This is a genomic window from Streptococcus sp. 2018WUSS126 (assembly GCF_044427425.1).
Taxonomy (GTDB): domain Bacteria; phylum Bacillota; class Bacilli; order Lactobacillales; family Streptococcaceae; genus Streptococcus; species Streptococcus hashimotonensis.
Genome location: NZ_JAOTGB010000018.1, coordinates 1 through 56,650 on the forward strand (window position 1 = coordinate 1; position 56,650 = coordinate 56,650).

The 56,650-nt window shown below is 40.8% G+C and carries 63 protein-coding genes (1 of these 63 cut by a window edge); 16 read left to right on the top strand and 47 right to left on the bottom strand.

The features are described 5' to 3' along the window. Positions 1 to 276: 276 nt before the first annotated feature. The 11 genes from ODU34_RS07575 (at position 277) to ODU34_RS07625 (ending at position 8,450) form a co-directional block, all read left to right on the top strand. Positions 277 to 414, top strand: a complete 138-nt coding sequence (locus ODU34_RS07575) for a hypothetical protein (RefSeq protein WP_162841163.1) — start codon at positions 277 to 279, stop codon at positions 412 to 414. A gap of 12 nt (positions 415 to 426) precedes the next feature. Further along, entirely contained in the window at positions 427 to 1,161 is a 735-nt protein-coding gene (locus ODU34_RS07580; RefSeq protein WP_105178807.1) for a TraX family protein, read from the top strand. Between the two features lie 98 nt (positions 1,162 to 1,259). Continuing rightward, positions 1,260 to 1,400 carry a hypothetical protein gene (locus tag ODU34_RS07585; RefSeq protein ID WP_105178808.1) on the top strand — a complete coding sequence of 47 codons (141 nt, stop codon included), beginning with the start codon at positions 1,260 to 1,262 and terminating at the stop codon, positions 1,398 to 1,400. A 12-nt stretch (positions 1,401 to 1,412) separates the two neighbouring features. Next, complete coding sequence (locus ODU34_RS07590) at positions 1,413 to 1,802, top strand: NisI/SpaI family lantibiotic immunity lipoprotein (protein ID WP_105178809.1); 390 nt, start codon at positions 1,413 to 1,415, stop codon at positions 1,800 to 1,802. An 8-nt stretch (positions 1,803 to 1,810) separates the two neighbouring features. Next, positions 1,811 to 2,563 (top strand): ABC transporter ATP-binding protein, encoded by a 753-nt coding sequence (locus ODU34_RS07595; protein ID WP_024407069.1) that lies wholly within the window; start codon positions 1,811 to 1,813, stop codon positions 2,561 to 2,563. Then, positions 2,564 to 4,534 carry an FtsX-like permease family protein gene (locus tag ODU34_RS07600; RefSeq protein ID WP_105178810.1) on the top strand — a complete coding sequence of 657 codons (1,971 nt, stop codon included), beginning with the start codon at positions 2,564 to 2,566 and terminating at the stop codon, positions 4,532 to 4,534. 90 nt (positions 4,535 to 4,624) lie between these two features. Next, the gene (gene relB / locus ODU34_RS07605) at positions 4,625 to 4,864 is read left to right on the top strand and encodes a type II toxin-antitoxin system RelB family antitoxin (protein WP_015646833.1); all 240 of its coding nucleotides are present in this window, start codon (positions 4,625 to 4,627) and stop codon (positions 4,862 to 4,864) included. Continuing rightward, on the top strand, positions 4,854 to 5,120 hold the full coding sequence (locus ODU34_RS07610; protein ID WP_024401228.1) for a type II toxin-antitoxin system RelE/ParE family toxin: 267 nt from the start codon (positions 4,854 to 4,856) through the stop codon (positions 5,118 to 5,120). Before relB ends, ODU34_RS07610 begins: the two co-directional genes overlap by 11 nt. A gap of 38 nt (positions 5,121 to 5,158) precedes the next feature. Further along, on the top strand, positions 5,159 to 5,827 hold the full coding sequence (locus tag ODU34_RS07615) for a response regulator transcription factor (protein WP_161945422.1): 669 nt from the start codon (positions 5,159 to 5,161) through the stop codon (positions 5,825 to 5,827). Next, a complete protein-coding gene (locus ODU34_RS07620) occupies positions 5,824 to 6,765 on the top strand; it encodes a sensor histidine kinase (protein ID WP_105141178.1) in 942 nt (313 codons plus the stop codon). Before ODU34_RS07615 ends, ODU34_RS07620 begins: the two co-directional genes overlap by 4 nt. Before the next feature lie 176 nt (positions 6,766 to 6,941). Then, positions 6,942 to 8,450, top strand: a complete 1,509-nt coding sequence (locus ODU34_RS07625; RefSeq protein WP_105178811.1) for a phosphomannomutase/phosphoglucomutase — start codon at positions 6,942 to 6,944, stop codon at positions 8,448 to 8,450. A gap of 69 nt (positions 8,451 to 8,519) precedes the next feature. Here ODU34_RS07625 and xerS read toward each other — a convergent pair whose 3' ends face one another. From xerS to ODU34_RS07660, 7 genes are all read right to left on the bottom strand, one after another. Then, positions 8,520 to 9,590: a tyrosine recombinase XerS gene (gene xerS, locus ODU34_RS07630; protein ID WP_105178812.1), complete on the bottom strand. Its 1,071-nt coding sequence runs from the start codon at positions 9,588 to 9,590 to the stop codon at positions 8,520 to 8,522. Between the two features lie 183 nt (positions 9,591 to 9,773). Continuing rightward, complete coding sequence (locus ODU34_RS07635; RefSeq protein WP_238145913.1) at positions 9,774 to 10,268, bottom strand: AAA family ATPase; 495 nt, start codon at positions 10,266 to 10,268, stop codon at positions 9,774 to 9,776. A gap of 66 nt (positions 10,269 to 10,334) precedes the next feature. Continuing rightward, positions 10,335 to 11,075, bottom strand: coding sequence for a DUF3307 domain-containing protein (locus ODU34_RS07640; RefSeq protein ID WP_105178813.1), 741 nt, complete (start codon positions 11,073 to 11,075; stop codon positions 10,335 to 10,337). A 3-nt stretch (positions 11,076 to 11,078) separates the two neighbouring features. Further along, positions 11,079 to 11,747 carry a SatD family protein gene (locus tag ODU34_RS07645; RefSeq protein WP_024407060.1) on the bottom strand — a complete coding sequence of 223 codons (669 nt, stop codon included), beginning with the start codon at positions 11,745 to 11,747 and terminating at the stop codon, positions 11,079 to 11,081. Positions 11,748 to 11,941: 194 nt separating this feature from the next. Then, complete coding sequence (ffh, locus tag ODU34_RS07650) at positions 11,942 to 13,516, bottom strand: signal recognition particle protein (protein ID WP_105178814.1); 1,575 nt, start codon at positions 13,514 to 13,516, stop codon at positions 11,942 to 11,944. A 12-nt stretch (positions 13,517 to 13,528) separates the two neighbouring features. Next, positions 13,529 to 13,861: a putative DNA-binding protein gene (locus ODU34_RS07655; protein WP_172013495.1), complete on the bottom strand. Its 333-nt coding sequence runs from the start codon at positions 13,859 to 13,861 to the stop codon at positions 13,529 to 13,531. A gap of 99 nt (positions 13,862 to 13,960) precedes the next feature. Beyond that, positions 13,961 to 14,659: a GntR family transcriptional regulator gene (locus ODU34_RS07660; protein ID WP_024410069.1), complete on the bottom strand. Its 699-nt coding sequence runs from the start codon at positions 14,657 to 14,659 to the stop codon at positions 13,961 to 13,963. Positions 14,660 to 14,934: 275 nt separating this feature from the next. Here ODU34_RS07660 and guaA point away from each other — a divergent pair, with 275 nt between their 5' ends. Then, entirely contained in the window at positions 14,935 to 16,485 is a 1,551-nt protein-coding gene (gene guaA / locus ODU34_RS07665) for a glutamine-hydrolyzing GMP synthase (RefSeq protein WP_205015035.1), read from the top strand. 254 nt (positions 16,486 to 16,739) lie between these two features. Here guaA and ODU34_RS07670 read toward each other — a convergent pair whose 3' ends face one another. Both ODU34_RS07670 and ODU34_RS07675 read right to left on the bottom strand, forming a co-directional pair. Next, positions 16,740 to 17,429: a hypothetical protein gene (locus ODU34_RS07670; protein WP_029187251.1), complete on the bottom strand. Its 690-nt coding sequence runs from the start codon at positions 17,427 to 17,429 to the stop codon at positions 16,740 to 16,742. Positions 17,430 to 17,473: 44 nt separating this feature from the next. Then, the gene (locus tag ODU34_RS07675) at positions 17,474 to 19,888 is read right to left on the bottom strand and encodes an LPXTG cell wall anchor domain-containing protein (RefSeq protein WP_205015034.1); all 2,415 of its coding nucleotides are present in this window, start codon (positions 19,886 to 19,888) and stop codon (positions 17,474 to 17,476) included. A gap of 166 nt (positions 19,889 to 20,054) precedes the next feature. Between ODU34_RS07675 and ODU34_RS07680 the strand changes: the two genes are divergently transcribed. Further along, positions 20,055 to 20,369: a helix-turn-helix domain-containing protein gene (locus ODU34_RS07680; RefSeq protein WP_044776260.1), complete on the top strand. Its 315-nt coding sequence runs from the start codon at positions 20,055 to 20,057 to the stop codon at positions 20,367 to 20,369. A gap of 78 nt (positions 20,370 to 20,447) precedes the next feature. Here the strand turns inward: ODU34_RS07680 and mcrC are convergent, their stop codons facing one another. Then, positions 20,448 to 21,497, bottom strand: coding sequence for a 5-methylcytosine-specific restriction endonuclease system specificity protein McrC (gene mcrC / locus ODU34_RS07685; protein WP_398578436.1), 1,050 nt, complete (start codon positions 21,495 to 21,497; stop codon positions 20,448 to 20,450). After that, positions 21,494 to 23,191 (bottom strand): AAA family ATPase, encoded by a 1,698-nt coding sequence (locus ODU34_RS07690; protein WP_205015030.1) that lies wholly within the window; start codon positions 23,189 to 23,191, stop codon positions 21,494 to 21,496. The genes mcrC and ODU34_RS07690 overlap by 4 nt, the downstream gene beginning before the upstream one ends. 195 nt (positions 23,192 to 23,386) lie before the next feature. On the opposite strand from ODU34_RS07690, the gene ODU34_RS07695 reads away from it, so the two are divergent. Then, positions 23,387 to 24,175, top strand: a complete 789-nt coding sequence (locus ODU34_RS07695) for a hypothetical protein (protein WP_205015028.1) — start codon at positions 23,387 to 23,389, stop codon at positions 24,173 to 24,175. Positions 24,176 to 24,293: 118 nt separating this feature from the next. Further along, a complete protein-coding gene (locus ODU34_RS07700; RefSeq protein ID WP_205015026.1) occupies positions 24,294 to 25,151 on the top strand; it encodes a hypothetical protein in 858 nt (285 codons plus the stop codon). 20 nt (positions 25,152 to 25,171) lie between these two features. Here ODU34_RS07700 and ODU34_RS07705 read toward each other — a convergent pair whose 3' ends face one another. From ODU34_RS07705 to ODU34_RS07765, 13 genes are all read right to left on the bottom strand, one after another. Continuing rightward, the gene (locus ODU34_RS07705; RefSeq protein WP_024408909.1) at positions 25,172 to 25,525 is read right to left on the bottom strand and encodes an HIRAN domain-containing protein; all 354 of its coding nucleotides are present in this window, start codon (positions 25,523 to 25,525) and stop codon (positions 25,172 to 25,174) included. 21 nt (positions 25,526 to 25,546) lie between these two features. After that, positions 25,547 to 26,296, bottom strand: a complete 750-nt coding sequence (locus tag ODU34_RS07710) for a DUF6287 domain-containing protein (protein WP_205015023.1) — start codon at positions 26,294 to 26,296, stop codon at positions 25,547 to 25,549. 16 nt (positions 26,297 to 26,312) lie between these two features. After that, on the bottom strand, positions 26,313 to 27,071 hold the full coding sequence (locus tag ODU34_RS07715; RefSeq protein ID WP_205015022.1) for an SDR family NAD(P)-dependent oxidoreductase: 759 nt from the start codon (positions 27,069 to 27,071) through the stop codon (positions 26,313 to 26,315). A 101-nt stretch (positions 27,072 to 27,172) separates the two neighbouring features. Next, positions 27,173 to 27,772, bottom strand: coding sequence for a lysozyme family protein (locus tag ODU34_RS07720; RefSeq protein WP_002934990.1), 600 nt, complete (start codon positions 27,770 to 27,772; stop codon positions 27,173 to 27,175). Continuing rightward, positions 27,773 to 28,747 carry a nucleoid-associated protein gene (locus tag ODU34_RS07725; RefSeq protein ID WP_105178824.1) on the bottom strand — a complete coding sequence of 325 codons (975 nt, stop codon included), beginning with the start codon at positions 28,745 to 28,747 and terminating at the stop codon, positions 27,773 to 27,775. After that, positions 28,747 to 30,006 (bottom strand): serine hydroxymethyltransferase, encoded by a 1,260-nt coding sequence (gene glyA, locus ODU34_RS07730; RefSeq protein ID WP_105178825.1) that lies wholly within the window; start codon positions 30,004 to 30,006, stop codon positions 28,747 to 28,749. Before glyA ends, ODU34_RS07725 begins: the two co-directional genes overlap by 1 nt. Positions 30,007 to 30,029: 23 nt before the next feature. Next, complete coding sequence (locus ODU34_RS07735; RefSeq protein WP_105178826.1) at positions 30,030 to 30,410, bottom strand: GNAT family N-acetyltransferase; 381 nt, start codon at positions 30,408 to 30,410, stop codon at positions 30,030 to 30,032. After that, the gene (locus tag ODU34_RS07740) at positions 30,407 to 31,015 is read right to left on the bottom strand and encodes an L-threonylcarbamoyladenylate synthase (protein ID WP_192874220.1); all 609 of its coding nucleotides are present in this window, start codon (positions 31,013 to 31,015) and stop codon (positions 30,407 to 30,409) included. The genes ODU34_RS07735 and ODU34_RS07740 overlap by 4 nt, the downstream gene beginning before the upstream one ends. Continuing rightward, on the bottom strand, positions 31,002 to 31,835 hold the full coding sequence (gene prmC, locus ODU34_RS07745; RefSeq protein WP_105178827.1) for a peptide chain release factor N(5)-glutamine methyltransferase: 834 nt from the start codon (positions 31,833 to 31,835) through the stop codon (positions 31,002 to 31,004). Before prmC ends, ODU34_RS07740 begins: the two co-directional genes overlap by 14 nt. Next, on the bottom strand, positions 31,835 to 32,914 hold the full coding sequence (prfA, locus tag ODU34_RS07750; RefSeq protein ID WP_015646857.1) for a peptide chain release factor 1: 1,080 nt from the start codon (positions 32,912 to 32,914) through the stop codon (positions 31,835 to 31,837). The genes prmC and prfA overlap by 1 nt, the downstream gene beginning before the upstream one ends. Positions 32,915 to 33,135: 221 nt before the next feature. After that, positions 33,136 to 33,717 (bottom strand): thymidine kinase, encoded by a 582-nt coding sequence (locus ODU34_RS07755; protein ID WP_012028098.1) that lies wholly within the window; start codon positions 33,715 to 33,717, stop codon positions 33,136 to 33,138. Between the two features lie 382 nt (positions 33,718 to 34,099). Beyond that, positions 34,100 to 34,633, bottom strand: a complete 534-nt coding sequence (locus tag ODU34_RS07760) for an excalibur calcium-binding domain-containing protein (RefSeq protein WP_238145915.1) — start codon at positions 34,631 to 34,633, stop codon at positions 34,100 to 34,102. Positions 34,634 to 35,079: 446 nt separating this feature from the next. Next, a complete protein-coding gene (locus ODU34_RS07765) occupies positions 35,080 to 35,409 on the bottom strand; it encodes a hypothetical protein (protein WP_238145917.1) in 330 nt (109 codons plus the stop codon). Positions 35,410 to 35,543: 134 nt separating this feature from the next. Between ODU34_RS07765 and ODU34_RS07770 the strand changes: the two genes are divergently transcribed. Then, positions 35,544 to 35,726: a 4-oxalocrotonate tautomerase gene (locus ODU34_RS07770; RefSeq protein ID WP_002934978.1), complete on the top strand. Its 183-nt coding sequence runs from the start codon at positions 35,544 to 35,546 to the stop codon at positions 35,724 to 35,726. 49 nt (positions 35,727 to 35,775) lie between these two features. On the opposite strand, the gene lepA is transcribed toward ODU34_RS07770, so the two are convergent. From lepA to ODU34_RS07885, 23 genes are all read right to left on the bottom strand, one after another. Beyond that, a complete protein-coding gene (gene lepA, locus ODU34_RS07775; protein ID WP_105178828.1) occupies positions 35,776 to 37,608 on the bottom strand; it encodes a translation elongation factor 4 in 1,833 nt (610 codons plus the stop codon). A 237-nt stretch (positions 37,609 to 37,845) separates the two neighbouring features. Further along, complete coding sequence (gene ndk / locus ODU34_RS07780; protein ID WP_105136110.1) at positions 37,846 to 38,259, bottom strand: nucleoside-diphosphate kinase; 414 nt, start codon at positions 38,257 to 38,259, stop codon at positions 37,846 to 37,848. Between the two features lie 22 nt (positions 38,260 to 38,281). Further along, the gene (gene yihA, locus ODU34_RS07785; RefSeq protein WP_014638915.1) at positions 38,282 to 38,869 is read right to left on the bottom strand and encodes a ribosome biogenesis GTP-binding protein YihA/YsxC; all 588 of its coding nucleotides are present in this window, start codon (positions 38,867 to 38,869) and stop codon (positions 38,282 to 38,284) included. A gap of 55 nt (positions 38,870 to 38,924) precedes the next feature. Then, positions 38,925 to 40,151 (bottom strand): ATP-dependent Clp protease ATP-binding subunit ClpX, encoded by a 1,227-nt coding sequence (clpX, locus tag ODU34_RS07790; RefSeq protein WP_002934974.1) that lies wholly within the window; start codon positions 40,149 to 40,151, stop codon positions 38,925 to 38,927. 21 nt (positions 40,152 to 40,172) lie between these two features. Then, on the bottom strand, positions 40,173 to 40,346 hold the full coding sequence (locus tag ODU34_RS07795) for a hypothetical protein (RefSeq protein ID WP_002934972.1): 174 nt from the start codon (positions 40,344 to 40,346) through the stop codon (positions 40,173 to 40,175). Positions 40,347 to 40,348: 2 nt separating this feature from the next. Next, positions 40,349 to 40,861 (bottom strand): dihydrofolate reductase, encoded by a 513-nt coding sequence (locus ODU34_RS07800; protein WP_398578437.1) that lies wholly within the window; start codon positions 40,859 to 40,861, stop codon positions 40,349 to 40,351. A 337-nt stretch (positions 40,862 to 41,198) separates the two neighbouring features. After that, positions 41,199 to 42,038 carry a thymidylate synthase gene (locus tag ODU34_RS07805; protein ID WP_105136111.1) on the bottom strand — a complete coding sequence of 280 codons (840 nt, stop codon included), beginning with the start codon at positions 42,036 to 42,038 and terminating at the stop codon, positions 41,199 to 41,201. 51 nt (positions 42,039 to 42,089) lie between these two features. Continuing rightward, a complete protein-coding gene (locus ODU34_RS07810; RefSeq protein ID WP_024417934.1) occupies positions 42,090 to 42,392 on the bottom strand; it encodes a hypothetical protein in 303 nt (100 codons plus the stop codon). 11 nt (positions 42,393 to 42,403) lie between these two features. Continuing rightward, on the bottom strand, positions 42,404 to 42,682 hold the full coding sequence (locus ODU34_RS07815; RefSeq protein ID WP_105136112.1) for a hypothetical protein: 279 nt from the start codon (positions 42,680 to 42,682) through the stop codon (positions 42,404 to 42,406). Between the two features lie 125 nt (positions 42,683 to 42,807). Beyond that, complete coding sequence (locus ODU34_RS07820; protein ID WP_029179049.1) at positions 42,808 to 43,767, bottom strand: ROK family glucokinase; 960 nt, start codon at positions 43,765 to 43,767, stop codon at positions 42,808 to 42,810. A gap of 95 nt (positions 43,768 to 43,862) precedes the next feature. Beyond that, positions 43,863 to 44,198, bottom strand: a complete 336-nt coding sequence (locus ODU34_RS07825; protein WP_275601667.1) for a hypothetical protein — start codon at positions 44,196 to 44,198, stop codon at positions 43,863 to 43,865. Continuing rightward, positions 44,199 to 46,067, bottom strand: coding sequence for an ABC-F family ATP-binding cassette domain-containing protein (locus ODU34_RS07830; RefSeq protein ID WP_398578438.1), 1,869 nt, complete (start codon positions 46,065 to 46,067; stop codon positions 44,199 to 44,201). Beyond that, positions 46,060 to 47,271 (bottom strand): CCA tRNA nucleotidyltransferase, encoded by a 1,212-nt coding sequence (locus ODU34_RS07835; protein ID WP_398578439.1) that lies wholly within the window; start codon positions 47,269 to 47,271, stop codon positions 46,060 to 46,062. The genes ODU34_RS07830 and ODU34_RS07835 overlap by 8 nt, the downstream gene beginning before the upstream one ends. After that, entirely contained in the window at positions 47,268 to 48,035 is a 768-nt protein-coding gene (gene dapB / locus ODU34_RS07840) for a 4-hydroxy-tetrahydrodipicolinate reductase (protein ID WP_014637960.1), read from the bottom strand. Before dapB ends, ODU34_RS07835 begins: the two co-directional genes overlap by 4 nt. An 8-nt stretch (positions 48,036 to 48,043) precedes the next feature. Beyond that, positions 48,044 to 48,895: a DegV family protein gene (locus ODU34_RS07845; protein ID WP_253211506.1), complete on the bottom strand. Its 852-nt coding sequence runs from the start codon at positions 48,893 to 48,895 to the stop codon at positions 48,044 to 48,046. A gap of 1 nt (position 48,896) precedes the next feature. Next, the gene (locus tag ODU34_RS07850; protein WP_398578440.1) at positions 48,897 to 49,271 is read right to left on the bottom strand and encodes a DUF1149 family protein; all 375 of its coding nucleotides are present in this window, start codon (positions 49,269 to 49,271) and stop codon (positions 48,897 to 48,899) included. Positions 49,272 to 49,366: 95 nt separating this feature from the next. Next, complete coding sequence (locus ODU34_RS07855; protein WP_398578441.1) at positions 49,367 to 51,322, bottom strand: fructose-specific PTS transporter subunit EIIC; 1,956 nt, start codon at positions 51,320 to 51,322, stop codon at positions 49,367 to 49,369. Continuing rightward, positions 51,319 to 52,230, bottom strand: coding sequence for a 1-phosphofructokinase (gene pfkB / locus ODU34_RS07860; protein WP_024406316.1), 912 nt, complete (start codon positions 52,228 to 52,230; stop codon positions 51,319 to 51,321). The genes ODU34_RS07855 and pfkB overlap by 4 nt, the downstream gene beginning before the upstream one ends. Then, entirely contained in the window at positions 52,227 to 52,976 is a 750-nt protein-coding gene (locus tag ODU34_RS07865; RefSeq protein WP_105178838.1) for a DeoR/GlpR family DNA-binding transcription regulator, read from the bottom strand. The genes pfkB and ODU34_RS07865 overlap by 4 nt, the downstream gene beginning before the upstream one ends. A 93-nt stretch (positions 52,977 to 53,069) precedes the next feature. Further along, positions 53,070 to 54,125 carry a histidinol-phosphate transaminase gene (locus ODU34_RS07870; RefSeq protein WP_192874221.1) on the bottom strand — a complete coding sequence of 352 codons (1,056 nt, stop codon included), beginning with the start codon at positions 54,123 to 54,125 and terminating at the stop codon, positions 53,070 to 53,072. A gap of 30 nt (positions 54,126 to 54,155) precedes the next feature. Then, positions 54,156 to 54,881 carry a tRNA (guanosine(37)-N1)-methyltransferase TrmD gene (gene trmD, locus ODU34_RS07875; protein ID WP_024406314.1) on the bottom strand — a complete coding sequence of 242 codons (726 nt, stop codon included), beginning with the start codon at positions 54,879 to 54,881 and terminating at the stop codon, positions 54,156 to 54,158. After that, a complete protein-coding gene (gene rimM, locus ODU34_RS07880) occupies positions 54,871 to 55,389 on the bottom strand; it encodes a ribosome maturation factor RimM (protein WP_105178840.1) in 519 nt (172 codons plus the stop codon). The genes trmD and rimM overlap by 11 nt, the downstream gene beginning before the upstream one ends. A 97-nt stretch (positions 55,390 to 55,486) precedes the next feature. Beyond that, positions 55,487 to 56,650 carry the 3' portion of an MATE family efflux transporter gene (locus ODU34_RS07885; RefSeq protein ID WP_136647268.1) on the bottom strand. The gene runs 186 nt beyond the window's last position, so 1,164 of the gene's 1,350 nt are visible here — the last part of the coding sequence; its start codon lies off the right edge, out of view — the gene reads right to left on this strand; it ends in the stop codon at positions 55,487 to 55,489.

Below are 56,650 nucleotides of genomic sequence, written 5' to 3' on the forward strand. Positions count from 1 at the left end.
AAGATCCATTTTCAGATGGCAGTTTTAGAACGAGATAAAAGCCCGTTGTTACGGGCATTAGTCAAGTAATTATAGCACTAACCTGAACGAAGTTCAGCGAACGTCTTTAGACGTCGCTGGAGAGAAACGGCTTATAGCCGGTGTACAAGCCACCCGTTTTCACGGGTGGTTATGACTTCCTTACAAAGCTGTAAGTTTTTTAATCAGAACTGTAAGAGAGTGCAGGAGAAATATTTTCTATAATAGACTCATAAGAAATAGAAAGAAGGAAAACACATGTCATTCAAATTTTTACAAGCCAAGCAAATGTTTGATAAATCACAAGAAAGCAACCATTTAGAAGAGCAAGAAAAACAAGCTGAATTTTTATTTGAACTGGAACATGAATTGTTGCACCGCAACTGGATGTATTAGGAGGAGATTATTTTGAAAACTTACAATGCTTATCAACTGAAACTGGCTATGGCTGGCTTGATGGTTCTGGATCATCTGGATATCATTCCAGGTTTTATCCCAAATCAACTTGGCTTGGTCTTTCACATGATGACTCGCTGTGTCGCAGTTTTCTTTGCCTACATGTTGGTTGAAGGCTATCTTCATACGAGTAATGTCAAAGCCTATTTGTTACGGCTGTATGGGGCAGCAGGAATCATGGCTCTTGGCAATACTCTGCTAAACAATTTTTACCAGTCAAAAGAGATTTACATGAGCAACAATATCTTTATGACCCTAGCAGTCGGATTAACTTTACTGGTTTGTCTTAGAAATTTTGCTGAACATAGTAGAAAGCAACAAATCGTTCAGGTCGTGCTGGCAGGTTTATTGACAATCTTAGGAGCTTTGTTCACAGAAGGGGGTTCGGTGGTCTTGCCCTTCATCCTCATTACATATATGGGTCGCAAATCATTAGTTAAACGCAACATCGCTTATGGAATATTGGCCCTATTGTTACTATTTTTGTCCTATCAACCTTATGAAACTATTGAGGTGACCGTTCAGATGATGCTCTACAATGCTGACTGGTTATTTATCTTGGTCTTGCCAATTCTTAGTTTTTATAATGGACAAGCAGGGCTCCGCACAGCATTTTCACGCTATTTCTTTTACATTTTCTATCCGCTACACTTGTGGCTACTGGCAACCATTGCCTTCTTTATCTAACCTTACAATCTTGTAAGTTTTTAGGTCAGAATTGTAAGAGAAGGCAGATAGAATATTTTCTATAATAGACTTATAAGAAACAGAAGGAAGGAAAATACATGTCATTCAAATTTTTACAAGCCAAGAAAATGGAAGAAAAGGTATTCTCCGAAAAAGAAAAAGCTGAACTCTTGGAACAGGCAGAATTTTTAGAGGAGCTAGCACTTGATTTGCAAAGTACAAGATTTATGGCATACTAGAGGGAGGAAACTATGAAAAAGAAAGTATTTGGCTTGCTGGCTTTGGGCAGTATAATGCTAACCGCTTGTTCTTCCTCTTCAGCAAGCCTTAGCTTTGATGTGGGCTATCAAACTTTCCATTACAAGGGAAAAGACTATGCCGTTAGCAAACAGGAAGTTGCCGAAGATAGTATTCAAGGAACAGAAGTTCAGTTTATGGAATGGCCTGTTGTCAAAGAAGAGGGTTCAGTGAAAAAAACAGTATCCTTGAATAATCTCTATGTAACATCCAGCAATGACTGGGCCATCGGTGTCCAGGATGGTTATTATAAGGTAGATTTAGAAAATAATATTGCTGAATCAGACCGAATCGACTATCAAGCATTACTTGATACAGTTGATTTATCCAAAGAAAACAATTAGGAGTTTATATGTTATTAGAAATCAATCATTTAGAAAAAGTTTACCGCACGCGCTTTTCAAAAGAGGAAACTCGTGCCTTGCAAGATGTGGATTTTAAGGTAGAAGAGGGCGAGTTTATCGCTATCATGGGTGAAAGTGGTTCTGGTAAGACGACTTTGCTCAACATTCTAGCAACCCTAGACAAGCCGACGAGGGGCTCTGTTATCTTAAACAATCAGGATATTACGAAAATCAAGGAAAGCAAGCTGGCGGATTTCCGTTTGCGTAACCTAGGCTTTGTCTTCCAAGATTTTAATCTCTTGGACACCCTGTCCATCCAAGACAATATCTTTTTACCTCTGGTATTGGCACGTACCAGTCATGAGGAAATGGAAAAACGGTTGAAAGTTTTGGCACCAAAACTGCGGATTCAAGATTTGCTGAAAAAACGTCCTTTTGAACTATCTGGTGGACAAAAGCAGCGCGTGGCCATTGCCCGTAGTTTGATTACCCAGCCACAGATTGTCCTAGCGGATGAGCCGACGGCTGCCCTAGATTACCGCAATTCGGAAGACTTGCTCAATTTGTTTGAAGACATCAACCTAGATGGACAAACCATTCTCATGGTGACCCACTCAGCCAACGCAGCCAGCCATGCCAAACGCGTTCTCTTTATCAAAGATGGTCGGATTTTCCATCAGTTATACAAGGCAGGTAAGAGCAATCAGGACTTTGCCAAGGAAATTTCGCTCAATATGTCTGCACTTTTAGGGGGTGAGTAGATGTTTTACCTCAAACTTGCTGGACAAAATATCCGAAAATCCATGGGTGTCTTTGCCCCCTTTGTTTTAGCTAGTCTAGTCCTCTTTACCTTGATTTGTTCTATGTTCTTGCTCATGCTCAGTCCAGTCATGAAAACCATGGGAACAGGTGCCGTGTCTATCGGGCTGGGTGTCGTTGTATTGACCATTTTCTCGCTGATTATGGAAATATATAGCTTTAATTTCCTCATGCAACAACGGACTAGAGAGTTCGGTCTCTACAATATGCTGGGGATGAACAAGAAGAAGGTGGCCTTGGTTGCCAGCATTGAGTTGTTTTTCATCTTCCTTTTGGTCATTTTGCTGGGATCTGCATTAGCAGGTGTATTTGCCAATGTTCTCTACTTGATTTTTGTGAATCTGACCAATTATAGTGACTTACACTTTAGTATTTTACCTCTGGCATTTGCCATGACTGCCTTTCTCTTTGCAGGCATCTTCTTCATCTTGGAATTACTGGCCATTCGGACTATTGGCAAGACCAGTCCGCTGATTTTGTTCCGAGCTAGTGAAAAGGGTGAGAAGGAGCCACGTGGGAATCTCCTCTTGGCTGCTCTCGGTGTCCTTAGCCTAGGTGTTGGATACTACCTGTCACTTTCGTCTCAATCGGCAGGTCTGGCTGTTATCTATCGTTTCTTTATCGCTGTGCTCTTTGTCATTGCGGGGACCTACTTGTTCTATATCAGTTTTATGACTTGGTATTTGAAGGCTCGGCGGAAAAACAAACGCTATTTTTACACGCCAGAGCATTTCATTACTACATCGCAGATGATTTTTCGGATGAAACAGCACGCAACAGGCTTGGCCAATATCACGCTACTTGCGGTCATGGCCTTTGTCACCATTGCGACAACGACTTCCCTCTATACAGGCATGGCAAATATGACCAGTGGACTTTATCCAAAGGAAACATCTATTACCTATCACGTTGCGGATAGAAGTCAAGGGGAAAGTGCCTATCAGCAATCGGTGCTCAGCCATTTTCCAGAAAAAGCGGAAGATAGCCTGACCTATATGACCTACCAAGCTGGTCTGGTCTATGATGGTGGCAAGGAGATTGTCATCAGTCCAGAAACCATTGCCAATCCAGACTTTAGTAAGATGGCCTTTACCTACTTCATCACCCAAGAAGATTTCAGAAAGTTGGGCAATGACTTGCCAGAACTGGCTGCCAATCAAGTTGCCTTTATGCGTCCGAGTGAAAAGCCTTTGCTAGAGAAAGTCACTTTGGGTGATAGTAGCTTTGAGAACGTAGCCAATCTTGATACAGCTATTTTCCCAGACATCACCAATACGCTCAATGCTGCCGTCATGGTGGTCAGTGATGATAGTGTCTTGGAAACCATTCGCAGTTACTATGAGTCAAATAATCCGCAAGGCTATCAGGTTAGTCTGGACTACCGTGTCTTTACCGACATGACCAATGAGGAACTAGCGAAAGTCGGTGAACAGGCAGGTGATGCCTATAATATCAGCGATGCTAGTGGAGAATCTTTTGGTTACGTCATGCAAAAAACAGACTTCAATAATATGATCATGGGCTTTACAGGTGGATTCCTCTTCACAGGCTTCTTGTTGGGCATTAGTTTCTTGCTGGGTGCTGCCTTGATTATCTACTACAAGCAGTATTCGGAAGGGCATGAGGACAAGAAATCCTACAAGATTTTACAGGAAGTGGGGATGAGCCAGCAGGCTGTCAAGAAAACCATCAACTCTCAAACACTCTTGGTCTTCTTTATGCCTTTAGCTATGGCGACCTTGCACTTTGTCGTCGCCCTGGTCATGCTCAAACAAATGTTGATAGTGTTCGGTGTGGTTTCTTCTAGCATGATTTACACGGTTAGTGGTATTACATTGCTTGCAGTTGTCTTGATCTACTTTGTCATTTACAAGTGGACCAGCCGAACCTATTATCGCATTATTGAACGGTAGAAGAAGTCTCGCTTATGCGGGATTTCTTGTTTTTTTTAAGTAATGGTGTTACAATGGTAATACCAAAGGAATACTAGAAGAGGTGAGAAAATGGCAGCTATTACTTTAAAGGTTTCTGAGCAGGACAAGCTCTTTATGCAGGCTATGGCAAAGTTTGAAGGCGTGAGTTTGTCAGAACTCATTCGGACTAAAACCCTTGAAGCCCTTGAAGACGAGTATGATGCGCGTGTGGCAGACATAGCCTGGGCAGAATACCAAGAAGACTTGGCAAACGGCATTGAGCCGATAACACTAGAACAAATGGCTGAGGAGTTGGGCATTGAGTTATAAGGTTATTTTGTCTGCTAAGGCTCAAAAGCAAATTCGAAAGATGGATAAAACCGCTGCAAGTTTGATTTTGCGCTATCTCTACAAGCATATTGACGGTTGCGACAACCCTAGACAATACGGAAAAGCCTTAACTGCCAATCGTTCTGGCCAATGGCGCTACCGTATCGGCAATTACAGGGTTATCGTCAGCATTGAAGATGACAAATTGATTGTAACGGCCCTTGAAGTCGGGCATCGGAAAGAAATATATAAATAGAAAGCCAAGACCTGTGTCCTGGCTTTTGCAGAATGAAGATGATGAAAAAAGAAAAGATTTATATTGTTGAAGATGATGAGATGATCGTCCAGCTCTTGAAACAGCATTTGGGAAAATCTTATCAGGTAGAAAGTGTGCAGAATTTCCGAGCTGTCAGTCAGGAAGTTGCTGAAATCAAACCAGACTTGGTGCTGATGGACATTAGCCTACCCTATTATAACGGTTTTTACTGGACGACAGAAATCCGTAAAACCATGACCATGCCCATTATCTTTATCTCTTCTAGCGATGATGAGATGAATGCAGTCATGGCCATGAATATGGGTGGCGATGATTTTGTATCCAAACCGTTTTCACTAGGGATTTTGGATGCCAAAATCGGTGCCTTCCTGCGTAGGGTCAATCAATTCAGCAAAACAACTGACTTGTCTATCGACCAATTCCAGCTTAGTTTGGATGGGCGTTTTTCAAGCAAATCGGAACAGGTTCAGCTCTCACCTACGGAAACTAAGATTTTATCCACCTTACTAGAAAGACAAGGGCAGATTGTCAGCAAGGAAGAACTGTTAGAAAAACTCTGGGAAAATGAAGAATTTATCGACCAGAATACACTCAATGTCAACATGACTCGTCTGCGTAAGAAGGTGAGTGAGGTGGGATTTGACCGTATTCATACTGTGCGTGGCGTGGGGTACCTGGTCAAATGATAGCAAAATTTATCCGAGAATACCGTAGTTTTTATTTCGCCTATCTGGTCTTGGCTGGTAGTTTTATCTTGCTCTTTTTACTTTACAAACTGCCCACCGAATTCCTGCAAAACGCTCTGCTATTGTCCCTAACCCTCTTAATCCTTCTGACTGCAGGGCTTTTCTGGAAGTTTCGCAACCGCATGAGAGCCTTGGAAGACTATGTCCATGAAGAAGCTCTGCCCCTGCTTAATAAGCCTGTGGACCTTGCCTATCTCAACTTGATTGAAGCGGAGAAGGAGGCGACGCGGGAGCAGCTCTTGGACTATAAGTCACGAGAAGAGGATCTGCAAGCCATGGTCAAAATGTGGTCCCATCAGATGAAAGTGCCTTTGGCTGCCCTGTCTTTGATGAGCCAGACTGATAATCTCAACCAGCAGGATGTCAATCACCAGCTCTTACGCTTGGACAATTATATGGCAAATCTCCTCAACTACCTCAAACTGACCAACCATGCCAGCGATTTTCGCTTTGAGCAGGTGGAAGTAAGAGAAGTAGTGGTAGATTTGGTCAAAAAATACCGCAATCAGTTCTTACAAAAAGACATTTCACTGAGCATCAATGGAAATTGGTTACTGAAAACCGACAGAAAGTGGCTTAGTTTTGCCCTGTCACAGATCATCGACAACGCCCTCAAGTACAATAAGACTGGTGGTAAGGTGGCCATTGAATTGAATGAGGGAATTTCCATTTCCGATACGGGGATTGGGATTCTGGCAGAAGACATTCCACGCCTATTTGATGAGGGATTTACAGGTTTTAATGGCCGCGAACACCAAAAAGCCACAGGATTTGGATTGTATCTGACCAAGCGGGTCTTGAATCAGTTGGAACTAGCTATTTCCGTGGAAAGTCAATTGGAAGTTGGTACAACTGTAAGCATTACTAAAGTACAGTGAAAGCTGTGCTTTTTTCATTTTGAAAGCGTTTTGAAATTATGCTATACTAGAATAACTGATAAAGTCATTTAGTTTGCTTTTAGTACTAGGCAACGAGCTGCAGGCAGTACTGGAGTACGGCAAAGCGAGTTAACGACGTAATAAAAGATAAACTAAACGACGATTAGGAGGTTACTATGTCCCATCATCACATCTTGCAAAATGGATCAGATATTCGTGGAATTGCTATCGCTACAGACGAATATGCTGTCAATCTTACTCCACAAGCCACCAAGGAAGTGGTTCGCGGACTTATTCATTGGCTAACTCAGAAGCCAGAACTGGCGCAGGCCTATCAAAAAGGCCAATTGACCATCGGTATCGGTCGAGACAGCCGCCTCAGCGGTCCAGATTTGGTCACAGCCTTTACAGAAGAAGCCGTTCGTCTGGGGGTTCAGCTGATTGACTTTGGCATGGCCACCACGCCAGCTCTCTTCATGAGCACCCAGTATCCTCAGTTCAAGTGCCACGCTGGTGTCATGATCACTGCCAGCCACCTGCCTTATTACTTCAACGGTATTAAGATTTTTTCGGAAAATGGCGGAGCAGAGCACGAAGATATTGACTTCATCCTCTCGCATAGTGAAGACTTGCCAGCTTCTTCCCTTGGAAGTGTCACCAGTGCAGACCTGATTACGCCTTATGCCCAAGACTTGGTTGGTAAAATTCGTACCGCCTGTGGTGGACAAGAAAAACCACTGACAGGTCTTAATATTATCGTCGATGCTGGAAACGGTGCAGGCGGATTTTTTGCTGAGAAAGTTTTGGCAGAATTGGGAGCAGATACCACAGGCTCACAATTCCTAGACCCAGACGGAACCTTCCCAAACCATGTTCCAAACCCAGACAACAAGGAAGCTATGGAAAGCATTCGCCAGGCCGTCCTGAAGCAAGGCGCAGACCTTGGTATTATCTTTGATACCGACGTTGACCGTGCCGCCCTGGTCACCAAGTCAGGAGAAATTCTCAATCGTAACAACCTGATTGCCGTTCTCAGTCAGATTGTCCTAGCTGAACATCCAGGAACCAGCATTGTGACCAATTCCCCAACAACTGAGCATCTTAAAGTCTTTATAGAAAGCCTGGGTGGCAAACAAATTCGCTATATTTCAGGCTATCGCAATGTGATTAACCGTGCTATTTTAGCAAATCAAGAGGGAGTTGATTGCCAGTTGGCTATCGAAACCTCAGGACACGCTGCCTTTAAGGAAAATTACTTCCTTGATGACGGAACTTATGTGGCGGCTAAGATCCTCATGCTCTTACCAAAACTGCAAGCGGAAGGCAAGTCCTTGGACGACTTGATTGCCCAGCTTAAACAACCGCTGGAAACCCAAGAAGTGCGTTTCAAACTAGAAGCGGCAGACTATCGAGCACTGGGTGAACAGGTCATTGCTGACCTCCGCCAAACCAGCCTCGAAGGCTTTGCTTTTAACCCAGAGAACGAAGAAGGAGTGCGGTTTGACCTGACTGAGCCTTATGGTGACGGCTGGCTCTTGCTCCGTATGAGTCTCCACGAGCCACTATTGGTCTTGCAGGTGGAGAATGACCAGACTGGCTATATTCCTGCCGTTTTACAAACACTCTCAACCTTTTTGGAACAGTACCCAGCAGTCAATCAGGACAAATTGAAAGAATTGATTTAGATTGAGTAGAAAAAGGAGTAAGTTTGAGCTTACTCCTTTATTAATTTGCATAATTAAATTTACGCAACATCACAACTGATCCAGAGCATTTTTCTGCTCATCGTTGACGATATGGGTATAGAGGTCGGTTACCTGGGTATTGGCGTGGCCCAGCTGATGACTGACCAGAACTTGCGACTTGGTGGCGTCGTAGAGTCGTGTTGCCAGCGTGTGACGGAGTTTGTGGGGTGTCACACGTATCTTGAAGTCCGCAGAATATTTGGCAACCATTTTTTCGATAGAAGAAGCGTCGATACGATTGGGCAGACCACGGTATTCAGACAAGAAGAAGGCTGTATCCGTTTTTTCAGCCTTGTAGCGTTGTTGACGGATGCTCATATAGGCTTCCAGATAGGGCTTAGCAAAACCAGCTACATTGACCAAGTCCCGTTTACCACCTTTACGGGTTACTTCGATAATCATCATATTGAGGTTTACATCTCGAAGATCCAAATTCACTGCTTCTGACAGACGGACGCCAGAAGCCAAGAGAAGTGCCAGAATCGCCAAATCCCGCTCCTTATTTTTCTGGAAGGATGAGAGGGCACGTTTGGATAACTTTACCTGATATTCTTTATCGACATAGTCCAAGAACTCCATCGTTTCATCGCCCAAAAAGAGCTTTTGCTTGATGTTCTCCGCCCGCGCTGCCAAAGTTTCCTTCTTCTTCTTGGTGGACACCTTCTTCATGACATTGCGGTAGAAGTAGGGCTCGCCCTGCTCATTTTCCACTTCTTCGGTTAAATACTTGAAGAGGCTAGAAAGGGCCGACAGGGTACGATTAATGGTGGTCTGCGACACACCATTCTGCGTAGTATTGGCGTTCAGCAAGGGACGCTCCCGCAGATAAAGAATAAAAGCCTCCATATCTTTCTTGGTCAGATGTTCCAGAACATCCAGCGGAATGTCAGCAATTCGTTCGACAGCTACCAAATCTGAATCCTGTAGCCACTCAAAAAATCGACGGTATTCTTTCAAGTATTCGTACAAGGTTGTAAAACTGTAGGGCACAGACAACTTGGACTGATAATATTCCAAAACATACCAAGGCATGACTTCCTTCAGCTGATCAATTTTTTCCAATAATAACTCGCGTCTCATCATTTTCTCCTGATTTTAGCTATATGAGTAGTATAGCATAATCTTATATAAGTTTCAAGAAAATTATAGTTTTTCAGAAAGATGTATGTGAGGATATTTTTAATATAACCAAAGAAAATTGCTATAACTGGAAATTTTTTTCACACCCAAAATTTCAAAAATCTACATTATTTCACGGTAAACTTACTGAGCATTAGAATCTCCTTCGCAACCTCTTCTGGCTTCGTTTAACTTTTGCCCCGGAATATGACTTTCAAAAGCTTTTAAACAAACATCAAGATGCCTTTTGGCCCAGATGTTGTCTTCATTGACTCGATTATCTAAACGTTCTAAAATGGTTGTTTTGTCAGCTAACAAAATATAATGTTCCAAAGGAATCTTATCCTTTATCAATTGCTGAATAATCTCATGATAATATTCTTTCTTATAGATTGTCATGGGAATAATAATAATCTTATCAGTTTTAGCCGCTAAATCAAATACTATTTTATAAGTAATCTGTCGCCAAACGGAATAATCTTGAAAATCTTCAGGACATACAGTCTGAGGTAATTGATGTTGTAAGAAATCACCTAGTAACTCGGGATCATATAGATATGAGTTTTCTATTCGTTTGTGTAATATATTTGCTAAAGTAGTCTTTCCGACACCGAATGGGCCATTTAACCAAATAATCATACAGTATTCCTTTCTATTTTTACAAAAAAAGTTTACACAAAATAAATTATGTAAACTTTTTTTCTTCTATAAAATCAATAAAACGTACAATACTAGGACACTAATGATACTAAATAGCGAACCAATTAAATAGTATTCAGCAAAGGCTTGGCTTTTGGATATTTTATCATAGCGTGCGATGGACTTTGCTGTAAATACCAGTCCGATAGCTGTGTATTGCCCTAGAAGCAGAAAAATTCCCATTATGAGGCGCTCCAATTGACCAATCAAGGCTCCTGCACCTGTCACAGTCTGCTCTTCTTCTCCTTCCGCTACCTGATATTTGCTAAAGTAGAGTTTGAAAAGAATATTGACGGGCTTGCTGATCAGAAGGATAAAAAGGATTTGCAGGAGGAGATAATTTGGTTCAATCCAGAGTGAGTGTGAAGCGACATTAACACCGATAGTGTGATAAAGAATGATGATAGAGATGATATGTAGAAATTGATCAACTAGGAATGCTCCAGATTCCCAGGAGTCCTTTATCCAATGGTGTTTGTTGAGAAAATATTTGACATAGTCAATCGCAAGATGACTCAGCCAAACTTGAAAAAATAAATCTCCGTTTTGAACGGGGGTGAGTAAGGCTAGAATAAGAAAAGGGATAGCAACAATGAAAAGGTGCATGAAAAGAGCTTTCAACTGAAGCTTTTTAGCATCTGCCAGTGCTTGACTTTGGAAGGTAAAATCACTTAAAAAGTGGGCAATAAGCAAGGCGGTTAAAACTGGATGTTGAATAAGATAGCTAGAAATAACTGAAAATGACATGCTTTATCCTTCTTTCTGACTGAGCTGGAGAATCAAATTCATGGCAGTTTGACGATTACGCAGGTAGAGTTTGATTCCACTGGATTTCAAACGTTTGGTAAAGGCGCTTTGACTGAGTTTCATTTTCTCAGCAATTGGCTTTTGTGTGAAATCTTCTTGATAGATTTTTTGGGAGATTAAGGTTTCAAACAGATCCGTTTGCGAACGATTCCAAGCGGCTTTGATGAAATCGCTAGAAGTTAGCAAGGGGTTGATCACACGATCGATTTGCTTGTATTCAGATGAAAAGGCAATTTTGCTGGTACCATAGTCATGGTTGTCGTGGATGAAGTCAATAGCCTTGCGTGCTTCCCAATAAGCTGGACCATCTGCTCCAATACTTAGCTTGGGATCGATAGCTGTTAGAATCTCCCCCAAACCAATTCCAAATCGAATCTCCACCTCATCACGAAAGGCTAATTGGATTTGGTCAATCATCAAAAAAATATAAGGGTTAGGCTTGCATAAGGCTTGAAATTCATCTCCCTTTGTAATGGTAAAAGGCGATGCGAAGTCCTGAGCGAAGGAATGATTGATTCTATTCAGCTGTTGTTTTAGCCGCTCTTGGATACTAGAGCGGTTGGAAGTCTGTTTTGAATTGACAATATCTCCTATTATTGCGATATAATTCATAACTTGTCCTCTGTTTTCTATTACATTTCCATTATAACGGACAATATAAAGATTGTCCACTAAAAAGGACATTTTTAACTATTTCCATTATAATGGAAAGTGTTTGGGTTCAAAAAATCATTTTTTCTGCTTTGCTACTTCTATTTTATATTGCTGTATCTTACTTCTTCGAATAAAAAGTAAAAAAGAAGAGATTATTTTCTCTTCTTTTTGGCTTTCTTGATTTTATTGGCTTGGCGTTTCATGGCTTGTTTCATAGCAAACTCGCCGATTCTACCTTTCAAACCGCCTCCAAACATTTGGGACATATCTGGCATACCAGCCCCTCCCATCAGTTGGCTCATATCAGGCATGCCTGCACCGCCCATCATATCTTCAAGAGCAGACATATCCATACCGTTCATGTTTGGCATGTTTTTAGGGAGATTATTTGGGTTGATTCCCATTTGTTTCATCATTTTATTCATGTCGCCTGACATGACACCCTGCATCATGGTTTTCGCTTGGTTGAAATCCTTGATAAATTTATTGACTTCGACAAAGCTATTTCCAGAACCGTTAGCAATACGACGACGACGGCTCGGTGTCAACAATTCAGGATTTTCACGTTCGGCTGGCGTCATAGAAGATACGATAGCTCGTTTTCGTGCAATTTCACGCTCGTCAACTTTCAAGTTGGCAAGGGCTGGGTTACCAGCCATACCTGGAATCATCTTCAGCAGGTCTTCCATTGGTCCCATATTCTGAACTTGGTCCAATTGATCGATGAAATCGTTGAAATCAAAGGTATTCTCACGCATTTTTTCAGCGAGTTCCAATGATTTCTTCTCATCGTATTCTTTGCTGGCTTTTTCAATCAAGGTCAGCATGTCACCCATGCCCAGAATACGCGAGGACATACGGTCTGGGTGGAAGGTTTCGATGTCGGTGATTTTTTCACCAGTACCGGTGAATTTGATTGGCTGACCAGTAATGTGACGGACAGACAAGGCTGCACCACCACGTGTATCGCCGTCAATCTTGGTCAAAATCACACCAGTAATAGCCAGTTGATCATTGAACTCACGCGCAACGTTGGCAGCTTCTTGACCAATCATGGCATCGACGACCAAGAGGATTTCATTTGGATGAGCAAACTCTTTGATTTCTCTCAATTCGGCCATAAGGGCTTGGTCAATCTGCAAACGACCGGCCGTATCAATCAAGACATAGTCATTGTAATTGGCTTCAGCTTGCTCCAAACCTTGACGAACGATTTCCAGGGCAGGGACTTGATTGCCCAACTCGAATACAGGTACATCAATTTGTTGACCAAGGGTCTTCAACTGGTCAATGGCAGCTGGACGATAAATATCAGCAGCAATCAAGAGTGGACGGGCATTCTCTTCCTGCTTGAGTTTGTTAGCCAACTTACCTGTGAAGGTCGTTTTACCAGCCCCCTGCAAACCAGCCATCATAATGATAGTTGGAATTTTTGGTGATTTGATAATTTCTGAAGTTTCAGAACCCAATACAGCCGTCAATTCTTCATCAACGATTTTGATGATTTGTTGAGCAGGGTTCAAAGTGTCAATAACTTCATGACCGATAGCACGTTCACGTACTTTCTTGATGAAATCTTTGACAACTGGCAAGGCAACGTCGGCTTCTAGTAAGGCTAGACGGATTTCCTTGGTTGCTTCCTGAATATCACTCTCAGAAATTTTTCCCTTACGACGCAGATTTTTAAACACATTCTGCAAACGTTCTGTTAAGCTTTCAAAAGCCATATACTTCTCCTCTTATTCTCTATTATCAATATTGGTTAGAATAGCGATTTTTTCCTTCAAATAAGCATCTTCTGGATACTTGTTCAGTATTTCATCGAAAATCTGGCTACGCACCACATAGTCAGAATACATATGTAGCTTCATCTCGTAGTCTTCCAGTAATTTTTCTGTTCGTTTAATGTTATCATAGACCGCCTGACGGCTGACTTGAAATTCTTCAGCAATCTCAGCCAAACTGTAATCATCGGCATAATAGAGCTCAATGTAGTTCATTTGCTTGTCTGTTAGCAAGGCTGCGTAGAATTCAAATAAGGCATTCATTCGGTTGGTTTTTTCAATTTCCATAAACTTTATTATATCAAAAATTCCATATTTTATAAATAAGAAAATCCGTCATCACTAGAAAGATTACGGATTTTAAAATGTTTTGCATATTTTTTTATGTTAACTGTTTTCTAAATAGAATTCGAAACGTTCTCCAACGTACTGACTATTTACAAATTCAAATGCTTGACCATCTTCGAGATAAGATACCTGTTTTAGTGCGAGAATAGCCTGGTTTTTAGAAATTTGTAAATATTGAGCAACTTTGTCATTGGCTAAACGAGCAAAAATGGTTTGTTTGCTCGTTCCAATTCGATAACCATTGTCTATAAGTGTTTTAAAGAAATGGTTGGTAACATCTTCTTTGGGGACATTTTTTATCAAGCGTTCAGGAATGCTGGCAACCTCATACACGACAGGAACATTATCTGCATAGCGGACCCGCTCCATTCGAATAACATACTCGCCACGGGATAAACCTAATTGTTCAACTTCTTTCTCATTAGGTTTGGTTCGTGTATAGGATAATAATTTGCTGCTTGGCGTCTTTCCTTGGAGTTGTACTAATTCAGTAAAGGAAGTCGTGCCTCGCATCTTTTCTTGAACCCGTGTACTGGCGACATAAGTACCGGAACCAATCTTGCGTTGTAGCACCCCTTCCTCCACTAAAAGTGTGATTCCTTGACGGAGTGTCATACGAGAAACACCAAATTCATCTGCTAAATCGCGTTCACTTGGTAAACGTTGACCAATTTTCCAGATTCCGTTATCGATTTGTTCCTTAATTTTATCGTGAATTGTGATATATGCTGCTTTCATTTATCTAGCCTTTCTCTTCTTTCTAGTTTACCAAAAATAAAGGCGTTTGGCTAATTCAGGCTACACTCCATTGGTAAAATTCTCCTAGGCAAACAATGAAGTCAGATTACCTAAAATAAATTAAGTAAAAACAATAAAAATACGAACACTAACATTTTTATTATCATTCATAGTTTGCAAAACAGATATTTAACAAATAAAATTTGGAAAATGTTCGCTTTTATGTTAAAATAACTACTAGTATTTGAATTTTTTTCAAAACGAAAGGGAAAAACATGACAAAACAAGATGTCCAAAAAATTATTGTATTGGATTATGGTAGCCAGTACAACCAACTTATTTCACGTCGAATTCGTGAATTTGGTGTCTTTTCAGAATTGAAAAACCATAAAATTACAGCTGAGGAAGTCCGTGCCATCAATCCAATTGGTATCGTTCTTTCAGGTGGACCAAACTCTGTGTACGCAGAAAATGCCTTTGATATTGATCCAGAAATCTTTGAATTGGGTATTCCTATCTTAGGGATTTGCTATGGTATGCAGTTAATTACCCATAAATTGGGAGGTAAGGTTGTTCCTGCTGGTGAGGCTGGAAATCGTGAATATGGTCAATCAAATCTTCAACTGAAGACTGAATCAGCACTTTTTGCTGGAACACCAGAAGAGCAGCTTGTACTCATGAGCCACGGGGATGCTGTAACTGAAATTCCTGCTGATTTCCACTTGGTTGGTCTTTCTGCTGACTGTCCTTTTGCTGCTATTGAAAATACTGAACGCCGTATCTACGGTATCCAATTCCACCCAGAAGTTCGTCATTCCGTATATGGAAACGATATTTTGAAAAACTTTGCGTTTGGTATCTGTGGAGCCAAAGGCGACTGGACAATGGAAAACTTCATCGAAACAGAAATTGAAAAAATCCGCCAAACAGTCGGTGACAAGAAAGTCTTGCTTGGTTTGTCAGGCGGTGTAGATTCATCTGTTGTTGGTGTCCTGCTCCAACGCGCTATTGGTGAGCAGTTGACCTGTATCTTCGTTGACCACGGTCTTCTGCGTAAAAATGAAGGCGATCAAGTTATGGAGATGTTGGGTGGCAAGTTTGGTCTTAATATTATTCGCGTTGATGCTGCCAAACGTTTCCTAGACCTGCTTGCTGGCGTATCTGACCCTGAGAAGAAACGTAAAATCATCGGTAATGAATTTGTTTACGTATTTGACGATGAAGCGAGCAAGTTGACTGATGTTGAATTCCTAGCGCAAGGAACACTTTATACCGATATTATCGAGTCAGGAACGGATACTGCTGAGACAATCAAATCTCACCACAACGTTGGTGGTCTGCCAGAAGATATGCAGTTCAAGTTGATTGAACCGCTCAATACTCTCTTTAAGGATGAAGTTCGTGCCCTTGGTACTGCTCTTGGTATGCCGGATGAAGTTGTATGGCGCCAACCATTCCCAGGACCAGGCCTTGCCATTCGTGTCATGGGTGAAATCACTGAGGAAAAACTTCAAACCGTTCGCGAATCTGACGCTATCTTGCGTGAGGAAATTGCAAAAGCGGGTCTTGACCGCGATGTGTGGCAATATTTCACGGTTAATACTGGCGTTCGCTCCGTAGGTGTCATGGGAGATGGTCGTACCTACGATTACACCATCGCCATCCGTGCTATCACTTCTATCGATGGAATGACAGCTGACTTTGCCAAACTACCATGGGATGTTCTTCAAAAAATCTCTGTCCGCATCGTAAACGAAGTAGACCACGTCAACCGCATCGTCTATGATATAACAAGTAAACCACCAGCAACAGTTGAGTGGGAATAATATATAAGAGTAACTTTAGCTAAGAATCCTTGATTTAACAGCATTCTAACTCCTATACAAAGCATTTAAATGAGATAAATTGGTTTGAACTGTCTCCAAATTGTCTCCAAACGAAGCTCAAGGTTGGGCTTCGTTTTTTATCTGTTACTCGTAGCAAAAAGAGATAGTGATGCTTATTATTCACTATCTCTTAATTTTAAATTCAATTGTTTATCTAATCTTAAGAAGTTCAAAATTCTGTTTCACCACATTACTTAGAATAATGAATCAATAGATGACCTAATCTTTGCTGTTTCAAGTAATTGGATTGTTTGCATAACAGATTGGTAGCGTACATTATTTTGAATTGAACGAAGACTATCTTTCATCATAGCTTGGTTATATTCCACATTGTCTCGATGCTTCTCTTCCGATAATAAATTGGCAGCTTCTTTAAAATTATCTGCTCTAAAGTTTTCCAAATAGCTATAAAGTAGATAAAGGTCATTCATATTGAAATAGGTAGACGGAATAATACTTTTATATTCAAGAAATTGTTTATCTTTTAGTAGCTCTCTTCCTTTTTGACGATATGCATTTGACTCGTCGTTTGTTTCCGCTTTTACAAATTCTCTTTTTGCAAAATACTTAAAAACAAAATTTATCATAGCTAAGATAGGTGAAAACAGTGCCCAAAATACTACATAGATTAATAAAAATTGAAAGATTGTGTGCATCCCAAGTGCATATTTTCCTTGGAGAGCACCTAATACAATACAAAATAAAATAAAAATTGCAAGAGCTTTGTTATACCAAGAACGAAGCTTTATATAATTTCCTGTAATTTTATTAGCTGCTCTATCTTGCACCCTTAAAATAGCATCGTCTAAATCTTTTACGGCTTTCAGAACTTGAAAACTATAACCCAACATTTCCATGAGTTCTTCTTTAGAATAGGTATTCATAAATTTATCTCCTCACACTCACAATATTGTAAATCAGTTCCATTTTACCCATGTCTACGTCTTCTTGCTCCTGCAAGGCCTAGACCAGCTAAGACAACTCCAATGCCCATCAAAACGATATTATCATCTGAGCCTGTATTTGGCAATGTATGAGCACGTTCAACACGTGAATAAGTTACTTTTTCTCCAGTAGCAGTTTGTTGAACAGTAATTCCTGCCTGTGGCTTATAAACTGTCGGAGTGACAACTGTCTTTTCATTATCAATATTGTCAATAACATTCAAATCTTGACCTTTATCACCATCTTTCGGTACTTCCACATCAGTTGTTTGTGGTTCGTCTGATGGTTTGCTGAACAAATCATTGAAGTCTACCGCTGGCAACACTGGTGCTGTTGGTGCATCTTTTGGTGTTGCTGTTACTTCATCTTCAGTAATCACTGTGTTGAATTCTTCTTGCAAGGTAAACAAGGTTGCAAGGCGGTCTGCTTCAGCTTGTGATGCTGTAGCTTTCGCTACCAATTCAGCGAGCAATGCGCTTGACTCACCTTTTGCCACTTCGGCGTCACTTAGGCGCACTTTAGCAGCTTCCAAATCAGCAAGCAATTGGTCTTGATTTGCAAGCAATGATTTCAATTCAGCGACTTTAGCCTTAGCTGTTGCCAATTCATCTTGTGCGTCTGCCAGTTCACCCTTAGCTGTTTCCAAGTTTGCAAGAGCGGCTTCTTGTGATGCGAGAGCTTGGCGCAATGTAGCGTTTGCTGTTTTAGCCATTGCACTTGCATTGTCAAATGCCATTTGTGCTTCTGCAATTGCAGCCGTACGTTTTGCATTTGCAAGAGTGATATCAGTCTTAGCTTGCTCCAAGGTAGCAAGAGCGGATACGGCTTGATTCAATGCGTCAGATGCAAGTGACTGTTGTGCAAGCAAGGCTGATTTCTCAGCTTTAAGGGCACCGACGGCATCTTTAAGCGCTTGACTATTGTCTACCACTGTAGTTGTAACATAGTTAAATGTACGTTTTGGCAAGAATTTCAAACGCTCACCGTTGTAAGTTTGTGTCAACTTACCATCAACTGTGGATTGTTGGAAAAGAATAGTTCGGGCATCGTTATCTGATAATAGCGCAAAGTATTGGCTAGTACCATCAGTCGCCATACCTAAAGCAATATTCCCAGTAGCTTCTGTTAAAAGATGTGCACGGTGACCAAAATTCACTCGCATATTGCTATATTCGCTAAACCAATCTAATACGACATTATAGGCTAATTCGTAGTGTGATAACGCTTTAGACTTATTATTGGTGTTAGTGAAACTGTAAATATTTTTGGCAATTGATTCGCCATATTTAGCAAACCCATTTTCATTCATGTTTACTTTATTACCCTCGGTGTGAGAGAAATGAGTTACCAGTTCTTGTGCACGTGCATTAGCGATGGTAACTAGATTGTCGGTTACTTTCAACGCAATATCGTCTTGAGTCTTACCATATCGTGGTGTCAACGTAATACCGTTGATACGGCGCAATTCGTTAATGATATTCACTACTTCTTCTGATACTGCTTTCGCATCAAATGTGTAAGTGAATGAACCTGTTTCAGCCAATTCTTTAGCTTGTTCAGCTGTCAATTCAACTGTTTTGGTGTCTTCACCATCGAAAATGACGGTTTCAAATTGACGTGCGTAATCAGCTGGATTTGCGTCAGGGAATGTTTCGCGGATAATGTCTTCCATATCACGGTCAGCACCCGATGCTTCAACATAATTACTTGATGCCACTGTTTCAGTAACTGTAGTTGGTTTGTAGTTATTAACAGCTTCTTGTGCTGTTGCAATTTTACTGTCAGTTGCTGTAATCTCTACTGCTGTTTTAGCTACTTCAGCTTCTTTTTCAGAAATAGTGCTCTTAGTTTCAGCGATTTGAGCGTCTACACTTTCAGCAGTGACTACTGGTTGTGCTTTTGCTTCTTCCAAAGTAGCTGATGCTTGAGCTTCAGCTACGTTTGCTGCGTCGGCAGATGCTTGTGCACTTGCAACTTCATCATTTACTGATGCAACAACTTCTTGAGCTGTATCAACCGCTGTTTGAGCTTGTGTAACAGCTTCTGTTTGAGTAGCCACTTCAGCTTCAGCTGCGGGAAGAGCTTCTTGTGCAGTAGATGCTTGTGCTACGGCTTCTGTCAAGGATTCCACTGCTTGAGTTTCAGTAGCGAGCGTTTGACTAGCTGCTGTATCAACAGCTGTTTGAGCTTCAACAGCTTGTGCGTCTGCAGATGCTACTTCTTGTGCTTGTTCCACTTGTTCCGCAGAAATAGTAGTTGGTGTTGCGGTCACGACTGTTTCCGTAGATTCAGTCACTGGAGTGATTACTTCATCAGCTTTTACCTGAAGATTTGTAGCAGATGCTCCAAGGGCAACAGTAAAAGCAAGTGATTTTACAACTTTTCTTTGTGTTCTCATATGATTCCCCTTTTTTTAATGTAAACAAAAAATATTTGTTTAAGACTATTATAGCACATAAAATTAGTCTGTAGACAAATTTATTTACTATTTTTAGTATAAAAACTAGTTATATTTGATTTCATTTCCTCGTATCATTTATATAGTAGTGAGGAAGTGAAAACAAATGACATTAAAACAATATATCGGTACACGTGTTCGACAATTACGAAAAGAGAAAAATCTGAGTCAACAACTGTTAAGTGAAAAAGCAGAGGTCGGAATAGACTATATTTCCAATCTCGAAACAAAAGGTTCGAATATAAAAGTTGATACACTTGAAAAAATCATTTCTGCTCTTGAAATTGAAGTGTCTGATTTTTTCCAGGTAGTAGATTCAACCACAAATTACAATGTTTTGAACGAGTTAAACAAACTTCCGATAAAGAAACGTGAAGAACTGGAAGAGATCATTCTGTTAATGATAAAAACTCTGCAATAAGAATAAATGTACAAAAAAGGCTTTAGCTAGTATTTATACACTAACTAAGGCCTTTTGTTTTCTATCTTAAAACTCTAACTAGTACCGTTTTGGAGGGGATAGAAAATGCGATGTAATGATGTCATCCAGTTGTTCAGCAATACTTGCAAACTGCAGGTTTAAGTCCAAATTTTTGACACTAATCTGGTTTCCATGCATTTGGTAGACCTGATTAGGTTGAATATCTATATCGGTTTTAGCGTATAGAAGCATTCCTGCTACTGTATCGTTTGTATCTGACAGGCGATAAGCTTGATTTTTCACATAGGTAAAAATTTGGTATAGATTATTTGAATGGAGTGTGCGCTTATCAAAGTGAATCTGTGTGTTACTAGAATAATATTTAGCATCAATAATCAATATAGTATCTTTATATTTGAGGTAAATATCACTCTGCATGATGGGGAGCATTTCTCCAAAATTATCATCTAGTGCCCAAGGTATCTGAGAGGCGGTAACCTGTATTTGGGGATAATGCTTTTTATAATATCCAAGAATGAACTTCTCATATAGCAAGGATTCCCTCCGCTCATCAAGAAAATTCATCAATTTCTTATTCCCCTCCCTCTCTGTATGAATTAATCCATTCACTACCAAATAGCAGATTGACATTAGTAATTGATACGATTGATTGTTTCGATTATATTGTAAATTCCAATTGATTGAGTGTAGATTAATTTTTGAGACTTCTCCAAAGAAAACTAAGAGTTTTCTCAATTTCTTTTTCCTGTCCCTGCTTATATCAGCTTTTAGCAGTATCTCAATGCTTGCTTTGATAATGCGATTCATTGTACTGTCAAGAGAAAAATCATCGTATTGGCAAACAAGTTGCTTTCTACGCCAATTCGGAGGTGTTAAAGATTCAGCGATATGTATTTTACCTTTAAGTGCCGAGAGTGACTCGGTTTGAGAACGATACTCTCTACCAAGTCCTCTTTTCACCTGTATCGAGAGGCTAATGATCATTATTTCCGCCAGTAGATCTGCAGCATTTTTAAATTCTTCAGTAGCGATCCGTTTATATTCCTGCTTATGAAGGATTTTGAATGCGTAAGATAGCATATAGTAGATATTTTGGACAGGTATCACTGGATGGTACTCCTTAACTTACTACTCCAATCATGAATTTTTGTCGGTTCATCAAACCAATATTCTTTCAAGAGGGGAATCAGTTCATATTCAACAATGGCTTCTAGCAAACCTTGGTCCAGTACTTCTGCCGATAAACCGCAGAAGTAACTATGCCCAATACAGAAGCTATCTCCTAGTACTTCCTCTGTTGAAATGGCCTGATTTAGCTTTTCTACACAGGAAATGAGTCTATCGAATTTTTCGTTTTTCAGATTTGTTTGATAATATTTGAATCCCGCAGTTGAAAAACCTGGCTTAATGTCAAAGAAGGCAAAGCGACGTCTCAGTGCATAATCAAGTAGGGCTAAACTCCTATCTGCGGTATTCATCATGCCGATGATATATAGATTTTCTGGAATTGAGAATTGCTCATCCGAGTAGAGGAGCTGTAAAGACTTGCCTCGTTTGTCATTTTCTATCAGCATAAACAGTTCACCAAAAATTTTGCTCAAATTTCCCCTGTTTATTTCATCAATAATAAAGAAATAATCATGCCCCTTGTCAGATTCTGCTTTTTTGCAGAAAGTATAGAATGCCCCCCTTCTCAGCTCAAAGCCACTTGTCGAAGGTCTAAAGCCCATGATGAAGTCCTCGTAGGAATAGCTTTGGTGAAACTGAATTGTCATGACCCTTTCTAAATCTGGCTTACCCATTAATGAAAATGCTAGGCGTTCTGCAACAAACGTCTTTCCAACTCCTGGTGCTCCTTGTAAGATGATATTCTTTTTCATTTGGAGTATGGAGGTTAATTGATCATACTCTTCTTCTGTCATATAGACTTCTGATAGGAAGTGATTTTTCGTATAGCTATCTTCTACTACCTCTTCTCCACCTATCTCGTTTCCAGTATCAGCTTCATCAGTCAGTGGAGAAATTGCTCTAGCACTTCTTTCCTTCTCTTCTTGATTGATCTGTTTAGAGTATTTCCAAGCCATGGATGATAATTCTTTAAAATCTTTCAGTTTGCTCTCTGCACTGTTTAAATATTGAAGTATGGAATCTGAAATATAAGAATACTCGTCGGCAGAAATTTTTGACTTCATCTTTGGCAATTTTTGGACAATGTCAGTTGGAATCTCCCCAGACTCATACACATACGCTTCATTTTGACTATCTAAGCTCAAGAAAAAGTCGGGAGCAATCCAATACAAGGCCATCGTAATCTTGCTGTTGCCATTTCCTTTCTTGTTTATAGCCAAATCAAAATAGTGTGAAAATTTTTCTTTCTTCTCAGCCGTAGGCTCCTTGCTATAGGTCAAAGCAGCAATGAAAAGTTCCCATAAGTCATCAATATCTTTCTCATCACGATCTCCGATGAAGTAATAGAAAGTCGCATTCTGATTATTCAGTACTGGTATGCTTTCAAAAGAGGATGGGATTTCCGCTTGGAGGTGGAATAATTCTGCTATAGCTGTCAGAATTTTGATGCGATTCTCTTCTGTTATTTTCTTATTGAAGAGTCCAAATATCGTAAAAGGATCAATATCTATCAGTTGATTGTCCTTTTCTAACGTGGGCATATGTATCTTTGTTTTGGTATAGATAGCTTTTACTTTCTCAACCAGCTCTGCTCTATTATCTTTATAGTCTACCAATTTCCAAGCAAATTCCTTATAAAAGTTTACCCAATTGAATTGATTTTGTTCATCCATAGTATCCTCCAACGGTGTTGTAGCTACACCTATTAAATTATGAGTTCGAATTTACCTATATTTTATCATTAAACATTCCTGTCGTAAACTTAGAATTTATATACTTGTGTAACCGTTTAATGCGGTACCTCAAAATAGTTGCTTTTGATATTTTTATATGATAATATGTGAATGAAAACGTTTTAGAAAGGTGTGATGGCTGTGCTGAAATACTCGAAAGTGCTGTTACTTGTCTTGCTTATTGCTACTGCTCTATCTTGTATCGGAATCTACTGGCTCGGAAAAGAGCAAAATAGATTATTAAATGAGCAGTGTCATTCCTTGAACATACGTATTATTAATGATCTAGGAACAAAAATTGATGCCATTGGTGGTCCGCAAAATCCGCGTATCATTGGATTCTATCAACGAGATGCCACTACTGCTATCAGCCAGCGGATTGGTACAGCTTCTGAGGAGGAATTGAAAATAGCTAAACCTGACAATCTATTCCAGAAAGAGTGGATTGTTCTCTATCCTCAAACGCGCAGCAGTCCCTTTGAAAATACTTCTGCCTATGCAGTAATGAAAACCAGTATCAAGGCTGACTGGCTCCATGTGACTACTTCGTCAGAGACGGAATTAGATATTTTTTATGAGAAGGCAGATGAAAGCTTGCTGACCTTGGAAGACTTGGTACAAGACAAGGAAAGTTTTCGTACTACACTAAAAACAATCCTAGTTTCAGCTAAAAATGAGGCTGAAATTCAAGTTCAAAAAGGTATTTTAGAAATGTTTGAGAGTGATGATTGGTCTGCTATTCCCTTTTCTTACGCTGAAAAATCTCTGATATTGGAGAAAGCTGTCATTTCAATTTCTGTATTTGTAGATAGTTTAAATCCCTACTATTTTTCAGAACAAACCCTTGCAGATTTGCGTTTATCAGAAGAATCGCGCCAGGCTTTGGAAGATTCGGTAGATAAGACAATTATCACCTATCCTTGAATAAACGGTGGGAGTGGGAAAGTCGTCATGGATGTCTTTCCCAGCTTCTTTATATTTTTTGTTTAACGAATTAAACGTTTTTGTGGATTTGAAAAATATTTTTTGTTATACTTGTGTTATGAAAACATCAACACTTGGAAAGTTACTAGAATTACCAAATTTTCACCACTTCTACACCGTTCCAATTAGAGAAAATACGGAGTCTTCTGGAAATTATATAATTGTTTTTGAACAGGACAAGCAACCTGTATTTGTTGATTTGAAAAATGAGACTGGTCACACTCGTGAGGTACGCTTTGCCAGTCATTTTGACAGCGCTGGTCTTCTGGTTGGATTAGGAGCCATTCCTATCAATTATTGGCCTACCTGCAAGATTCTTGGTGTGAAGAAAAATAATAATCGACGAGGACTTAGTCTATCTAGTCTGATGGATGGTTATGGACATCTACCTATTTTTAAGGAAATGGCAGAGCGTTATAGAGCGCGTGGGCAGTCAACCATTTATGACCCCTACCGTTATTCGTATACTATTGATGAGAAAAAGGTTATTAAGGATAATCAATTAACCCTTATTCCAAAGAAAGAATACGAAAAGATAAAAGATTTTCATCCTTTTTTGCAAACAAAGCATGGAAATGTTTATGCAGTTCCTTGTTTCTACCAAGACAGAAAACGAAATCAGATAACTAAAATATATATTATGGGCTGGTACTTTTATGAGAAGCAATTAAAAATATCTTGGAAACCTTCTCATTCTCGTAAAAGCCGCTGGCGTTCTTCGCTTGTTTCAGTTGATAAATTATCGGACCGCTTCTTCTTTCAAGGAGAATTGTATAAAAAAGGAACCTATCCAGTGTTCCTTGAAGACCTCACAATAAAAAATAAGGCCTACCAACATCGCCTGGATAGGGAGTTTGCAGCCTTTTTAAGTATTATTGAAGAACAAAAACGGAGAGCACAGCTCCGTGTTAAGTAGAAAATGGTTAGGTTGGTAAATTACCGACTATCATTTTTACGATTATCTTTTAGTTTTACAACGACTCGAAACTGGCGATCAGGATGATTTTCTGTATTGGACATCTGAATACGTGCCTCTAGAATATCGCTGTGTCCAAAATAGATTAACCGACTGATTAGTGAGTTTTTATCTGATGGGATATATCCTAACTTTGTGCCCTGATAAAAGATTGCTACAGCTTCTGAGTCATGTGGGTTTGACGGCTCTCCGACTAGCTGAACAGGTGTTCCTGGTTTGAGTTGGTCGATTACATCTAGTCCATCATAGTAGGCAAAGGCTGCCAAATGAAAATCTTGAACATTGCGTGTTGGTTCAAATGATGTGAATGTCATGTCTAACCTCCTAGAGAATCATTATGGTTGATAAACAATTTGATAATCTGCATTGATAATGACACCGTTTTGGTAAATAGTGTAACGGGCATTATCATCGCCTTCCAAAATATTATAAGGAATAGATTCGGTGCGCGTGTAGTTACCTTCAATGACGCGCCAATTGTTTTCGCCTAAAATTGAGTTGGCATAATCAATCGTTTTTGGTCCACTATCCAACTGGACGCCTGTTTCAGTATTTTTTAATGGGTCTATACCGCTAGTGGCTGAATTGGTCAAGCGATAATAAACATCTACCACGTCTGCTGCTGTTTCTTGGCTTATTACAATCATTCTATCGCGCGTAGAATCAGTAGTGTCTGTCTCAGTTGTATTTGCTTGTGTTCCTTTGGGAATCATTAATAGTGTTACATCGCCAATCGTTGCGTCTACATAGCCTGTTTCAAAAATTCCATCAGTTATTTTTCCGCGGCCAAGTAAGGACTGGCTATCTGCTACTAATCCTTTGCTATTGAAGACTAGTGAATTTCCTTGGCTATTTTGCCAGGTGCCTAGTATACTATCGTAATTGCCTTGCATTAGAGCATCTATATCCATAGAACTAAGAGAAATCTCATGTTGGATTGTTGATGAAGTGCTTGTATTGGCATTAGAAACCTGGGTATCAGCAGTTGAGGTACTTGCGGAACTGCCCTTCTTTTCAGTTTGACAGGCAGAAAGCGACATGATAGTGAGCAAGCCAAGAGCGAGTGCTAAATATTTTCTTTTCATTCTAGCTATCTCCCCTCTAATCCCTATGAATAGTAAAGCCAGTTGCCTGCTTGGTTGCCATAATGGTCATATCAGAAATCTGCACGTGTGCAGGTTGATTTGCAACAAATAGAGTACAGTTGGCAATATCATTTGCTTGAAGAGCATCAATTCCTTGATAGACTGTCGCTGCTCTCTCTTTATCTCCATGAAAACGGACTTGGCTAAAATCAGTCTCAACGATACCAGGTTGTAACGTAGTTACCTTGATATTTTTATCAATCGTGTCAATACGGATCCCGTCTGAAAGCACCTTGACAGCTGATTTGGTTGCAGCATAGACAGCAGCTCCTGCATAGGCGTAAATACCGGCTGTTGATCCAATATTGATAATATGACCCTCATTATTTTCAACCATTTGTGGCAATAACTGACGTGTCACAGTTAGTAATCCTTTAATATTGGTATCAATCATTGTCATCATGTCAGTCAAATCATAGTCTTGGAATTTGTCCAATCCCAATGCCAGGCCAGCATTGTTTACCAAAATATGAATTTGTCCAACTTCTTCTATGATTTTTTGACAATTTACAAGCGTTTGTTCCATATTTGTAACATCAAATGAATGAACTGATACCTGAACATGGTATTGCTTTTCAATATCTTGCTTAATTTCTTCTAGTTTGTCCAATCTTCGTCCTGTAATGATGATATTATCACCATTAGCAGCAAACACATAAGCGATTGCTTTGCCAATGCCACTACTTGCACCTGTAATCAATACATTTCGTTTCATCACTCTGTCTCCTATTCTCTTTATTATACTACAATTTTACCTAGTTTGTAAAAATGCTGTAGTTAAAAAACTCATCAGATTTCCGATGAGTTTGATAGGTATTAAAATAAATTAATGAGGCGCATCAGGTGCATATTAAAACGAACCTGTCTAGCATAGTAGATATTTCCACCATTTACATATAACTTCCCACCATTTAGCAAAGCCAAAGGATGAAAATAGGTATATGTTTCTTCTGTAGTATTCCCTAAGCTTGGTGCTACTACTGTTCTGGAGTATTCTTTCGCTAAAGAGAGTGTATGTTCTCCTCCATGCTCAGCAATATAGTCAATATAGGCTGGACCGAAGTTATACGCCTGAACTGCTGTCCAAACCTCTACTCCTTTTTCCTCAGCCAACCGTAGGTTTTCTGTCAGGTAGATAATTCCTTGCCGGATACTCTCTCTACTATCCGTGATGGTGTTAGCATAGCCAGTAGCGGACTCACTTGATTGCATGACATCTGCTTCTTGTCCCTTGGTTTCTGTGTAAATCATTGCTAGGACTAGTTCTTCATTAGCTGGTGTATCGTTTTCTGCCAATACTTCTTGTACCATAGTTTGATAGGTCATTACTTGCTTGACTGCACTGTAGGTTTGATAGAATTTGTAACCGAGAAAAATCAGCAAAAGAAGTATCAGCGTACGTATCAGTTTTTTCATTTACTTGCTCTTTATGTCTTCAATATTTTTGATAAGAATAGAATAGGTTCCGTTATCATTTTGAATAAACTCAACCGATTCTGCATCCTCATAGATTGCATTTGGCACAATCAACTCAATTCCGTTTGATAAAGATAGCTTCTGATTTTCAAATTTCTTAAGTTGACGGCTACTATCAATTTCATCGAAGGAAATCTTATCAGGTATGACCTCTTTCAGTTGATCGACGAAATTTAAACGAGCAGTCAGGTTGTTGTCGAATAACTGATCAGCCAATTTTTCAGGTGAAAGCTCGTTATCTTCTTCCAAATTGTTGAAAATAGCTGACTTGACTTTCGATTGAAATTGAAAATCACCTTGATGGAAATTGTCAGCAATCTTCTGTGCAGTTTGCTCTACTGCTTTGATTGATTTTTTTGCAGAAATAGCTGGTGTAACTTGCAGAAGATTATCTGAGAAATAATTGAGGAAGGCTCCATTATGTTTGATTCTTTTCTCAATCAAATGATACTTCCGCGTTTGAAGATTGACAATCAAGGCTTCATCAGGTGCTGAACCTGCTCCAGGTAAATTATTCTGGGTGATTTTTAAAGGACTTCCGCTTTCCAGACCAACGTGGGCGAGGTTTTCACGCAGTGAGATTCTCAAAAAGGTAAAATGTTCAACACCATTTCGTTCAAACTCTATGAAAATGAGGTCATTGGTTTTTAAATTCTCAGAAATTGAAAATTCTTCTTTCCATAGATTAGCAATCTTGACAGAGTTTGTCAGTAGGTCACCATCTAAATAGTCAAGAAAAGGATTGTCGGGGTTAAATTGTCCTGTTTTTGCTTCATCAGAAAAGACACGTTCAATCTTTTTACGCAAATATTCTTCTATTTTTGGGCTAACAGTCAAAAGCTGGTCGGCAAGGACCAGCTCTGTATCATCAGGACTAAATTGATGTATGATGGCTTTTTTTACAAATATATCCATTATAAACCTTCGTAAAGTGGGAATTGATCTGTCAAAGCACGCACTTCTTGACGGACTTCCTCAAGAGCGGTTTCATTTTCTGCATTTTCAAGTGCTTTGATAGTTAGTTGTGCAACCTTGCGAGCTTCCTCTACTCCAAAACCGCGAGCAGTAATGGCCGCGGAGCCAATACGGATACCGCTTGTTTTGAATGGTGAGAGTTTTTCGTAAGGAATTGAGTTTTTATTGAGAGTAATATTTACTTCATCGAGGAGATGCTGAGCAACCTTACCGTTTTCAACGACCTTTGTCACGTCAACTAGGAAGAGATGGTTGTCTGTTCCTCCTGTGATGACTTTAAAGTTAGGGTTTGCAAGGAAGACTTCAGCCATGACCTTGCTGTTTTCAATCACTTTTTGAGCATAGTCTTTGAAAGCTGGGTCCAAAACTTCTTTGAAAGATACGGCTTTTGCAGCAATAACATGCTCTAATGGACCACCTTGGATGCCTGGGAAGATGGCTGAGTTGATTTTCTTGATGAGCTCTTCATCATTGGTCAAAATCAAACCACCACGAGGTCCACGAAGTGTTTTGTGAGTTGTTGTTGTTGTGATATGAGCGTGAGGAACTGGGTTTGGATGGAGACCAGCAGCTACAAGACCAGCAATATGGGCCATGTCCACCATCAATTTTGCACCAACTGCATCAGCAATTTCACGGAATTTAGCAAAGTCAATTGTACGTGCATAGGCTGAAGCACCTGCGACAATCAATTTTGGCTGTACTTCTTTTGCTTGTTTTAAAATTGCATCGTAATCAAGCAAGCCAGTTTCTTCGTCAACATTGTAAGCTACAAAGTTGTAAGTTTGTCCTGAGAAGCTAACGGATGCACCGTGAGTCAAGTGACCACCTGCAGCTAAGTCCATCCCCATAACAGTGTCTCCTGGCTCAATCAAGGCCATGTAGGCAGCACAATTGGCCTGGCTTCCTGAGTGTGGCTGAACGTTAGCAAATTTTGCACCGAATATTTCTTTAGCACGTTCAATAGCTAAACTTTCAACTACGTCAACGCATTCCGTACCGCCATAGTAACGACGACCTGGGTAACCTTCTGCGTATTTATTGGTCAAAATAGAACCTTGAGCTGCCATAACAGCTTTAGAAACAACGTTTTCAGACGCAATCAATTCGATATTATTTTGTTGGCGTTTTTCTTCAGCTTGGATAGCTTCCCAAACTTCTTTATCAAATTCTTTGTAGTTAACTTTGTCAAAAATCATGTGCGGTACTCCTTTGTATTGGGCTAAATGTGCTTGATAAAACGCTTCTGCATTTTATCGGAGTGATAGCCATTCTTTTCGTAGAAAAGATGGGCTTGGAGACGACTTTCAGCAGAATTGAGGCGAATAAAATGGTAGCCCTCTTTCTGTGAAATTTGCTCAACAGCTAGTCCGAGAATATTGAGGCCTGTATCTGAATAGAGACTTTCATAGACTTGTGCGTGAATGTAGCCTTGCACTGCGCCACTTATGTCATCTATATAGGCCAATAAGATATGCCCCAATGTACTCGTGCATCTAAAAAACTGTCGCTCAGTTTGTTCCAATGAACAATCATACCCTAAGGATTGAGCATTGATTTCTCGGATGACTACCAAGTCACCTTTCTCAATGGGACGAATCATAACACTACCTCAAATTCTATTTCGGGAATGGCTTTCTGAATCTCTTCGCGGCTGATAGCACCTTGGCGCAAAATTCGCGCTTTCTGTCCAGAAAGGTCCAAAATCGTTGAATCAATACCTGTCAGAGCTTGGTCATCCTCAATGCCAGGCAAATCAACTGAAAATTGTGCCTGGATGTCCGAAAACTTCTTGCCACTTTCATTTCCTGAAATATTGGCGGATGGTCCAATAAGTGGTCCAGTCTCCGAAATCAAACGTAAGGTTTGTTCGTGATTGGGAAGACGAAATCCAACAGTATCCAGACCAGAATTAACCCAAAAAGGAACTTTATCGTTCGCTTTCAGGATGATCGTTAGTGGTCCTGGCATAAATCTATTATACAGTTTCTCCAGAAAAAATGGTGTATTTTGACTGAAAAAATAAATATCGTTCAGATTTGAGACATTTAAGTTCATTGCCTTGTCCCTAGGGCGCTGTTTCAACTGATAGACGCGATTGACTGCATCTTCATTCAAGGCTTGGGCAAAAAGCCCATAGACTGTTTCAGTTGGAAGGATAACAGCACCACCATTTTCAAGAATTGTTCGGAGTTTATCCATTGTCATCCGCTACGACCTTTCTATCCTGTCCAAATTGGTCTTTGAGGACTCGAATTCGCTTTTTGGGGAAATGCAGAGCGAGTAAGTCAGTTAGGTCTTGCCCTTGCTTGTAGCCAATTTCAAAGTAGAGTTTTCCATCCTCTTTCAAAAAGGTCCCTGCTTGCTCCGCAATTTGTCTGTAAATAGCCATGCCATCTTCTTCCGCAAATAAGGCCAGATGTGGCTCAGAAGTCAATACATTGAGTCCAACTTCGTCTGTGTCATCTGGCGAGATGTAGGGAGGATTGGAAACGATGATGTCAAATTGCCCTGTCACAGCTTGCAAGACATCCGATTCCAGAAAGTGAACAGAGACTTGGTTGGTTCTTGCATTTTCCTTAGCCACTGCTAGGGCATCCTTTGAAATATCAACCGCAACCACTTCCCAATCAGGTCTAGCTTTTGCAAGGGAAATAGCTATAGCACCGCTTCCTGTACCGATGTCTAAGATACGCAAACCTGCTCCGCTATTTTCCTGCAAAATCAAATCAACTAATTCTTCCGTTTCAGGTCTTGGAATCAAGACTCGCTCATCCACCGCAAACTCCAAGCCATAAAAATCAGCCTTGCCGATAATGTACTGGGCAGGTCGGTGCTGGGAAAGTTGCTGAAAAATCGCATCAATCTCTTCTTTGTTAGTCGGTGTAACTTCCTGACGGAGCAGGAGGAGAAATTCCGTAAAGTTCAATCCCTTTAAGCCACGAAAGGTGAAGGACAGGGATTCTGCCTCTTCACCAATTGCGACTAATTGTTCTTCGTATGCTGCAAATAATTGAGCGTAATTCATTATTTGTTAAGCTCTTCTAGTTTTTGCGTCTGATCGTAAAGTACAAGAGCATCTACGACTTCGTCCATCTTACCTGACAAGATAGTATCCAGCTTTTGCAAGGTCAAGCCGATACGGTGATCTGTCACACGGTTTTGTGGGAAGTTGTAAGTACGGATACGCTCTGAACGATCACCAGTACCAATGGTTGATTTACGCTCTGCATCCTGCTCATCTTGGGCAATCTGTGCAAAGTGGTCTGCAACACGGGCACGGATGATCTTCATGGCCTTTTCACGGTTTTTCTGCTGGGTCCGTTCTTCCTGCATCTCTACTTTGATGTTGGTTGGCAAGTGAACGATACGCACGGCAGTCGCAACCTTGTTGACGTTCTGTCCACCAGCACCAGATGCGTGGTAAATATCGACACGAAGATCTTTTGGATCGATGTCGTATTCCACTTCTTCAACTTCTGGCATGATGAGAACGGTTGCTGTTGAGGTGTGGACACGACCTTGGCTTTCTGTCACAGGGACACGTTGGACACGGTGAGCTCCTGATTCATACTTGAGTTTTGAATAAACGGATTGACCAGAGACCATGGCAACCACTTCCTTGATACCGCCGACACCATTGTAAGAAGCCTCCATGACTTCAAAACGCCAGCCTTGACCTTCTGCATACTTTTGATACATGGTCAAAAGGTCTCCAGCAAAGAGGGCGGCTTCATCACCACCTGCAGCACCACGGATTTCCAAGATGATGTTTTTGTCATCGTTAGGGTCTTTTGGTAAAAGAAGGATTTTCAGCTTTTCTTCGTAAGCCTCTTTGTCAGCTTTAGCTTGTTTGAGTTCTTCCTTAGCCATTTCCTCCAAGTCAGCATCACCAGAAGATTCTTTAATCATCTCTTCTGCATCGACAATGTTTTGAAGTACAGTCTTATATTCGCGGTAGGCTGTTACTGTATCACGAGTTGCAGCCTCTTCCTTAGACAACTCCATAAAACGCTTGGTATCGCTGACTACATCTGGGTCAGACAACAATTCACCAAGTTCCTCATAACGGTCTTCCACCGCTTGTAATTGATCATAGATGTTCATAAAATTAAGATACAAAGCCCGTTAAGCAAGCACAGTCAAAATAGGAATTTTGACCAAGTGTTACAAACACTTGGAGAAATTATCTTTTTGACACAGCTTGTAGGGCGTGTTCATTTCCTTTCTGTAATATGTAGGTCATGAAAATTGGCACAGAGTCATAGGCAAATTCAGTTCTATATAGATGCTCGGTTTACAGCCGCTTCTCATTTCATTTTCAAAAATTAGGGTAAATCTTTAATTTCTGGTGAAAAATAATGTTTGCGACAGACAGGAATGTAGGTTTCATTGCCACCAATTTGGATTTGTTCTCCTTCATAAGTGGGTTTTCCATCCTGCGTTCTTAAAACCATTGTCGCTTTTTTAGAACAATATTGGCAGATTGTTTTGATTTCATCTAATTTATCAGCCAATAAGAGCAAATGTTGGGAACCTTCAAACAGTTCATTTCGGAAATCATTTTTAAGACCGAAAGCCATAACGGGTACATCTAATTCATCGACTACGCGAGCAAGTGCGTAGACATGATGACGTCGAAGAAATTGTGCTTCATCAATGAGAACACAGTAAGGACGTGGTTCCATTTTTTCAATAAAACCAAAGATATCCATATCATCGTCAATCGCCACTGCATCTCTTCTCATGCCTATACGACTGGATACAACACCAAAGGCATCACGAGTATCAAGTGCAGATGTCATGATAACAACAGGTTTTCCTTGTTCTTCATAGTTGTGGGCAACCTTCAAAATCTCAATGGTTTTTCCTGAGTTCATTGTCCCATATTTATAATATAATTGAGCCACTTTTCTCTTTCCAATCTTAAATTTTCACTCCTTCCATTTTATCATAAAATGGTCCTTATGGAAATAGAAAAACAAGCCCGTTTTGAGCTTGTTTGATATTAAGACCAGGGGAATGATAAGAAATTTCCGACACACTCAAAAATGATTTTAGCTGCCGTTGGTTTCCACTTGTAGAGCATAACACAACCATATATTAGGCTGTAAAAAGAAAATGCAAGAAACAAAGGTCCTTCCCATATACTCTTGGCAAAAACAGTTGCTACTAGATACAAACATAATCCAGCGAGTAGGAACGATAAAATCATACGGTATTTATAGGCCATGAGTAATCCCTCCTTTAAGGATAGTATAGCAAACGATGTAAACGCTGTCAATGTTTTTCTTACTCACACCCAACTCCATCTCCATCACGGTCTAAATGACTACCGTAACCTGGTTCTCCACGATAGATTGGTGCAGCTCCTGCTTGTCTAACTGCCTTACAATTTGGATAATATGTGTTTTGAGATGGTGTAGCAGCAAATTGCTGAACTTGGCTTTCTGCTTCTGCAACTTTTTGCGCTTCGGCGGCGAGACGTTCTTCCTCCTCTTTACGTGCTTTCTCAGCAATGGCTTTTTCAGCATTCCAATATTTGATAATGACTTTGCTATCTTTTTTGATGACCTTATCATTCATCTCGTTAAAAGATTTTCCATCAATCTCGACCGCAATGATTTGTCCATTTTTAGCAATTTCATTGGTCTCTGTTGCTACTTCAGATACTTGAGAAAAACCACCGTCAGTAAACAATTTTTTAGTATCTGCAGCTGTTTTTGTTGAAATGGATGATGGCAGTTCAGCGAAGCTAGAGAAATCGTAGTAGGTGATTACAATGGGGGGTGATTTTTTGCTGATAATCTCCTGTTTGGTGGGCAATTGAAGCTCTGCGCCAGCTAGACTAATTTTTTGAATTTTTTCGTGCTTTGCTTTATCCTTGTCCGCAACAGCAGTCCACTTGATGTCTGTAAATCCTGCTGTTTTTAGCTGTTTTTCGAGCTCTGGCTTTGTTTTAGCCTCTGCTAGATTTTCTGGTAGTTTGATGTTATCTTTGCTAACGTCAAAATAGGTTAATGTAACAGGGAGACTAGTAGAGTAAAAATGATTGGATTGATAGGTGTGATTTCCGATTTGAAGGCGATCAATCTTATCTTTTTTGTCTGCATTGCCTTCTTCTACTAGCAGAACAGGAGTTAGTTCGACTTGTTTAAAACCTGAATCTTTCAGCTCTTTCTCGACATCTGCTAAATTTTTAGAAGCTGGTAGGTTGAATTCAACGGCATCTTTTTTGGGAACATGGTAGGAGATTGTAATTGGGATATTTTTTAAAGCCCGTCCTTCCTTCCAATCTTCTCCGTCAACAGAGACGAGTTCGACAAGATCGCTTTCTCCCCTATTTTTCCAAATTCTAAATCAGTAATTTCCACCCCCTGAATATTTTTAAAACCTGCTTCCTGAAGATGTTTTACGACTGTTACATACTGTTGTCCATAAAGGTCATCTTTTTTCGGAAGCTCAGCAGTCATTAATTGTGAACCGATAAATGTTGTAAGTAGGACACCACCAGTTATTCCTGCTGTTTTCCCATTAAGAAACTTTCTAGATTTTTTTATTGACGTTTCGCTAACTATCTGAGTTGCTTTTTTCTTAAACATAAATCATTCTCCTTATTGTTAATCGCGATATTATTATAAAAAAATATAAATATATTTTGCAATACATTATGAAAATATCCTTGGAGAATCATAAAAACTATGGTACAATAAACGAAAAATAAAGGAGGAAATATATGCCGTTTGTACGTATTGATTTGTTTGAAGGACGCACGGAGGAACAAAAGATTGCCCTTGCGCGTGAAGTAACAGAGGTTGTATCTCGTAATACTAATGCGCCAAAAGAAGCCATTCATGTTTTCATCAATGATATGCCTGAGGGGACTTACTACCCACAAGGTGAAATGAAACGTAAATAAGAGAAAACACTCTTGCAACAAAATGCAGGAGTGTTTCTTTGTATCAAGTTTATTTCTTATCGTCTTCATCCATGCTGAGAACGCTGAGGAAGGCTTCTTGAGGTACTTCGACAGAGCCGATGGCTTTCATCCGTTTCTTACCAGCTTTTTGTTTTTCTAGGAGTTTGCGTTTACGGGAAACGTCACCACCATAACACTTGGCCAAAACGTTTTTGCGAAGGGCCTTGATGTCGCTACGGGCAACGATTTTCTGACCGATAGCAGCTTGGATTGGTACTTCAAACTGTTGACGAGGAATGATTTTCTTGAGTTTGTCCACGATGATTTTCCCACGTTCATAGGCAAATTCCTTGTGGACGATAAAGCTGAGAGCATCGACCTTATCCCCATTAAGGAGAATATCCATTTTCACCAACTTGGATGAACGATATTCAGAAATCTCATAGTCGAAGCTGGCATAACCACGAGTGGATGACTTAAGCTTGTCAAAGAAGTCGAAGACAATCTCCGCAAGTGGAATTTGGTAGATGACATTGACACGGTTATCATCGATATAATCCATAGTCACAAAGTCACCACGTTTCCGCTGAGCCAATTCCATGACTGCACCGACGTATTCCTGCGGTACCATGATTTGTGCCTTAACATATGGTTCTTCGATAGTTGCAATCTTGGTTGGGTCTGGGAATTCGGACGGGTTGGCTACATCAATCATTTCACCGTCCGTCATGTTGACATGGTAGACTACCGACGGTGCTGTCATGATGAGGTCAATGTTAAATTCGCGCTCAATCCGTTCTTGAATAACATCCATGTGCAAGAGACCTAAGAAGCCACAACGGAAACCAAAGCCGAGGGCCTGCGATGTTTCAGGTTCAAACTGCAAGCTGGCATCGTTGAGCTGGAGCTTTTCCAAGGCTTCACGAAGGTCGTTGTACTTGTTGGAATCAATTGGATAGATACCTGCAAAGACCATTGGGTTCATCTGTTTGTAGCCTGAGAGTGGCTCACTGGCTGGATTATCCGCTAAGGTTACTGTATCACCGACACGAGTATCAGCCACAGTCTTGATAGAAGCTGCGATATAGCCAACATCTCCAACTGCTAGGAAATCACGACCAATGGCTTTTGGTGTGAAAATTCCGACTTCTGTTACATCAAAGGTCTTGCCGTTGCTCATCATCTGGATGGTATCACCTGGCTTAACGACACCATTGACGATACGAACTTGGAGGATAACCCCACGATAAGGGTCATAGACAGAGTCAAAAATCAATGCTTGCAATGGAGCAGCCACATCACCAGTCGGTGCTGGAACCTTCTCGACAATCTGCTCCAAGATCTCCTCGATACCAATACCTGCCTTAGCTGATGTTGGCACTGCTTCTGAAGCATCCAAACCAATCACATCTTCGATTTCTTGACGAACACGCTCTGGGTCTGCTGCTGGCAGGTCAATCTTGTTAATGATAGGCAGGATTTCCAAATCATTGTCCAAGGCTAGATAAACGTTAGCCAAGGTCTGTGCTTCAATCCCTTGAGCAGCATCCACCACCAGAATCGCACCCTCACAGGCCGCAAGAGAACGCGATACTTCATAGGTAAAGTCCACGTGTCCTGGTGTGTCAATCAAGTGGAAAATGTATGTCTCTCCATCTTTAGCTGTATAGTTGAGTTCGATAGCATTCAATTTAATGGTGATACCACGCTCACGCTCCAAATCCATACTATCCAGCAACTGAGCTTGCATTTCACGGCTGGAAACTGTTTCTGTCTTCTCAAGAATACGGTCAGCCAAGGTTGATTTACCATGGTCGATGTGGGCAATAATGGAGAAATTACGAATTTTCTCCTGTCGTTTTTTCAAATCTTCTAAATTCATGTTTCTTCCTCTACAAGGGTATTACTCTTTATTATATCAGAAATACCAAGAACTTGCCATAAGAAAAACGGGAGTGGGAAAGAACTCCTGCATTCATAGAAGAGTTCGTCTTCCCACCCCCGCACAGTTGATTAGGACAGATTTGGAGTGTGAAACACGAACAAATCTGCCAATCAACCACTGCGCTGAGATGTTGACACAAACTTTGAGTAGGATTGCTGTGGTTGAACTGCTCTGCTATTTTCCCAGCCAAAGACCGATCTCTCGTTCGGCTGCTTCTGCACTATCTGAGCCATGAACGACATTTGCCACAATTCCCTCAACGGGCGCTGTCGCAAAATCTCCACGAATAGTCCCAGGTAAGGCGTTTACTGGATTGGTAGCTCCCATCATATCTCGCCAAGATTTGATAACTTCTGGCCCTTCTATAATGCCAGCTATCATCGGCCCGCTCGTCATATATTGTACTAATTGCGGGAAGAAAGGTTTATCTGTCAAATGATCATAATGTTGACTGATTACCTCTTCTGTCGCTGTAACCATTTTTAAATCTCGGATTTGAAATCCCCTGCGTTCGATACGTGAAAGAATTTGTCCCGCAAGTCCACGCTTAAGAGCATCTGGTTTGATGATGAAGAAAGTACGTTCCATGATTTTTCTCCTGAACTGTTTATTAGATGTTGCTTAAGATAGCATCCCATGCCTGATCGTATCCGTGACGAGTCTCAGAAGAAAAGATAACGAATTGATCATTTTTATCAAAATCCAATTTCTTTTTAATCATCGATTCGTGCTTATTCCACTTTCCTCGTGGGATTTTATCAGCCTTCGTTGCCACAATAATAACAGGAATTTCATAATATTTCAAGAAATCATACATTTGAACATCATCTGCTGATGGCTCATGACGCATGTCTACTAAACTCACCACAACACGTAGATTTTCTCGTGTCGTCAAATACTCTTCGATCATTTTGCCCCACTTAGCACGCTCAGTTTTGGATACTTTAGCATAGCCATAACCTGGAACATCTACGAATCGAATTTTATCATCTATATTATAAAAATTGAGTTGTTGAGTCTTTCCTGGTTTTCCTGACGTACGTGCAAGATTTTTTCTTCCTAGAAGAGTATTGATAAATGAGGACTTTCCAACGTTAGATCGCCCGGCAAGGGCAATTTCTGGAATGTCATCGCCCGGATACTGGGCTTTTGAAACAGCACTGAGCAAAATCTCAGCATTATGTGTGTTGATTTCCATTTTATACCTTTCATAAATAAGGGTAGAAAACAATCAGTTTCCACCCTTTATTTTTTTATGCAGTTTCTAGTAAAGGCTTTTCCTTACCGTCTACTGCTGCTTTTGTTACACGAACACGTTTAACGTTATCTTGGCCTGGCACCTCAAACATGACATCCAACATCGTTTCTTCAATGATGGAGCGAAGTCCACGAGCACCAGTCTTACGTTCAATTGCTTTTTCTGCAATTGCTAACAAGGCGTCCTCATCAAAGTCAAGCTCCACGTCATCATAAGACAAGAGTGTCTGGTATTGTTTTACAAGAGCATTCTTCGGTTCCGTCAAAATGCGTACCAAATCCTCTGTTGTCAATTGGTCCAAAGCTGCGAATACAGGCAAGCGACCAATCAACTCTGGAATGATACCGAATTTTTGAATATCGTCTGCAATGATATGTTGCATGTATGATTCTTTTTCATCAATAGCACGATTATTATGACCAAAACCGATGATTTTTTCACCGAGACGCTGTTTGACGATTTCTTCGATACCATCAAATGCACCGCCAACGATAAACAGGATATTTTTGGTGTCCACGTGAATCATTTCTTGGTTTGGATGTTTGCGTCCGCCTTGTGGTGGTACGCTGGCCACAGTTCCCTCGATAATTTTTAGGAGAGCTTGCTGGACACCTTCACCAGATACATCGCGGGTAATGGACACATTTTCACCTTTTTTGGCAATTTTATCAATTTCATCCACATAGATAATTCCTCTTTCTGCACGGTCGATGTTAAAGTCTGCAGCCTGCAAAAGTTTGAGGAGGATATTTTCTACGTCTTCACCAACATAACCCGCCTCAGTAAGAGCGGTCGCATCAGCAATAGCAAACGGGACATTCAAACTTTTAGCCAAGGTCTGAGCTAGGAAGGTTTTTCCTGAACCAGTTGGGCCAATCATAAGGATATTTGATTTTTGCAAATCAACATCGTTCTCATCACGGCTATCCTGGAAATTGATACGTTTGTAGTGGTTGTAAACGGCTACTGCTAAAGCACGTTTTGCACGATCCTGTCCGATGACGTAGTTGTTCAGGATATTGAGTAATTCTTGTGGCTTTGGCGTATCGGCTAAGTCTGTCAAAACTTCTTCTGCCAGTTCCTCACGAATGATTTCCTGTGCTAGTTCCACGCATTCATTACAAATGAAGACATTGTTCCCAGCGATAATTTTTTTAACTTCTTCTTGATTTTTTCCGCAAAATGAGCAATAGATTAGCTCATGTGTATGCTTAACAGCCATGTGTTTCCTCTTTCATATCTCTTATCTAAATAAAAATCCATAAATGGCATGAATACTATTGACCAGATTGGTAAAAGCATTCAGTAAAAATAAAATTGCTAAACCAAAACGTTTCTTCCGAAAGGCTTGAATCGCACAAAGAACACAAATCCCACAGAGAAATGCTGTAAATAAACCGAATAAACTTCTCTCCATGCCTAACCATCTCTTCTTTCATAGGTTTTTATTGTAAAATCATACGGGTTTTTCTCGTCTTTTGGACGTAAATTGGCGCTTTGTAGCTGAAATTTCTCCATAGGAAATGCTTTCGGAAAATACACATCGCCATTAAATTGACCGTGAATATCTGTCACTATTAATGTTTCGATGTAAGGTGCAAAGGCAGTAAAAATTTGTCCCCCACCAAGCACAAATAGTGTCTGCTCCTGTTTGTTATACCAATCTAGGACATCTTCCACACTGTGTAAAATGGTAACACGTTCACTCTCTAGTTGATAGGTTTTATCCGTTGTCAAAACAATGGTGTGACGATTGGGAAGAGCACGTTTCCCCATGCCGTCGAAGGTTATACGTCCCATCACCATCGTGTGACCTGTTGTCGTTTCTTTGAAATGAGCAAAATCAGCAGGCAATAACCAAGGCAGTTTATCACCTTTCCCAATCAATCCATTTTCATCTTGAGCCCAAATAGCAACAATCTTTTTAGTCATTTTCTCTCACTTTCCGTCCTATCATTCTATCAAAAAAACATGAAAAATGCACTTACCAAGTAGGGCTAGTGCATTTTTTTATCATATTGAAACTATCATCGACTCCTCAGAGATAGGGAAGATTCCGAGATTCGTAGAATGTGAATCTCGCTGGTGCTGGCATGCCCCCCTCATCTTAAATCGCCAAGTCAAATTTGAGTTGCGGCTTAACTGGCTTCGAAAGTCTGAGTATAGACTGTTGAAGGTTGGAAGTGAAACAGGTCGGGGAACTGTTTCAGCCCGAGCCTAAAAATAAAGAAGCGAGGTAAAAGAACGAAGTTCTTCACTGCTAATCCAGTTAAATTGCTAAGTCGAATTTTAACTGCGGCTTAACCGGCTCATAGTCCACCAACTCAAAATCTTCTGATTTAATATCAAAAAAGTTTGTTCCGTCTGGGACGTTCAAGACTAAACGAGGCTCTACTTCAGATGGTGTACGGCGGAGCAATTCTTCAGCTTGTTCAAACTGATTGTCATAGATGTGAAGATTGTTGATGAAATAGAAAAACTTCCCAACCTTCCAGCTAAAATGTTTAGCAATCATCATCTGAAGGGCTACATACTGCATAGCGTTGATATGATGGGCTACTAGCATATCATTTGACCGCTGAGTTAGAGTTGCATCCAGGTAAATCTCCCCATCCACTCGTCGAACGTCAAACATAGTCTGAAAGGCACATGGCAAGAGACCAGCAGATTGGTCAAAGGCTTCATAATCCCACAAAGAAATCACATTGCGGCGATTCCATGGATTTTCCTCCAATTGTTTGAGAATCTTGGAAATGATGTCATGTTTTTTCACAATAGCACCGTAACGTTCACCGATTGTGCCAGTTCCCTCAACTTCCCAATCATTCCAATACTGGACACCGTATTTTTCCTGTAAAACCGACAAATCATTGGTCTGGTCTTGGTAAATCCAGAGAATTTCTTTGATGGCCGACTTAATTGGAATAGGTCTAAGTGTTGTAATAGGAAACTCGCCCTTAGACAAATCATATTCAGCAAAGGCACCTGTAACGTACTTGGAATTAGCTACATTTCCATCCTTGTAACGTGGGCGAGCATTTTCTGAAAAAACGCCCTCTTCCATAATCTTACGAATGTTTTCTTTAAAAATAATATCTGCTTTAGTCATGAGTTTAGTATAGCATGTTCTGAGAAAAAACTCCAGTTTGCACTGGAGTTCTCATTTATATAGCAAGGGGTAGAGGTTGAGCTGAAACAGACCAGAAAGGGCAGTTACTAGGCTGAACAATATAAAATACAAGGCAACCAAGAGAACACTCAACAATATCTGACGAACATTTTTAGTGTAAATAGCCGTTGGTAAACTAGCGAGACCGAAAAAGGGAATGATGAAAAATGTTAGTTTAAAATTCACATTTACAATATCAAACCATTGGCCTATTGGTAAAAATAGCATGACGATGAGAAAAATTGCGATACCATATAAAACTAGATTTAATCTTTTTAGTAAAGTCAGGTTCATAACCACTCCTTCTAGGGACCAAATATAAAGTAGCCAATACCGAATATCAGAGGAAATGAGATAATTAAAAAGATACTAATCAAACCAGTCCACAATTTTTTATAATAGATAGATAGTATAAGAATTAGAGCCCCCAGTAGAGGGAGAATCAACATGGTTGCTACGTTTCCCCAGCTAGACGGGAAAAACCAGTCACGAATCAAGTTATCAAGGAAAAAGGCAGATAACAAAATCAATAAACCAAGAATGGTCAGATAGTTGATTATTTTAGACATGTTTACCTGTTTCATAAGGTGCCACTCCTTTCTCTTTACACTTTCATTGTACGCTTAAATACTACATTTTTCAATATATGTATATAAAGAAATTGTGACGGCGGATTTTAAAAAAGCAGAGGGAACTCTGCTTTGAACGATTATTTCAAGACGAGTGATGCTGCGCCCAATACACCTGCATCATTACCACGTGTTGCCAAGACAATTTGTGTACTTTCCTTGATTTGTGGGAAGCTATTTTCAGCAAAGACCTTGCGAACACCATCCAATAAAAACTCTCCTGCAGCTGATACACCGCCACCCAGAACGATGTAGGCAGGATTGAGGACTGCAGCAATGTTTGCACAAGCAACACCTAGGTATTCTGAGAAGTGACGGTAGACAATCAAAGCCAAATCATCGCCTTCTTTTGCCAAATCAAAGACATCCTTAGCCGTTACATCTTGACCATCGTCAATCATTTGTTTCAGTTTTGCATCGCCAGCGTATTGATCAGCATAGCGACGGCTGAGATTGACAATACCTGTTGCTGAAGCCACAGTTTCCAAGCACCCTTTTTTACCACAAGTACATGCAAATGGCTCATCAAAGTCAACTGTGATATGGCCCAATTCACCACCAGCACCTTTGATCCCACGAATCAAGTTTCCAGCAGCGATGACACCACCGCCGACACCTGTACCAAGCGTCATAAAGACAACGTTTGGATTGTTGTTTCCAGCACCAACCCATTGCTCACCAAGGGCCGCTACGTTTGCATCATTGTCGATAAAGAATGGCAAACCAAGGGCAGATTCAAACTGCTCTTTAACCAATTGCAAGGTTTTCCAGTTGAGGTTATAGGCACCGATAACAGTACCAGCTTCGCTATCAACGACACCTGGAGACCCCATACCAACACCCAAGAAATCATCCTTTGTCAAACCATGTGTTTCAAATCGATGCTTGATACTGTCAATAATATCAGGAACAATGTGACTTCCATCATCCAAAATATTTGTCTTGATAGACCATTTTTCTTGAATTTCTCCCTCAGTAGTCAAAATGGCCAATTTAACAGATGTACCACCCAAGTCAATACCGATAATTTTTTTAGACATAATCATCACCTCAAATGTATTTTCTTTATTATAACACAATGCAAAGGTTTGCGTAAAGCCTTTTCAAAAATTTGTACGGATAAAAATAAACTGCTCTATCGAAAGAGATAGAGCAAAATTAAAAATTGAATATGTAAGATAAACCTTCCAACGGAAAAGAGCATAACTGTTGTAAAATTACTACCTTCTTTCGTTCCATTATAGAGAAAAAGAGTAGAAATAAAGGTAAATCCTAGAGCAAACCCCACCATCTGCAAGTCGTGATAAGACTGACTATAAAAATAAAGCGTGACAGCCAGCAAGAGCATGGATAAGACCGTTAACACCAAGCGCAATGTATTCATTTTTTTGGTCTTTAAATAGCTAAACAAAGCCGCTCCCAAGGTCACCAAGAGATAGATGACCATATATGACATGACAAGAACTTTCATCTAGCCCTCCAACTCGCTCAGATACTCATACCGCTCATATTTTTCCAAGAGCAGGTCGTTTTTCTCATCCAATTCCTTCTGCAAATCGGACAATTTTGTAAAATCACTGCCACAGGTCAGCATTTCCGCCTCGATTTTCGCAATCCGCTCCTCCAAGCCAGCAATATCCTCTTCGATGGTTGCCCATTCCTGCTTCTCAAAGTAGGACATCCGCTTCTTGTTCTCTTTGACCTTTTCGCTTTTCTCCTTTGGTTTTTCCAGGGAAATGGCAGAGCTGGAAGCCAGAAAGGCCTTCTCATCCAGATAGTCTGTGTAGTTGCCAAAGAAGGTCTCAATACCGTTATCTTCGAAAGCCAAGATTTTATTGGCTACCTTGTCCAGGAAATAACGATCGTGACTAACGGTAATGACTGGACCAGTAAAGCCCTGCAAGAAATGTTCCAAGACTGTCAGAGTCGCTATGTCCAAGTCGTTGGTCGGCTCATCTAGTAAGAGAACATTGGGCCGTTGCAAAAGAATCTTAAGTAAATAAAGTCGCTTCTTCTCCCCACCTGATAACTTTTCAATCAAGGTACCGTGGGTATTACGTGGGAAGAGGAATTGCTCCAAGAGTTCTGCAATAGAAACCATACCAGATGTCGTCTGAGCTTCTTCTGCCACTTCCTGCAAGAAATTGATGACCCGCTTGCTTTCGTCCAAGCCCTTGATGGTCTGAGAAAAATAACCGATACGGATGGTTTCACCAATATCTACCTTACCGCTGTCTGCCTGCAAATCACCTGCGATTAGATTGAGTAAGGTAGATTTTCCTTTACCATTATCACCAACAATACCGATGCGGTCCTTGTTTTGAATGAGCAGGGTAAAGTCCGTTAAAATTGGCTTGTCAGGATAGGAAAAGCTGACATTTTCAAAGTTGATGACTTTTTTACCGATACGAGAGGTTTCAAAATTGATTTCTAGTTCACTATCGTCTATCTTGTTGGCTAAATCGCCTTTGAGGTCATGGAAACGATTGATGCGAGCCTGCTGCTTGGTTGCACGAGCTTGAGGTTGTCTACGCATCCAAGCCAACTCCTGCTTGTAGAGTTGCTCTTTCTTATGGCGAAGGGCTGCATCTCGCTCGTCCTGTTCTGCCTTTAAACGAACATAGTCCTGGTAATTTCCCTGATATTCGGTTAAGCTGGCGCGGTCCAATTCAAAAATCCGTGTCGCCACATTGTCCAAGAAATAGCGATCGTGGGTAATGAAGAGAACGGACTTTTTAGTATTTTTCAAAAAAGTCGTTAACCACTCAATGGTATCAATGTCCAAGTGGTTAGTCGGTTCATCCAGCAAGAGCAAGTCAGCATTGCCAAGGAGAACTTGGGCCAATTGCACTCGCCTACGTAGACCACCTGATAACTCAGCAACAGTTTTGTTGAGGTCTGTCAAGCCTAGTTTTGAAAGAACTGTTTTAACCTGGCTTTCAATCTCCCAAGCATTGAGAGAATCCATCTCTGCCATGACTTTCTCCAGTCTTGCTTGACTGGCTTCATCGTAATGAGATAAGAGCAATTCGTATTCACGAATCAGCTGGGTTTCACGGAGGTCAGATGAAAGAACTGTGTCTAAAACTGTCTTACTGTCATCAAAATCAGGTTCCTGAGTCAGATAGGCGATTTTATAGGCATTTTTAGTGCGAAAAGGCGACACGTCTCCATCAAAACCGATGCGACCTGACAGAACATCCAACAAAGTCGTCTTTCCTGTACCATTGACCCCGATAATCCCGATTCGGTCGCCCTGATGAATGATGAAAGACAGATCAGCAAAGACCGTTTTATCTCCGACAGATTTAGTCAGGTGTTCAACGATAAAATCACTCATTCTCTAAAATTCCTTTCACAAATGTCATAATCGCTTGCTCTTCGTTTTCCAGCTGTCCTTCCACAATCTGGAATTCCACCTCTTTGAGTAGTTCTCCTAATACTGGACCTGGTTTGAGGTCAAATGCCTTCATCAGATGACCACCATTGACAACAATTTCATGCTTGTCATGGATAGTCAAGGCTTGGTCAATCTTGTCAATTGCTGCAAAATCTGTAACAAGACCTTGTGCCTGACGGAGTTCCTCTACCAAGTACAAGAATTCTTTGCCATACTTGAAACAGATTTGCTTGGTAACAGGTCCTGCTTGGCGAAGCTGATAAATCTCTACCAACTTGATTACGCTTCGTTGGAAATCATTGCTGGTTTTCCATTTTTTCAGGAAGGATTTGATGTTATCAATACCTAGGCAGACAAAGAGCATGGCCCAAGCTTGTTCAGAAGTCGAAAAGCGAAATTCTGCTGTTAGGCTTGTTAGCATGGTCTCTAATTCATCACTTTTTCCAGCTAAATCAGGCAAGAAATCATAAGCCTTGGAATTAATCATAGCGCGCAAGCCTTTTCGCCAAAAATCCGCCATCAAAAGTTTATCAAACTCGATAAAACTACGCTCCACGGAGATTTTTTCCAAGAGCGGTGCGGTTTCAACCATAGCTGTAAAGGTCGTCGGCTCAATCTCAAAGTCCAAGGTCGCCGCAAAGCGAAATCCACGCATGATACGGAGGGCATCTTCATTGAAACGCTCAGCCGGGATGCCTACAGCTCGTAGGGTGCGGTTTTCTAAGTCAGTCATCCCATCAAAGAGGTCGACAATCTGAGCCTCTTCATCAAAGGCAAAGGCATTGACCGTGAAGTCGCGGCGTTTGAGATCCTCTTCTAAGGAACGCACAAAAGAAACCTGGCTCGGTCTGCGGAAGTCGACATACTCTTCCTCTGTCCGAAAGGTGGTAATTTCATACTCTTTTTTCCCCTCTAATACTAGCACCGTACCGTGTTCAATTCCGACATCAATAGTCCGTGAAAAGATTTGTTTCGTTTCCTGAGGGTAGCTGGATGTCGCAATATCGACATCATGAATAGGCCTACCGAGAATGGCATCACGAACGGAACCGCCAACGAAATAAGCCTCGTAACCAGCTGCTTTAATTTTCTCTAAAATCGGCAAAGCCTCCTGAAACTCAGAAGGCAGATTGTTTAATTTCATAATAAGTGTTCCAAACCATAAACGAGTTGTGAGCGTTTGACTACCTCTTTAATGCCGAGGTTGACACCGCCCATAAAGGAAATGCGATCGTAAGAATCATGACGAATAGTCAATCCTTCTCCCTGTGCCCCAAAAATCACTTCCTGATGGGCAACAAGGCCTGGCAACCGTACTGAGTGGATACGGAAGCCGTCAAATTCTGCACCGCGAGCACCAGCAATCAGTTCTTCTTCATCCGCTGCACCTTGAGTCTGTGACTGACGGACTTGGGAAATGAGTTCAGCCGTTTTGACAGCTGTTCCGCTCGGTGCATCCTTCTTCTTGTCATGGTGTAGTTCGATGATTTCAAGATTTGGGAAATACTTGGCTGCCTGTGCTGCAAATTGCATGAGCAAGATAGCGCCAATAGCAAAGTTAGGAGCAATCAAGCCACCCAATCCCTTCTCAGCAGACAAGGTGGTTAATTCTTCAATTTCTTCAGGGGTAAATCCTGTCGTTCCAACCACAGGTGCGAAGCCGTTTTCCAAGGCAAAACGGGTGTTTTCATAGGCAAATTTTGGCGTTGTAAAATCCACCCAGACATCAGCGTCTAGGCTGGCAACTTCTTCTTTGGTCTTGAAAACAGGAACACCATCTACTTCTGTTTCTGTCGCAAAGGGATCCACCAAGGCAGCCAGACTAAGTTCTGCGTCACCTTTGACCATCTCAACAGCCGTTGAGCCCATTTTTCCTTTAAATCCTGCGATAATTACCTTAATTGTCATGCAAACTCCTATTCAATAATGGGAGAAATACCAAAGGCTACAGCTCCTTCTCCCAAGTGCGTACCGATGACCGAACCAAATGACACGATTGGTAAATCGCTACCGACACCTGCTTCTTCCAACTGCTGTTTAAAGTTTTCAGCCTTCTGAGGTGCGTTGGCGTGAATAATAGCAATCTGATATTGTCCTTCTATGGTTTGTTCTTGGAGGATTTCCAAGAGTCGCTTAATGGCTTTCTTCTCCGTCCGAACTTTTTCATAAACTTCAATCTTACCCTCACCTGTAAAATACAGAATCGGTTTGATGCTCAAAAGATTGCCAAGCAAGGCTGCACCATTGGACAAGCGACCACCTTTTACCAAATGATTGAGGTCATCAACCATAATAAAGGCAGTTGTTTTGCCAATCTCTTGGTCCAATTTCCCAGTAATCTCTTCAAAACTAAGTCCTGCATCAGCCCATTTAAGGACATTCTCCACCATCATGCCCAAAGGAGCCGATGTGATTTTGGTATCTGGAAAGGCAACTGTCAGACCTTCAAATTCATCAGCCAAATATTGAATATTTTGATAAAAACCTGAAATACCTGATGACAAGAATAAGCCAAGTGCGTGTGTATAACCTTTCTCTGTTAATTTAGCCAGAATTTCTTCTAGTTCCATCAAACTCGGTTGACTTGTTTTAGGTAATTCTTTCGATGAAGCCATTTTTTGATAAAACTCTTCAACCGTCAAATTTTGCCCTTCGATATAATTTTCCCCATCGATGCTGACTGGAATGCTTAGAACAAACAGGTCATCCCGCTCAATACTTTGAACATTCAAAACAGCCGATGAGTCAGTTATAACTGCTAATTTCATATTAAAACTCCAAATTCACTCCTGGTGCATCAAAGGCGATTTCAGTAACCTCATAAGTCATTCGTTTTAAAATGTCCAAAAGAGGCTCTACCAAAACACGTTTTTCTTCATCAGTAAATTCAGTTGGCTCTTCTACCAATCGATTTGATAAGTGAACGGCCTGACTCATGGCACCTGAAATCACAAAATGATCTAGTACAATCATAAAGCGCAAAATGGTAATCATAGATGTTCGATTTTCCGCACGATTTTGCTCAATCAATTGAAAGTCAACTTTCAATTTTGTTTCCGGAATTCCGTTCTCTTTCTCCCACGCGTGATTGCGGGCATCAAAATGATACTGATTGACAAATTCTTTATCGCGAATGATTTCCATTTCAAGACTCCTCTAATAACAATAATACTCACATTATACCATAATCCTCGTGAAATAGCTAAAAAACCTTGCCAGAAGCAAGGTTTCAATCAAAATTATTTAGCTTTACGAAGTGCTCCGTAAAGGACACCTGATACAACCGCACCAATCAAAACATAGGCGATGTAAAGCAATGGATTAGATGTCAAAGCGATAACGAAGATACCACCGTGAGGAGCCATCAATTGGATGCCTGACAAACCAACCAAGGCACCTGCAAGGGCAGAACCAGCGATAAAGCTTGGGATTGCACGAGCTGGGTCAGCAGCACCAAACGGAATCGCACCTTCAGTGATGAATGAAAGACCCATAACGATGTTTGTCAAACCTGAGTTACGCTCTTCTTGTGTGAATTTGTCTTTGAAAAGAAGGGTTGCAACGAATACTGCCAACGGTGGAACCATACCACCTGCCATTACCGCTGCCATGGTAACAGAACCCCCATCTGCAACAGTTGCTGCAAGTGTACCTGTACCGAAGACATAAGCTGCCTTGTTGACTGGACCACCCATATCGACTGCCATCATACCACCGAGGACAAGGCCGAGGAGAATAGCAGAGCTACCTTCAAGACCTGCAAGGAAGTTGTTCATACCTGTGTTGATAGCTGCCATTGGGATGTTGACGAAGAACATCAAGAAACCAGTGATTGCTGTTCCCAAAAGTGGCAAGAGCAAGATAGCATTCAAACCTTGAAGTGATTTTGGAAGGTTGCGCAAAACGTTGCGAAGAACGAGCACTACACCACCAGCAAGGAAACCACCAACGAGGGCACCCAAGAAACCAGATGACACACCAGCAAGGGCAAGGGTTTCTTCACCACCAGCTGCGTAAGGGATTTTACCGAACGCAAGACCGCTGCTAGCAATTGCACCAGCTACGAAACCTGCAACCAAACCTGGTTTTTCAGCGATTGAGTACGCAATGTAACCTGCAAGAAGTGGCAACATGAAGCCGAAGGCTGCTCCACCTATCTTCATGAACATAGCTGCGATTTCATGGTATGAACCCAGACTACCAAGGCTGTCTTGTGGCACACCTAGAGCTCCATCGAATAGGAAGGCAAGAGCAATCAAGATACCGCCACCGATAACGAATGGCAACATTTGAGAAACACCGCTCATCAAGTGTTTATAGAACGCTTTACCAAGACTGAGTTTTTCTGAAGATTCTACAGTAGCTACTCCTTCTGACGCTGTGTAGGCTGATGCTTTACCCTCCAAGATAAGGTTAATTAATTCTTCTGGTTGTTTGATTCCAGCTGCAACTGGACGAGATACCAATGGTTTACCATTGAAACGAGGCATATCGACAGCCTTATCTGCTGCGATGATAACACCTGCTGCCTTCTTGATGTCTTCAGCAGTCAGTTTGTTTCCAACACCTGAAGCACCGTTGGTTTCAACCTTGATGTCAACACCCATCTCAGCAGCTTGTTTCTTAAGAGCTTCTTCTGCCATGTAAGTGTGGGCAATACCTGTTGTACATGCTGTAACAGCAACGATAAATGGACGGTCACCACTTGGTGCTGCAACTACTTCCTCAGCAGCCTTGTCAGCGGCTTCAGCTGTATCGAATACTGCAATCACTTCTTCTGGATTTGTTGCCGCACGAAGTCTATCAGCAAAACCAGCTTTCATCAAGTATTTAGACAATTCAGCAAGGGCTGCCAAGTGGGTATCGTTAGCACCTTCTGGAGCTGCAATCATGAAGAACAAGTCGGTTGGTTGACCATCAAGACTTGCGTAGTCAACACCCTTGTTTGATTTTGCAAAGAGAACAGTCGCTTCTTTTACAGCAGCATTCTTAGCATGTGGCATTGCGATACCATCACCAAGTCCTGTTGTCGTTTGTGCTTCACGGTTCATGATACCTGTTTTGAATACCTCAAAATCCGTTACATAACCTTTATCAACCAAACTAGCAATCATTTCATCGATAACTGCTTCCTTGCTTGTCGCTTGCAAATCAAGCAACATGACATCTTTTCTCAAAACGTCTTGAATTTTCATAGTGTTTCTACCTCAACTTTTTCATAAGTTTCCTTAATAAATTCGATACTTGCCAAATCGTCTGAAAAGGCTGTTGCCGTACCGCAAGCAACTCCCCATTTTAGGGCTTCGATTGGGTCTTGTGAGCGAACGTATTCGCCAGTAAATCCTGCCACCATGGAATCTCCAGCTCCGACAGAATTTTTCACTGTTCCCTTGATTGGTTTGGCAAAGTAAGTAGCTGCTGGAGTGACCAACAAAGCCCCATCCCCTGCCATAGAAATGATAACATTCTGAGCTCCCATATCTAAGATTTTCTTAGCATAGGTCTCGATGTCTGCAATGCCATTCAACTCGACGTTGAAGATTGCTTCAAGTTCATGGTTGTTTGGCTTGACCAAGAGTGGCTGGTGTGCTAATGAGTCTAGAAGTGTTTGGCCTTCAAAGTCACAGACAACTTGCGCTCCTGCTTTTTTCGCCACAGGAATCAGCCTATTGTAGACTTCATTTCCAAGACTAGCTGGAGCAGACCCAGCAAAGACAACGGTGTCTTCTTTGGTCAATCCTGCTAAGACCATTTCTAATTCGGCCAACTGTGTATCTGTCACAATCGGACCCAAACCGTTGATTTCTGTTTCTTGGTCAGCTTTGATTTTCACGTTAATACGTGTATCTTGATTAACCTGAACAAAATCAGTATCAATTCCTTCGGCAATCAATCCATCTTTGATGAACTGACCTGTGAATCCCCCAAGGAAACCCGTTGCTGTATTCGGATAGCCCAAGCGCTTCAAAACACGGCTAACGTTAATTCCCTTACCGCCGGCATACTTATCGTCGCTCTCCATACGATTGACACTGCCCGTCTCGACATGTTCTAAACGAACGATATAGTCAATCGCTGGATTGAGCGTAACTGTATAAATCATACCTCGATTACCCTCGTTTTCTCTTTTATGATGTCCAACAAACTGCTTTCTGAAGATTGGCAGATAATGTTGGATTTTTCGATTGCCGCAACTTTAACAAAGGAGAATTGACCAATTTTAGAAGCATCTGCCAAAACATAGCTTTCTTTGGCATTGTCTATGATAGTGCGTTTGATGGTCGCTTCTTCAATATCTGGCGTTGTAAAATAGTTTTTATCAATACCATTCATCCCCAGAAATGCCTTATCAAAATTGAGCTGTCGAATTTGTTCCAATGCTACTGCTCCAACGGAAGCATCTGTTGATTGCTTAACAAAACCACCTATAATGATTGTTTTTATCTTGCGTTCAACCAGCCTCACTGCGTGGTGAATAGAATTGGTAACGACTGTCAGATTTTCCTGCTGAAGATAATCAATCAGTACACCGGTTGTTGTACCTGCATCTAAAAAAATTACGTCTCCGTTAACAATCTGTCGAGCTGCTCGTTCAGCAATCTCTCGTTTTTCTTGAACGTTTTTGACAGATTTTTCTAGAATAGACTCTTCGAGTTGCAAATTTCCTGGTGCTTCAGCACCGCCGTGCACTCTTCGAAGTTTGCCTTCATTTTCTAGTTCATCTAAATCCCTACGAACAGTAGATTCAGACGTTGCTAGAATCTCAACTAACTCTTCCAATCGGACGAATTGCTGAGCCTGAATGCGTTCTAAAATGACTTGTTTTCGTTCTGATTTGAGTATGTTCAACACCTCCTGCAATCGTTTACAAAAATCATTATACACGATTTTCTGCCATTGTCAATCATTTTCTATCATTTTCTTTCAAAAAACTAGCAGAATCTACGCTTCCACTAGTTTCTCAATCATTTTTTTCATCATGTCCATTTCTTCTGGACGGCCAATAGACAGGCGAATATACCCTTCTAATTTACCTGTTGGATAATATTTGAAATTCCAATCCTGTGCCAAGGCTTTCTGATAAAATTCTTCTGTCCACGGTGCTTTAAACGTTACAAAACTAGCCTGACTAGGTAGAACTTGACAGTTATCTAACCCTTGCAAGAATAAAATCATTTCTTCTCGCAAATTCTGAATTACTCCCACTGTTTCTAAAACTTTGTCTGTATAATTCAATGCAAGGGCTGCCATTTTTGCAGTCAAGTTTGACAAGCTGAATGGGGGAATGACCTTGTCCAATTCATAAATTAACTCTTCGCTTCCTACCGCAAAGCCAACTCGTAAACCTGCAAGTCCAAAAGCCTTTGATAAGGTCCGTAAAACTAAAACATTATCAAATTGTTGCAGACGACTGATGAAGCTTTCGACATTTGCAAATTCAATATAAGCCTCATCTACAACGAGTAACCCTTTAAAAGAAATAGCCAATTTCTCCAAATCTTCTAGCGAATAAGCTACTGAAGAGGGATTGTTAGGGTTGGAGAGCATGATTATCTTTGCCTTCAACTCCTCTGCACGCGCCAACAATTTCTCTACTGGCAGGACGAGTGTATCGTTTTTTGCTTCCAAATCAATGGCTTCAAACCGGCTACCATGCATGTGATTATAGGTTTCATACATGAAGAAGTCTGGATTGACAGTCAAAAAAGTATCATCCTTTTCCATAAAGGTGGAAACAATCATGTGAATAAGATGATCAGAGCCCACACCTACTGTTACTTGTTTGGGATTCACTCCAAGATAGGCCGCATATTTCTCAATCAGTTCGGAGTAAGTGTTATCCCCATAAAAACTTAATTGTCTGACATCCAAATTTTCCAAGGTCTCTTGTGGCAAAAAGGCCCAATCAATGATACGATTTTCGTTATTTCCTAAATCAAATCTTGCCTTTTGTTTGATTTTATAAGGTTGGTAGTGTTCAAATACCTTGCGTTTCATCATTTCTCCTTCTAGCAAGAAAAACACAGTCTAATCAACTGTGTCTTCTGCTTTGATTTTTTCAAAAATAGTTAACTCTTCAGCTGTAAAGTTATAGTTTTCTAACAAGTCTGGACGACGTTGATAGGTTTTGCGTAGACTTTCTTCCAAACGCCATTTACGAATATTTTCATGGTGACCGCTCATTAATACATCTGGAACTACCATTCCACGATACTCGTATGGTCGGGTGTATTGAGGATATTCCAATAGCCCTGATGAAAAACTATCATCCGTATGACTGACTTCCTTGCCAATAACCTCTGGAATCAGGCGAACGGTAGCATCAATCATGGTCATAGCTGCCAACTCTCCACCTGTCAGAACATAGTCTCCGAGAGAAATTTCATCCGTTACCAAAGTTTTAATCCGCTCATCATATCCTTCATAGTGACCGCAGATGAAAATCAACTGCTCTTCCTGTGCCAATTCTTCAGCATAGGCCTGATTGAAAGTACGCCCAGCGGGATCCAATAGGATAACACGTGGAGTGGTTTGTTCAATGCTATCCATGGTATCAAAAATTGGCTGGGCACGGAGCAACATACCTTGTCCTCCGCCATAGGGTTCATCGTCCACATGGCGTGCCTTTTCAGCTTTCTCTCGGAAATTGTGGTAGTTGATTTCCAACAAGCCCTTGTCTCGTGCCTTGCCCACGATAGAGTGTTCAAGTGGCGCAAACATCTCAGGGAAGAGGGTCAAAATATCAATTCTCATCGTCTAGGCCCTCGAGCAATTCCACATCGACACGGTTATTTGGAATATCAATGTTCAAGACAACAGGCGGAATATACGGCAAGAGCAGGTCTTTCTTCCCTTTTCTTTTCACAACCCAGACATCATTAGCACCTGGTTGCAAGATTTCCTTGATTTGTCCGATCAGAATATCATTCTCATAGACATCCAAGCCGATAATTTCATGGTAATAAAACTCACCATCTTCAAGGGCGGTCAAGTTTTCCTCGGCAATTTTCAAACTAAAGCCCTTGTACTTTTCAATATCGTTGATATGATACATACCCTTAAACTTGATAATATCAAAGTTCTTAGCCTTACGGTGACTAGCAATTTCCACTTCCATGACAAACTGATCCTTGTCATCAAAAAGTGCAAGCTTTGCCCCTTTTTTAAAACGTTCTTCAGCAAAATCGGTCACAGACAAAACACGCATTTCCCCTTGTAGACCTTGCGTGTTAACAATCTTTCCTACGTTAAAATAATTCATAATTTCTCCATTTGATTTTCTATCCTTTTATTTTAACATGAGCAAGATATTTTCACAAGAGAGAAAAAGCCGGATGCCTCCGACTTTCATAGTTAATTTATTTCACGGACAAATGAGAGTGAGCTATTTTGATCAAGCGCAAATTAAGAGCTATTCCGCAGACAAAAATCCCTGAAATAAGACCAATCCAATAGGCTTCTGGACCCATTTGGAAAAATCTTTCAAGCAAGAATGCGACTGGGAAGGTCATGGACCAATAGGCAACCAAACCAAGTACAAAGGGAATGGTGGTATCCTTGTAACCACGTAAAATCCCCTGAATAGGTGCTGTAAAGGCATCTGCTAACTGGAACATGAGGGCAAAGCTAAGAAAATGCGAGGTCAGACGGATAAATTCTGCATCATTACCATAAAGGTAGGCAACTTTGGAGCGGAAAAAATATAGGAAAGTGAGTGTTAAGCCTGCAAAACCAAGTGCCACCAGGCGTCCTAAACGGCTGTAGGCTTTCACATCTTGTGGTCGTTTGGCCCCTACTTCATAAGCAATGACAATAGCTAGGGCTGAAGAAACTGAGGCAGGAAAGGCATATAATAATGTCGCAAAGTTCATAGCTGACTGGTGGGCTGCTATAATCTGGGCTGAAAACTTAGCCATGTAGAGCCCTACAACTGCAAAAATTGCTACTTCTGCAAAGACTTGTAAACCTATGGGAAGTCCGATTTTCAATCCTTCTTTCAGTAAAGACCCATCAATCGGACTCCACCGCCAAATCTGATAAGTTGCAATGGTCTTATTGTTGCACATGACAATGACAATTACTAGCAATACCGCCCAATAAGCTAAAGCAGTACCCAATCCAGCTCCAGCTCCGCCTAGGGCCGGTAGGCCCATTTTCCCATAAATTAAGAGATAGTTAAATAGACTGTTAAATGGGACAAGGAGCAACATGAGGTACATGGATAGCTGAGTCAAGCCGAGAGCGTCGAAAAAAGAGCGACAGACACTAAAGAGTAAGAGAGGCAGGATGCCAATGGAAATAAAATAGAGGTACTGCCTACCAACTTGAAAAACAGATTCATCAAGTCCAAACTGAGCCAAGGCGGGAACAGCGATAAATAGGACCGAGCACAAGAGTAAAATGGTTAATCCGATGGCTAGATAGACAAACTGATGAAACTCCTCACGAATCTTATCTCTTTCACCTTTTCCTAAATGTTGAGCGATGATTGGGACCAATGCAGATACAATCCCTGTTAGAAA

What these genes read in the sequence shown, in the direction of transcription:
- ODU34_RS07640 (WP_105178813.1), bottom strand. Translation starts at nt 11,075, where the DNA reads ATGTCATTTTCAGTTATTTCTAGCTATCTTATTCAACATCCAGTTTTA.
- ODU34_RS07740 (WP_192874220.1), bottom strand. Translation starts at nt 31,015, where the DNA reads ATGACAATGGATAAACTCCGAACAATTCTTGAAAATGGTGGTGCTGTT.
- ODU34_RS07575 (WP_162841163.1), top strand. Translation starts at nt 277, where the DNA reads ATGTCATTCAAATTTTTACAAGCCAAGCAAATGTTTGATAAATCACAA.
- ODU34_RS07590 (WP_105178809.1), top strand. Translation starts at nt 1,413, where the DNA reads ATGAAAAAGAAAGTATTTGGCTTGCTGGCTTTGGGCAGTATAATGCTA.
- ODU34_RS07810 (WP_024417934.1), bottom strand. Translation starts at nt 42,392, where the DNA reads ATGAACCTGACTTTACTAAAAAGATTAAATCTAGTTTTATATGGTATC.
- ODU34_RS07735 (WP_105178826.1), bottom strand. Translation starts at nt 30,410, where the DNA reads ATGATTCGTCCCATTGAGAAAGGTGACTTGGTAGTCATCCGAGAAATC.
- xerS (WP_105178812.1), bottom strand. Translation starts at nt 9,590, where the DNA reads ATGAGACGCGAGTTATTATTGGAAAAAATTGATCAGCTGAAGGAAGTC.
- ODU34_RS07600 (WP_105178810.1), top strand. Translation starts at nt 2,564, where the DNA reads ATGTTTTACCTCAAACTTGCTGGACAAAATATCCGAAAATCCATGGGT.
- ODU34_RS07700 (WP_205015026.1), top strand. Translation starts at nt 24,294, where the DNA reads ATGAAAACATCAACACTTGGAAAGTTACTAGAATTACCAAATTTTCAC.
- ODU34_RS07675 (WP_205015034.1), bottom strand. Translation starts at nt 19,888, where the DNA reads ATGAGAACACAAAGAAAAGTTGTAAAATCACTTGCTTTTACTGTTGCC.
- ODU34_RS07805 (WP_105136111.1), bottom strand. Translation starts at nt 42,038, where the DNA reads ATGACTAAAGCAGATATTATTTTTAAAGAAAACATTCGTAAGATTATG.
- ODU34_RS07635 (WP_238145913.1), bottom strand. Translation starts at nt 10,268, where the DNA reads ATGATTATTTGGTTAAATGGCCCATTCGGTGTCGGAAAGACTACTTTA.
- ODU34_RS07725 (WP_105178824.1), bottom strand. Translation starts at nt 28,747, where the DNA reads ATGGATATATTTGTAAAAAAAGCCATCATACATCAATTTAGTCCTGAT.
- guaA (WP_205015035.1), top strand. Translation starts at nt 14,935, where the DNA reads ATGACAAAACAAGATGTCCAAAAAATTATTGTATTGGATTATGGTAGC.
- ODU34_RS07815 (WP_105136112.1), bottom strand. Translation starts at nt 42,682, where the DNA reads ATGAAACAGGTAAACATGTCTAAAATAATCAACTATCTGACCATTCTT.
- ODU34_RS07585 (WP_105178808.1), top strand. Translation starts at nt 1,260, where the DNA reads ATGTCATTCAAATTTTTACAAGCCAAGAAAATGGAAGAAAAGGTATTC.
- ODU34_RS07645 (WP_024407060.1), bottom strand. Translation starts at nt 11,747, where the DNA reads ATGAATTATATCGCAATAATAGGAGATATTGTCAATTCAAAACAGACT.
- ODU34_RS07800 (WP_398578437.1), bottom strand. Translation starts at nt 40,861, where the DNA reads ATGACTAAAAAGATTGTTGCTATTTGGGCTCAAGATGAAAATGGATTG.
- yihA (WP_014638915.1), bottom strand. Translation starts at nt 38,869, where the DNA reads ATGGAAATCAACACACATAATGCTGAGATTTTGCTCAGTGCTGTTTCA.
- trmD (WP_024406314.1), bottom strand. Translation starts at nt 54,881, where the DNA reads ATGAGAATTGATATTTTGACCCTCTTCCCTGAGATGTTTGCGCCACTT.
- ODU34_RS07820 (WP_029179049.1), bottom strand. Translation starts at nt 43,767, where the DNA reads ATGTCTAAAAAAATTATCGGTATTGACTTGGGTGGTACATCTGTTAAA.
- ffh (WP_105178814.1), bottom strand. Translation starts at nt 13,516, where the DNA reads ATGGCTTTTGAAAGCTTAACAGAACGTTTGCAGAATGTGTTTAAAAAT.
- ODU34_RS07615 (WP_161945422.1), top strand. Translation starts at nt 5,159, where the DNA reads ATGATGAAAAAAGAAAAGATTTATATTGTTGAAGATGATGAGATGATC.
- prfA (WP_015646857.1), bottom strand. Translation starts at nt 32,914, where the DNA reads ATGAACATCTATGATCAATTACAAGCGGTGGAAGACCGTTATGAGGAA.
- ODU34_RS07680 (WP_044776260.1), top strand. Translation starts at nt 20,055, where the DNA reads ATGACATTAAAACAATATATCGGTACACGTGTTCGACAATTACGAAAA.
- ODU34_RS07765 (WP_238145917.1), bottom strand. Translation starts at nt 35,409, where the DNA reads ATGTTTAAGAAAAAAGCAACTCAGATAGTTAGCGAAACGTCAATAAAA.
- ODU34_RS07670 (WP_029187251.1), bottom strand. Translation starts at nt 17,429, where the DNA reads ATGAATACCTATTCTAAAGAAGAACTCATGGAAATGTTGGGTTATAGT.
- ODU34_RS07715 (WP_205015022.1), bottom strand. Translation starts at nt 27,071, where the DNA reads ATGAAACGAAATGTATTGATTACAGGTGCAAGTAGTGGCATTGGCAAA.
- ndk (WP_105136110.1), bottom strand. Translation starts at nt 38,259, where the DNA reads ATGGAACGTACTTTCTTCATCATCAAACCAGATGCTCTTAAGCGTGGA.
- ODU34_RS07835 (WP_398578439.1), bottom strand. Translation starts at nt 47,271, where the DNA reads ATGAAATTAAACAATCTGCCTTCTGAGTTTCAGGAGGCTTTGCCGATT.
- ODU34_RS07850 (WP_398578440.1), bottom strand. Translation starts at nt 49,271, where the DNA reads ATGGAAATCATTCGCGATAAAGAATTTGTCAATCAGTATCATTTTGAT.
- ODU34_RS07720 (WP_002934990.1), bottom strand. Translation starts at nt 27,772, where the DNA reads ATGAAAAAACTGATACGTACGCTGATACTTCTTTTGCTGATTTTTCTC.
- ODU34_RS07595 (WP_024407069.1), top strand. Translation starts at nt 1,811, where the DNA reads ATGTTATTAGAAATCAATCATTTAGAAAAAGTTTACCGCACGCGCTTT.
- relB (WP_015646833.1), top strand. Translation starts at nt 4,625, where the DNA reads ATGGCAGCTATTACTTTAAAGGTTTCTGAGCAGGACAAGCTCTTTATG.
- dapB (WP_014637960.1), bottom strand. Translation starts at nt 48,035, where the DNA reads ATGACAATTAAGGTAATTATCGCAGGATTTAAAGGAAAAATGGGCTCA.
- ODU34_RS07830 (WP_398578438.1), bottom strand. Translation starts at nt 46,067, where the DNA reads ATGAGTGATTTTATCGTTGAACACCTGACTAAATCTGTCGGAGATAAA.
- ODU34_RS07845 (WP_253211506.1), bottom strand. Translation starts at nt 48,895, where the DNA reads ATGAAATTAGCAGTTATAACTGACTCATCGGCTGTTTTGAATGTTCAA.
- ODU34_RS07660 (WP_024410069.1), bottom strand. Translation starts at nt 14,659, where the DNA reads ATGAAAGCAGCATATATCACAATTCACGATAAAATTAAGGAACAAATC.
- clpX (WP_002934974.1), bottom strand. Translation starts at nt 40,151, where the DNA reads ATGGCTGTTAAGCATACACATGAGCTAATCTATTGCTCATTTTGCGGA.
- ODU34_RS07620 (WP_105141178.1), top strand. Translation starts at nt 5,824, where the DNA reads ATGATAGCAAAATTTATCCGAGAATACCGTAGTTTTTATTTCGCCTAT.
- rimM (WP_105178840.1), bottom strand. Translation starts at nt 55,389, where the DNA reads ATGAATTATTTTAACGTAGGAAAGATTGTTAACACGCAAGGTCTACAA.
- prmC (WP_105178827.1), bottom strand. Translation starts at nt 31,835, where the DNA reads ATGAATTACGCTCAATTATTTGCAGCATACGAAGAACAATTAGTCGCA.
- ODU34_RS07795 (WP_002934972.1), bottom strand. Translation starts at nt 40,346, where the DNA reads ATGGAGAGAAGTTTATTCGGTTTATTTACAGCATTTCTCTGTGGGATT.
- ODU34_RS07870 (WP_192874221.1), bottom strand. Translation starts at nt 54,125, where the DNA reads ATGAAACGCAAGGTATTTGAACACTACCAACCTTATAAAATCAAACAA.
- ODU34_RS07825 (WP_275601667.1), bottom strand. Translation starts at nt 44,198, where the DNA reads ATGAAAGTTCTTGTCATGTCATATATGGTCATCTATCTCTTGGTGACC.
- ODU34_RS07770 (WP_002934978.1), top strand. Translation starts at nt 35,544, where the DNA reads ATGCCGTTTGTACGTATTGATTTGTTTGAAGGACGCACGGAGGAACAA.
- lepA (WP_105178828.1), bottom strand. Translation starts at nt 37,608, where the DNA reads ATGAATTTAGAAGATTTGAAAAAACGACAGGAGAAAATTCGTAATTTC.
- ODU34_RS07705 (WP_024408909.1), bottom strand. Translation starts at nt 25,525, where the DNA reads ATGACATTCACATCATTTGAACCAACACGCAATGTTCAAGATTTTCAT.
- ODU34_RS07855 (WP_398578441.1), bottom strand. Translation starts at nt 51,322, where the DNA reads ATGAAAATTCAAGACGTTTTGAGAAAAGATGTCATGTTGCTTGATTTG.
- ODU34_RS07695 (WP_205015028.1), top strand. Translation starts at nt 23,387, where the DNA reads ATGGCTGTGCTGAAATACTCGAAAGTGCTGTTACTTGTCTTGCTTATT.
- glyA (WP_105178825.1), bottom strand. Translation starts at nt 30,006, where the DNA reads ATGATTTTTGACAAAGTTAACTACAAAGAATTTGATAAAGAAGTTTGG.
- pfkB (WP_024406316.1), bottom strand. Translation starts at nt 52,230, where the DNA reads ATGATTTATACAGTTACGCTCAATCCAGCGATTGACTATATCGTTCGT.
- ODU34_RS07690 (WP_205015030.1), bottom strand. Translation starts at nt 23,191, where the DNA reads ATGGATGAACAAAATCAATTCAATTGGGTAAACTTTTATAAGGAATTT.
- ODU34_RS07655 (WP_172013495.1), bottom strand. Translation starts at nt 13,861, where the DNA reads ATGGAAATTGAAAAAACCAACCGAATGAATGCCTTATTTGAATTCTAC.
- ODU34_RS07625 (WP_105178811.1), top strand. Translation starts at nt 6,942, where the DNA reads ATGTCCCATCATCACATCTTGCAAAATGGATCAGATATTCGTGGAATT.
- ODU34_RS07710 (WP_205015023.1), bottom strand. Translation starts at nt 26,296, where the DNA reads ATGAAAAGAAAATATTTAGCACTCGCTCTTGGCTTGCTCACTATCATG.